At 64.8% G+C, this 57671-nt stretch carries 48 protein-coding genes and 2 tRNA genes (2 of these 50 cut by a window edge); 21 read left to right on the forward strand and 29 right to left on the reverse strand.

Annotation, left to right across the window (positions count from 1 at the left end):
• On the forward strand, nucleotides 1–391 hold the 3' end of the coding sequence (locus NY08_RS01565) for an MFS transporter (protein WP_045194534.1). It extends 1229 nt beyond the left edge of the window; the window shows 391 of its 1620 coding nt (coding positions 1230–1620); the start codon falls outside the window, past its left edge; its stop codon occupies nucleotides 389–391.
• On the opposite strand, the gene NY08_RS01570 is transcribed toward NY08_RS01565, so the two are convergent.
• The 13 genes from NY08_RS01570 to NY08_RS01630 all read right to left on the reverse strand — a co-directional run bounded on the left by NY08_RS01570 (nucleotide 384) and on the right by NY08_RS01630 (nucleotide 14852).
• Complete coding sequence (locus NY08_RS01570) at nucleotides 384–1280, reverse strand: glucose 1-dehydrogenase (RefSeq protein ID WP_045194536.1); 897 nt, start codon at nucleotides 1278–1280, stop codon at nucleotides 384–386. The genes NY08_RS01565 and NY08_RS01570 overlap by 8 nt on opposite strands.
• A 152-nt stretch (nucleotides 1281–1432) precedes the next feature.
• Nucleotides 1433–1795: an STAS domain-containing protein gene (locus NY08_RS01575; RefSeq protein ID WP_045194538.1), complete on the reverse strand. Its 363-nt coding sequence runs from the start codon at nucleotides 1793–1795 to the stop codon at nucleotides 1433–1435.
• 193 nt (nucleotides 1796–1988) lie between these two features.
• Entirely contained in the window at nucleotides 1989–2918 is a 930-nt protein-coding gene (locus NY08_RS01580; protein WP_045194540.1) for an aldo/keto reductase, read from the reverse strand.
• A 5-nt stretch (nucleotides 2919–2923) separates the two neighbouring features.
• Nucleotides 2924–3508 (reverse strand): hypothetical protein, encoded by a 585-nt coding sequence (locus NY08_RS01585; RefSeq protein ID WP_032394633.1) that lies wholly within the window; start codon nucleotides 3506–3508, stop codon nucleotides 2924–2926.
• Nucleotides 3509–3615: 107 nt separating this feature from the next.
• Complete coding sequence (locus NY08_RS01590; RefSeq protein ID WP_032394632.1) at nucleotides 3616–4701, reverse strand: glycosyltransferase family 4 protein; 1086 nt, start codon at nucleotides 4699–4701, stop codon at nucleotides 3616–3618.
• 54 nt (nucleotides 4702–4755) lie between these two features.
• Nucleotides 4756–6018, reverse strand: a complete 1263-nt coding sequence (locus NY08_RS01595) for a hypothetical protein (RefSeq protein WP_052683694.1) — start codon at nucleotides 6016–6018, stop codon at nucleotides 4756–4758.
• Nucleotides 6005–7114 (reverse strand): glycosyltransferase, encoded by a 1110-nt coding sequence (locus NY08_RS01600; protein WP_032394631.1) that lies wholly within the window; start codon nucleotides 7112–7114, stop codon nucleotides 6005–6007. Before NY08_RS01600 ends, NY08_RS01595 begins: the two co-directional genes overlap by 14 nt.
• Nucleotides 7104–8369, reverse strand: coding sequence for a hypothetical protein (locus NY08_RS01605; protein WP_052683945.1), 1266 nt, complete (start codon nucleotides 8367–8369; stop codon nucleotides 7104–7106). The genes NY08_RS01600 and NY08_RS01605 overlap by 11 nt, the downstream gene beginning before the upstream one ends.
• Before the next feature lie 243 nt (nucleotides 8370–8612).
• Nucleotides 8613–10139, reverse strand: a complete 1527-nt coding sequence (locus NY08_RS01610) for a flippase (protein WP_032394630.1) — start codon at nucleotides 10137–10139, stop codon at nucleotides 8613–8615.
• Nucleotides 10139–11191 (reverse strand): glycosyltransferase family 4 protein, encoded by a 1053-nt coding sequence (locus NY08_RS01615; protein ID WP_045194543.1) that lies wholly within the window; start codon nucleotides 11189–11191, stop codon nucleotides 10139–10141. The genes NY08_RS01610 and NY08_RS01615 overlap by 1 nt, the downstream gene beginning before the upstream one ends.
• Nucleotides 11101–12474, reverse strand: coding sequence for an O-antigen ligase family protein (locus NY08_RS01620; RefSeq protein ID WP_045194545.1), 1374 nt, complete (start codon nucleotides 12472–12474; stop codon nucleotides 11101–11103). The genes NY08_RS01615 and NY08_RS01620 overlap by 91 nt, the downstream gene beginning before the upstream one ends.
• A 40-nt stretch (nucleotides 12475–12514) precedes the next feature.
• Nucleotides 12515–13993, reverse strand: a complete 1479-nt coding sequence (locus tag NY08_RS01625) for a sugar transferase (RefSeq protein WP_235387062.1) — start codon at nucleotides 13991–13993, stop codon at nucleotides 12515–12517.
• A gap of 151 nt (nucleotides 13994–14144) precedes the next feature.
• Nucleotides 14145–14852 carry a GAF domain-containing protein gene (locus NY08_RS01630; protein WP_045194547.1) on the reverse strand — a complete coding sequence of 236 codons (708 nt, stop codon included), beginning with the start codon at nucleotides 14850–14852 and terminating at the stop codon, nucleotides 14145–14147.
• A gap of 168 nt (nucleotides 14853–15020) precedes the next feature.
• Between NY08_RS01630 and NY08_RS01635 the strand changes: the two genes are divergently transcribed.
• Both NY08_RS01635 and NY08_RS01640 read left to right on the forward strand, forming a co-directional pair.
• Nucleotides 15021–16139 carry an endo-1,4-beta-xylanase gene (locus NY08_RS01635; protein ID WP_045194549.1) on the forward strand — a complete coding sequence of 373 codons (1119 nt, stop codon included), beginning with the start codon at nucleotides 15021–15023 and terminating at the stop codon, nucleotides 16137–16139.
• A gap of 39 nt (nucleotides 16140–16178) precedes the next feature.
• The gene (locus NY08_RS01640; RefSeq protein WP_235387064.1) at nucleotides 16179–17108 is read left to right on the forward strand and encodes an alpha/beta hydrolase; all 930 of its coding nucleotides are present in this window, start codon (nucleotides 16179–16181) and stop codon (nucleotides 17106–17108) included.
• Here the strand turns inward: NY08_RS01640 and NY08_RS01645 are convergent.
• A complete protein-coding gene (locus tag NY08_RS01645; protein ID WP_082073662.1) occupies nucleotides 17102–21235 on the reverse strand; it encodes a bifunctional nitrate reductase/sulfite reductase flavoprotein subunit alpha in 4134 nt (1377 codons plus the stop codon). The two genes, NY08_RS01640 and NY08_RS01645, sit on opposite strands and share 7 nt — an antisense overlap.
• A gap of 257 nt (nucleotides 21236–21492) precedes the next feature.
• Between NY08_RS01645 and NY08_RS01650 the strand changes: the two genes are divergently transcribed.
• Nucleotides 21493–22686, forward strand: a complete 1194-nt coding sequence (locus tag NY08_RS01650) for a L,D-transpeptidase (protein ID WP_032394794.1) — start codon at nucleotides 21493–21495, stop codon at nucleotides 22684–22686.
• Between the two features lie 21 nt (nucleotides 22687–22707).
• Here the strand turns inward: NY08_RS01650 and NY08_RS01655 are convergent, their stop codons facing one another.
• The 3 genes from NY08_RS01655 to orn form a co-directional block, all read right to left on the reverse strand.
• Nucleotides 22708–23430 (reverse strand): M23 family metallopeptidase, encoded by a 723-nt coding sequence (locus NY08_RS01655; RefSeq protein ID WP_235387066.1) that lies wholly within the window; start codon nucleotides 23428–23430, stop codon nucleotides 22708–22710.
• Nucleotides 23431–23783: 353 nt separating this feature from the next.
• Nucleotides 23784–23859 (reverse strand) — tRNA-His (locus tag NY08_RS01660).
• Between the two features lie 77 nt (nucleotides 23860–23936).
• Entirely contained in the window at nucleotides 23937–24548 is a 612-nt protein-coding gene (orn, locus tag NY08_RS01665) for an oligoribonuclease (protein ID WP_082073953.1), read from the reverse strand.
• Nucleotides 24549–24642: 94 nt separating this feature from the next.
• Between orn and NY08_RS01670 the strand changes: the two genes are divergently transcribed.
• Nucleotides 24643–26367, forward strand: coding sequence for a helicase HerA-like domain-containing protein (locus tag NY08_RS01670; protein WP_045199528.1), 1725 nt, complete (start codon nucleotides 24643–24645; stop codon nucleotides 26365–26367).
• 2 nt (nucleotides 26368–26369) lie between these two features.
• Here NY08_RS01670 and cmrA read toward each other — a convergent pair whose 3' ends face one another.
• The 3 genes from cmrA to NY08_RS01685 are packed head-to-tail and all read right to left on the reverse strand — an operon-like array spanning nucleotide 26370 to nucleotide 29767.
• Complete coding sequence (gene cmrA, locus NY08_RS01675) at nucleotides 26370–27173, reverse strand: mycolate reductase (RefSeq protein ID WP_032394622.1); 804 nt, start codon at nucleotides 27171–27173, stop codon at nucleotides 26370–26372.
• A gap of 24 nt (nucleotides 27174–27197) precedes the next feature.
• Nucleotides 27198–29243, reverse strand: a complete 2046-nt coding sequence (locus NY08_RS01680; RefSeq protein ID WP_200893159.1) for an NADPH-dependent 2,4-dienoyl-CoA reductase — start codon at nucleotides 29241–29243, stop codon at nucleotides 27198–27200.
• Nucleotides 29240–29767, reverse strand: a complete 528-nt coding sequence (locus tag NY08_RS01685) for a PadR family transcriptional regulator (RefSeq protein ID WP_045194555.1) — start codon at nucleotides 29765–29767, stop codon at nucleotides 29240–29242. Before NY08_RS01685 ends, NY08_RS01680 begins: the two co-directional genes overlap by 4 nt.
• An 83-nt stretch (nucleotides 29768–29850) precedes the next feature.
• Here NY08_RS01685 and NY08_RS01690 point away from each other — a divergent pair, with 83 nt between their 5' ends.
• Nucleotides 29851–31173: an MFS transporter gene (locus NY08_RS01690; RefSeq protein ID WP_045194556.1), complete on the forward strand. Its 1323-nt coding sequence runs from the start codon at nucleotides 29851–29853 to the stop codon at nucleotides 31171–31173.
• Here NY08_RS01690 and NY08_RS01695 read toward each other — a convergent pair.
• The gene (locus NY08_RS01695; protein WP_045194558.1) at nucleotides 31164–31994 is read right to left on the reverse strand and encodes an alpha/beta fold hydrolase; all 831 of its coding nucleotides are present in this window, start codon (nucleotides 31992–31994) and stop codon (nucleotides 31164–31166) included. The two genes, NY08_RS01690 and NY08_RS01695, sit on opposite strands and share 10 nt — an antisense overlap.
• A gap of 29 nt (nucleotides 31995–32023) precedes the next feature.
• Nucleotides 32024–32674 (reverse strand): TetR family transcriptional regulator, encoded by a 651-nt coding sequence (locus tag NY08_RS01700; RefSeq protein ID WP_235387068.1) that lies wholly within the window; start codon nucleotides 32672–32674, stop codon nucleotides 32024–32026.
• Between the two features lie 171 nt (nucleotides 32675–32845).
• Here NY08_RS01700 and NY08_RS01705 point away from each other — a divergent pair, with 171 nt between their 5' ends.
• The 3 genes from NY08_RS01705 (at nucleotide 32846) to NY08_RS01715 (ending at nucleotide 35461) form a co-directional block, all read left to right on the forward strand.
• On the forward strand, nucleotides 32846–33958 hold the full coding sequence (locus NY08_RS01705) for a ferredoxin reductase (protein WP_045194560.1): 1113 nt from the start codon (nucleotides 32846–32848) through the stop codon (nucleotides 33956–33958).
• Between the two features lie 61 nt (nucleotides 33959–34019).
• Entirely contained in the window at nucleotides 34020–35204 is a 1185-nt protein-coding gene (locus NY08_RS01710) for a fatty acid desaturase family protein (protein ID WP_032394619.1), read from the forward strand.
• 23 nt (nucleotides 35205–35227) lie between these two features.
• The gene (locus NY08_RS01715) at nucleotides 35228–35461 is read left to right on the forward strand and encodes a hypothetical protein (RefSeq protein ID WP_032394788.1); all 234 of its coding nucleotides are present in this window, start codon (nucleotides 35228–35230) and stop codon (nucleotides 35459–35461) included.
• A gap of 65 nt (nucleotides 35462–35526) precedes the next feature.
• On the opposite strand, the gene NY08_RS01720 is transcribed toward NY08_RS01715, so the two are convergent.
• The 3 genes from NY08_RS01720 to NY08_RS01730 form a co-directional block, all read right to left on the reverse strand.
• Nucleotides 35527–36654 carry a methyltransferase gene (locus tag NY08_RS01720; protein ID WP_045194562.1) on the reverse strand — a complete coding sequence of 376 codons (1128 nt, stop codon included), beginning with the start codon at nucleotides 36652–36654 and terminating at the stop codon, nucleotides 35527–35529.
• Nucleotides 36651–37793: a N(5)-(carboxyethyl)ornithine synthase gene (locus NY08_RS01725; protein ID WP_045194564.1), complete on the reverse strand. Its 1143-nt coding sequence runs from the start codon at nucleotides 37791–37793 to the stop codon at nucleotides 36651–36653. The genes NY08_RS01720 and NY08_RS01725 overlap by 4 nt, the downstream gene beginning before the upstream one ends.
• Nucleotides 37794–37864: 71 nt before the next feature.
• A tRNA-Arg gene (locus tag NY08_RS01730) sits at nucleotides 37865–37937 on the reverse strand.
• A 147-nt stretch (nucleotides 37938–38084) separates the two neighbouring features.
• On the opposite strand from NY08_RS01730, the gene NY08_RS01735 reads away from it, so the two are divergent.
• Nucleotides 38085–39242 (forward strand): XdhC family protein, encoded by a 1158-nt coding sequence (locus NY08_RS01735; RefSeq protein WP_045194566.1) that lies wholly within the window; start codon nucleotides 38085–38087, stop codon nucleotides 39240–39242.
• Nucleotides 39243–39286: 44 nt separating this feature from the next.
• Nucleotides 39287–41350: a cytochrome c oxidase assembly protein gene (locus tag NY08_RS01740; RefSeq protein ID WP_045194568.1), complete on the forward strand. Its 2064-nt coding sequence runs from the start codon at nucleotides 39287–39289 to the stop codon at nucleotides 41348–41350.
• A 12-nt stretch (nucleotides 41351–41362) separates the two neighbouring features.
• On the opposite strand, the gene NY08_RS01745 is transcribed toward NY08_RS01740, so the two are convergent.
• Nucleotides 41363–41788 (reverse strand): MarR family winged helix-turn-helix transcriptional regulator, encoded by a 426-nt coding sequence (locus NY08_RS01745; protein WP_052049349.1) that lies wholly within the window; start codon nucleotides 41786–41788, stop codon nucleotides 41363–41365.
• Between the two features lie 146 nt (nucleotides 41789–41934).
• On the opposite strand from NY08_RS01745, the gene NY08_RS01750 reads away from it, so the two are divergent.
• From NY08_RS01750 to NY08_RS01785, 8 genes are all read left to right on the forward strand, one after another.
• On the forward strand, nucleotides 41935–43683 hold the full coding sequence (locus tag NY08_RS01750; RefSeq protein ID WP_045194570.1) for an ABC transporter ATP-binding protein: 1749 nt from the start codon (nucleotides 41935–41937) through the stop codon (nucleotides 43681–43683).
• 10 nt (nucleotides 43684–43693) lie between these two features.
• A complete protein-coding gene (locus tag NY08_RS01755; RefSeq protein WP_235387072.1) occupies nucleotides 43694–44353 on the forward strand; it encodes an IMPACT family protein in 660 nt (219 codons plus the stop codon).
• A 165-nt stretch (nucleotides 44354–44518) separates the two neighbouring features.
• Nucleotides 44519–44998: a single-stranded DNA-binding protein gene (locus tag NY08_RS01760; RefSeq protein WP_045194572.1), complete on the forward strand. Its 480-nt coding sequence runs from the start codon at nucleotides 44519–44521 to the stop codon at nucleotides 44996–44998.
• Nucleotides 44999–45114: 116 nt separating this feature from the next.
• Nucleotides 45115–46794 (forward strand): energy-dependent translational throttle protein EttA, encoded by a 1680-nt coding sequence (gene ettA, locus NY08_RS01765; RefSeq protein WP_032394612.1) that lies wholly within the window; start codon nucleotides 45115–45117, stop codon nucleotides 46792–46794.
• A gap of 1 nt (nucleotide 46795) precedes the next feature.
• Entirely contained in the window at nucleotides 46796–47206 is a 411-nt protein-coding gene (locus NY08_RS01770; protein WP_045194574.1) for an acyl-CoA thioesterase, read from the forward strand.
• 140 nt (nucleotides 47207–47346) lie between these two features.
• Complete coding sequence (locus NY08_RS01775; RefSeq protein WP_045194577.1) at nucleotides 47347–52185, forward strand: NAD-glutamate dehydrogenase; 4839 nt, start codon at nucleotides 47347–47349, stop codon at nucleotides 52183–52185.
• Nucleotides 52186–52283: 98 nt separating this feature from the next.
• Nucleotides 52284–52748, forward strand: coding sequence for an acyl-CoA thioesterase (locus NY08_RS01780; protein ID WP_045194579.1), 465 nt, complete (start codon nucleotides 52284–52286; stop codon nucleotides 52746–52748).
• Entirely contained in the window at nucleotides 52741–53430 is a 690-nt protein-coding gene (locus NY08_RS01785) for a hypothetical protein (protein WP_045194580.1), read from the forward strand. Before NY08_RS01780 ends, NY08_RS01785 begins: the two co-directional genes overlap by 8 nt.
• Here the strand turns inward: NY08_RS01785 and NY08_RS01790 are convergent.
• The gene (locus NY08_RS01790; protein ID WP_045194582.1) at nucleotides 53427–55010 is read right to left on the reverse strand and encodes a glycoside hydrolase family 13 protein; all 1584 of its coding nucleotides are present in this window, start codon (nucleotides 55008–55010) and stop codon (nucleotides 53427–53429) included. The genes NY08_RS01785 and NY08_RS01790 overlap by 4 nt on opposite strands.
• 212 nt (nucleotides 55011–55222) lie before the next feature.
• On the opposite strand from NY08_RS01790, the gene NY08_RS01795 reads away from it, so the two are divergent.
• Complete coding sequence (locus tag NY08_RS01795) at nucleotides 55223–55690, forward strand: cupin domain-containing protein (RefSeq protein WP_045199536.1); 468 nt, start codon at nucleotides 55223–55225, stop codon at nucleotides 55688–55690.
• Nucleotides 55691–55708: 18 nt separating this feature from the next.
• On the opposite strand, the gene NY08_RS01800 is transcribed toward NY08_RS01795, so the two are convergent.
• Together NY08_RS01800 and NY08_RS01805 are read right to left on the reverse strand one after the other, a co-directional pair.
• A complete protein-coding gene (locus tag NY08_RS01800; protein ID WP_032394607.1) occupies nucleotides 55709–56104 on the reverse strand; it encodes a globin in 396 nt (131 codons plus the stop codon).
• 51 nt (nucleotides 56105–56155) lie between these two features.
• Entirely contained in the window at nucleotides 56156–57115 is a 960-nt protein-coding gene (locus NY08_RS01805) for a mechanosensitive ion channel family protein (RefSeq protein WP_045199538.1), read from the reverse strand.
• A gap of 231 nt (nucleotides 57116–57346) precedes the next feature.
• Here NY08_RS01805 and NY08_RS01810 point away from each other — a divergent pair, with 231 nt between their 5' ends.
• On the forward strand, nucleotides 57347–57671 hold the start of the coding sequence (locus NY08_RS01810; RefSeq protein ID WP_176459074.1) for an HNH endonuclease. It continues 338 nt past the right edge of the window; 325 of the gene's 663 nt are visible here — the first part of the coding sequence; it begins with the start codon at nucleotides 57347–57349; its stop codon lies off the right edge, out of view.

The raw sequence follows: 57671 nt of genomic DNA on the forward strand, positions 1-57671 counted from the left end.
CACCCGCGAGATCGGCGGAACTCTCGGAGTTGCCGTGCTCGGGTCGATCGTCGCATCGGTCTACACCGCACAGGTGAGTCCGAAGATCGATGCGATTCCCGACGCGATCATGGAGCCGTATCAGAAGGCGTTCGCTCGCGAGACCGTCGTCAGCGTCATCGAGATCGTGAAAGCACCCACGAACCCGATCTTTGCGACGCAGAAGGCCGACCTGATCCACGCGATGAAGGCGGCCTCGTTGGAGGGCTTCCAGCTCGCGTCGTTTGTCACCGTCGCGGCTGCGATGACGTGCGCGATCGCTGTTGCGCTGTTCCTGCCGTGGCGACGCCCCGAGGGGAGCGGTGTTCTTCTGGCGTGGCGTGAATCCAAGGACGCCGACGGGGTCAGTTGAACGGCGTTCCGCCGGTGACGGCGATGGTCTCGCCGGTGATGTAGCTCGACTCGTTCGATGCCAGGAACACATAGGACGGAGCCAACTCCGCGGGCTGGCCCGGGCGTCCGAGCGGTACGGTCTCACCGAACTTCTCGTACTTCTCGGCCGGCATCGTCGCGGGAATGAGCGGCGTCCAGATCGGTCCGGGTGCAACAGCATTGACACGGATGCCACGCTCTGCAAGATCGCCGGCGAGGCCTTTGGTGAAGGCCACGATTCCTGCCTTGGTCGTCGCGTAGTCCAGCAGTTCCGGAGAGGGATTCGATGCCTGAATCGAGGTCGTGTTGATGATCGTCGATCCTGCGTCCATGATTGCGGCAGCGCGTTTGGAGATCCAGAACAAGGCGTACAGGTTGGTGTTGAGTACCCGATCGAACTGCTCGGTGGTGATATCGGCGATGCCGCCCATCTGAGCCATTTGGAAAGCGGCGTTGTTGACGACGATGTCGAGCCCGCCGAGGACCTCGGAGGCGGTGTCGACCAGCTGCACGCACTGGGACTCGTCGGTGAGATCGCAGGCGATGGCTCTACCGGCGCGCCCCGCTCCTTCGATGAGGTCGACAGTGGTCTGCGCGTCCGGACCTTCGGATTCGAGGTGTGCGATGACCACGTCGGCACCCTCGCGTGCGAATGCCAGTGCAACAGCACGGCCGATGCCCGAGTCGCCGCCGGTGATCAGTGCTTTGCGGCCGTGCAGTCGATCCGATCCACGGTAGGAATTCTCGCCGTGATCGGGCGTGGAGACCATGTCGCGGGTCAGTCCCGGGTGCTCGAGGCGACCTTGCTCAGCCCGGTCGGGCATCGAAAATGCGGTGGTCGGGTCGGACTTGCTGAACTGGTCGGACATTGTCGATCCTTGCCTCGGTGTGCGTGAAGTGCTCCACGCGGCAAGTCGAACGAGCCGCTTCGGTTCAGTGGAGACGACTCACGGCCGCAGCCGTTGGTGAGTCCATGTCAGCCCAGGGTCACCGAAACGACGAACTGGTAAACCTCGACAGGTCAGGCTGCGCGAGGATCGTCGACGATCGTCGCCAAACCCAGCGCGTCGAGGACCATGCGTGCGGGCCGCGTCGGAGCGAAGATCTCGAGGCGGTCTGACGCGCGAGCGGCAGCGTCGATGATCACGCTCGCTGCGCCCGAGTACATAAACGACACCGCCGACAAGTCCAGCAGCACAACCGATTCGCCGCGCAGCGCCTCGTCGAGTTCCCCAGCCAAGCTGGAGCGCGATGTCAAATCGAGTTCGCCGCCGGCACGAACCACCGTCAGGCGAGGCGAGTAGGACTCGATACCGATCGAGAAGCGAGCATCGGCGGTCTCGGCGGTTGCGAAGCGGGAATCGAAGTGGTCGGTTACAGTCACGGTGCGAACCTCTCAGTTCGGATGGCCTAACGACCGACATGCGCTGGGTGGAACCCGAGGGCTACAGGTTCCGTTGCATGCCGTGCAGTAATCCTGACAGCGCAACGTCACCGAATCGAAGACTGATCATCACGGATCGATAGCTAGTCGGTAACGAAGAGGTAACGGCAGATGTGACGGCGCTGAGCATCGTTCAGGGCAGTGTGTGGCCTGCCGTCCGGAACAGGCGGTACCACTCCTGCCTGGTCAGGCGTAGATCGGAACCTCCGGCGGCCTCGACGACTCGATCGGGGTTCGTGGTGCCGAGCACGACCTGGATGTCGGCCGGGTGCCGGGTGATCCAGGCCGTTGCCACGGCCGACGGGGTGGAGCCGTGTACGTCGGCGATCTCGTCGAGCGCCACGTTGAGTTCGGGGTAGTTCTCGCGGTCACCCACGAACACACCGGAGGACGTCCCGCTCTGGAACGGTGACCATGCCTGCAGGGTGATGCCGCGCGTTCTCGCGTAGTCCAGCAGACCGTTGTCGCGGTCGATCGACTGATCCTCGGTGCCCATGTTGGCGGTCAGCCCCGACGCGATCAACGGCGAGTGCACGATGCTCAGCTGTACTTGATCGAAGAGAATCGGTTGTTTCACAGCGGTTTTCAGCAACTCGATCTGGCCGGGTGTGTGATTGGAGACGCCGAAGCCCAGGACCTTGCCAGACTCGTGCAGGTGATCGAACGCTGCTGCGACCTCCTCCGGCTCGACGAGGGCGTCCGGTCGGTGCAGCAGAAGTGTGTCCAGGTGATCGACACCGAGGGCCGCGAGTGACGCCTCGACCGTGGTGACGATGTGTTCTTCGGAGAAGTCGAACCAGCCGTCGCGGATACCGACCTTGCTCTGAATGCTGATGGCCTCACGCTGCGACGGGGTCAGTGTCACCGCGTCGCCGAATCGTTTCTCGCACGTGTGCGGGGCACCGCCGTAGATATCCGCGTGATCGAACACCGTCACGCCCACATCGAGGGCAGTGTCCACCAACCTCCTGATCCGGGAGTCGTCCACGTCGGTGATGCGCATGAACCCCAGCACGATGCTCGAGACTTCTGTTCCGGTGTGGGGGAGGGGGAATGTACGCATGGCGTCTACTCGAACTCGAGTCGCATGGATTGACTCGTCATCTGCAAGATGAGCACGAAGCCGGTGAGAGTCACCACGATCGGTGCCCACAGGACGACGGCGACGAACGTGTCGACACCTCTGTCCACCACGATGTACACCGCGACGATGGAGGTAGCCAGCACACACAGCGCTATGTGTGCGGCCAGCCTCCATTTGTCGAAGAGGAAACCGGCCAGCATGCCGAGGGGTATGAGAAACGTGCACTTTCCGAGTGTCACCTCGGGCTCGAAGTCCGCGGTGATGGTGGCCCCGAAAATCGCGATATCGGCGATGACGACGAACGCGAAGGCCTGCCGGAGCGTCGGCCATGGACCGAACCACCAGAATGCGCCCATGATGTACGCGGCGATCATGCACGTCCACTGCACTATCGACGGGATCGGGGTGGTGGCACCGTAACCGAATGCCATCTCGAGGGTCACCACGACGGCCATGGCCAGACTCGCAGCCGAGACGACCCGTTTGACCCCCGTGGTCAGCGCGAGGGAGGCCATTACTCCGACACCCCAGTGATAGTGCTCGTTCGGCCGGTACGAAGCGCGTGTCACGTGTGTCCCCTTCCGTCGACCGCTTCAGGATTCAATCACACGCGACCGTGACGAGGATCATGTTTCTGCACTTCACCAGCTGATGCGTCCAGCGATCGAAGCGGCGTTCAGCCGATCAGCCGGTGTAACAGTTCGGGAAGCGTTTCGCCGATGTCGTGGCGACTGGCCACGCGGTAGCGAGCGCTGTCACCGAGTCGGCGCCGTCGATCCGCGTCACCGATCACGGTCGAGATCGCCTCGGCCAGAGCCGCGGAGTCACCGGGTTCGACCAGTACCCCCGCGCCGTCGGAGAGAAATTCGTGGGTACCGCCGTGATCCGTTCCGATCACCGGCAGCCCGTGCGACATTGCCTCCAGTACCGACAACGGACCGGCCTCCGGGGACGTACTGGCCGAAATCACGACATCCCACCTGCGGAGTGCGGACTCTGCATCGGTGTGCCCGAGAAACTCCACCCTGCCGGCGAGGTCCGATTCGGCGGCACGTTCGTGGAGCTCCGATACGTAGTCGCGATCGCCGGGAAAGCTTCCGCCGGCCAACTCGACTCGGATGCCGGGAAGTGTGGCGACGGCATCGAGGAGAACTCGGTGCCCCTTCCAGGGTGTCAACAACGCCAACATGCCGACCACCGGTGGGGTGTGAAGTTCGCCGCCGAAACGGGTCACCGGCCACGGCACTCCGTTGTGTGCCACCACCACCGGAAGGCCTGCCGCGCGGAGCGGAACGGCCGTTGCTTCCGAGACCGACACCGCGACCCGAATTGCCGGGCGGGAGAATCGAACCACCACGCGCTGCTTGAGAGAGTTCATGGTGTCGTGAACGAGCCAGGACGCACCGCGGGTCGGCCGGCACAATCGTGCGACCGGGAGCGCGAACAGGGAATTGACGACAGTTGTCGTGTCGGGCGCGCGCACGACGGAGCGCACTGCGCGTGCGGCACCGATCCACCTTCCGAGCAGGCGCAGCGCGGCGATACCGCGTGCGGCACCGTGCTCACCCCCGAGACCGAGTTCGTCGATCCGAATGTGCCGGGTTCCGCTCGGCAGGCGACGCGCCAATGGTCCCGCGGGGCAGGCGATCACAGTTCTGTGGCCGCGGCGCTCGGCCTCGTCGATCAAATTGAGCAGCACCTTCTCCGCACCGGAAACCTGTCCGGTGTGGGCCAGAAAGAGCACGGTCGACTCGTCGGTCATGTGTTGGCCTGTCTGTGTGGCAAGGGTGGTTCGCGAAAGCGAACTCGTGACTCGTCAGGCATGGTGCAGTAGAGCGACGGGGTCTCCGCACATCCTCTGCAGCGCTGAATCGACGACCGCGACGTCGATCATCTTGCTGCAGAACGATGCCGTGTAGGTCCGCCCACCGGCAATCTCGGCAATGAGCATCGTGCAGCCGTCCGGGCCGTCCGGCTCGAGTGATGCGGCCATCTGCGGTGGCCTGCCGTCGTCGACCCAGTCGAGGTGATCGAACACTCGCACTCGCCCGAGGTCGCTGACGGCCAACCTCAATGTCCCAGGAACGTCGACGACCGAATCGTCGACCTGCGGTCCAGCGGACGACCGAACTCGCGTTGCGATGTCGCGGAGCTGCGACATCCCCAGTACCGCTAGCGGCCAACCGGATTCGATCACCTCACGCATCGCCGTAGCGATAGCGACGGGTGTCGTGCCCGACGGCAGGTGAAGTGGAATACCGACGGCGAAGTTCCCGTGCGAATTCTGTTGTGCGGGATCGAGGTAGCGTCGACTGTTGAACAAGACCATGATGTGCTCGGCGACGTCGACGCCCTCTGCGCGCAGTGCCGCGCTCCACAGCGCGATCGAGATCGACGCGGCTGTCGCACCCGGCATGTTCTCGGCCGTCCAGTGCTTGAGTTCGTCCACCCGTGCTCGGCTCATGTACCCGGCACGGCTGACTTTCGCGGTTTCCCAGTTCTCGATTCTTCGGCGGGGAGCAGACCCGTCGTCGACCTCGGGTCTATGGCGTCCGCGCAGCCTACGGAAGTCCAAGATGGTCTTGGGGTTCCGAGAATAGTGACGCCACAATGCTTTCCACGTGGAACTCGCGGGCAATCCTGCCGCGAGCCCGGGAACCAGTGTCCCGTCGGCATCGTCGCAGAATGCCGCCAACATCATCACGCCGAGCTGGCCATCTCCGATTCCGTGCGAGTAGTCGATGGCGAGATGGTCGTCGAACACGATCACGTCGAGCGGGCTGCGCTTGCCGTCTCGGGATCGAATCTCGGTGAGCATCCGACCCAGGTCGTTCGTGGGGCCGGTACTCGAGGTGACGTTGTCACCTGCGATGTCGGTGCGGTAGCGCCAATGCTTATTGTCCGACCGCGGTTCCAGTGCGAGGTGTGCCTCGGCATCGGCCTGTTCGGCGGACGTGAGCGTTCGTCTCGTACGTCCGACGTCGAGACCACGGACCGGACCGACAGCGGTGATTATTCGGGTGTCGGCGAACACTCGATCCAGCGCAGTCGCGCGGTAGCGGTGCTCAGCGGACGGCATCGACGACCTCCTGCATTCGACTGCGGAAGTTGGCGCGAGAAAAGCCTTCCGCCCACGTACGGATGGCGGCGCGGTCGTAGTCCGCAGGGTCGAAGGAGCGCATGGCCTCGGCGAATCCGGCGATCACGTCGTCGTCGGAGCCTGGAGATACGTGCACCCCGGTCTTCCCGGGTACCACCGAGTCCATCGCACCGCCGTCGCCCAGGGCGATGACGGGTGTTCCGGTTGCCATGGACTCGACGGGGACGATCCCGAAGTCCTCTACGCCCGGCATCAGAAGGGCTCGCGTCGTGCGGTGCAGTTCGAGAAGCTTCTCGTGTGAAACTCGTCCCAAGAAGGTCGTTTTGGGTCCGGCAAGTTCTCGGCAGGCGTTCATTGCGCGACCGTCTCCTGCCACCACGAGGGGAACGTCGGCTTCGGCGGCAGCGCGGACAGCGATGTCCGGACGCTTGTAGGGGACAAGGCGTCCCGCGAGCAGGAAGAAGTTCTCTCGCTCGACGGACGGATCCGGTGTGAATCCCTCGGTGTCGACGGGAGGATGGACAACCACTGCGTCGTCGCGCCCCCACCAGTTGTCGATACGACGCGCAACTGCACTCGAATTGGCCACCACGGTGGTCAGTTTCGGTGCGGCGGCTATCTCGCATCGACGTGCGACGGCCGACAATGCCGTCAGTATCGCCGCTCCGGCTCGACCGCCACCCTCGCCTGCGCGCAACTCGGGGTCCCAGGCCCACCGTGCCGGGCTGTGTACATAGGCGATCACCGGGGAGTCGGTGGCGAACACGGCCTGGGTAGCGAAGGCATGGTGGCTGACGACCACGGCATCGAAACCGGTGAGCGGCATTCGGCGAAAGGCCAGCGGCATCAGCGGAAGAACGGGCGCGTACGACCGTTGGCCCAACGCGTTGTACACCCGATTGAGGCCGGTCGTGTGCGGCTCGCGACTGATTCCGGCCGGTACCCCGGACGGCCGGGAGATCGGCGCGAACACCTCGGCCGCAGGCCAGTGCAGAGCAAGTTGCTCGATGACGTGCTCGGATCCGGCGATCTCGGTGAATCTTTCGTGTACGACGGCAATTCTGTCAGCTGGCATGTCTCTGGCCTTCCGGCGCGATCGTCTGTGCGGTCCGTTCCACCCGTCGGGTCGACCTACCGCTCTGCAGGACCAGATGTACGGGGATGTCGAAGTCGTCGAGCAGCCGCAGTGCGGCGGTTGCCGCCTTCTTGTCTCGTCCGCGTTTCGAAACCAGCACCACCACGGTCTCGACGTCACCCACGTCGAGGTGCTGCCACCACTGGTCCGATACGCCGAATTCTGCAGTGGCTCGGCGAGGTTCGGTTGTCCGGCCCTGATCGTGATCCGACTCCGACACGGCACTCTCGCCGACCAACAGGACGATCACGCTCTCGCCCTTGGGAGCAGCGTGTCGAGCGCCTCTCGAGGCAGTCCGGTCGCCGCGTTCGAGCGCAGCGATCCGCGCAGCTACGGCAGGCGGCACCGTATCGCCCGACTTCGGGTCGAAGTGTGCACCGTACTTGCGCGAGACCCGACGGGCCCAGGAGCGAGAGGGCTTGCGTCCGAGGCGTCCTCGGAGCAGCACGATCAGTTCGGCCGCGACGATGAGAGCAGCGAGCGCTGCGACGAGTGCCTCCGAGACCGGTTTCGGAGATACCGGAGTGGTGCTCTGGTCGGGGTTCGACAGCACGACGAGTCGATCTCCGCCCGCTGTGGCCTGAACCTCGCTCAGGCGGGCGCGCAGATCGGCCAGCTCGGAGACGGCCGCGGGCCGACTCGGATCGTCGGGTGCCAGGGCATCGATTCGAGCCTGTTGCGCGTCGACTGCGGACTGTGCATCGCTCGTACGATCGCCGGAGTCGCGAATTGCATTGGCAGTGCTGGTGCTTGCCATGGTCGACACCATCGCCTCGGCCAGATCCGCGGCGAGTTCGGGAGATCGGGTTGTCACCGTCACGATGAGCAGTGCAGGCGAGGTGCCGGGGGAGAGCTCCACGCTCGAGGCGAGTTCCGCTGCGTCCATATCGGAATCGACCTGAGCGAGTACCTCGTCGAGAACACTGCGATCGGTTGCCAGTTCCATGAACGGCGCGCGCATCTGCTCGATGAACGCGTCACCGGGGACAAGAGTCTGGGCCGGTTCGATCTCGGTGACGACCGACGCGGCGTACTGCTCGTCGGTGAGTTCGCTCCTGAGGTAGAACACCCCTGCACCGACCAGCAGCGCGATGACGAGGGCTGGCAGAAATGCTCGGCCCAGCTCACGCATGTGGCCGGCCAGGTCGATGGGTGGGGGTACGTCGCCTCGGTGTACGGCATCGTGGACGGACATCAACCGCATATCCTTCCGTCGTTGATGCGAGCGGATGTACCGCTTCGGCGATTCGTGGAGCCGACGGGCTCGATGATAGCCGGGGTCGGGTGTCGGTCGCGTAGCCGAGCCGCCCGTGAATGAAATTGCACATCAACAACATTGGAATAACAAGCACGGTGATTTGTTGCGATCGCGAAACCGAACTTCGAGTCCGGACCGAGCCGCCCGAATCGGACGATGTGTCCGTTGTTTCCGTGGTTCTCACTCGGATCGCGCACGGTGCCGTCCTTTCTCTGCCGCTCCCGGCAGTGGTGACTCGACGAGTCCGATCGCAACGAGCGCGTAGAGCACGGTCGCGACCAGCAGCGCCGCCGCAGCGGAGACGAGCAGCCACAAGCCGGGGTGGTACTGCACCAGGAACCAGCCGCCGACCGTCGCAGCTGCCGCGATCACGACGACGACCGAAATCGACCGCACAGGAAACAGTTTGGAAATCGGCATACTCCGCGCGATCACTGCCCACAGCAGGACGAGCGTGGTTCCGATCGTCGCTACCGTGGAGATTGCAGCTCCGTCGTACGACATTCGCGGGATCAGAACGAGGTTCAACCCGACGTTCAGGGCCAGGCCGACCAACGCCACAACGGGGTAGTGTCGCTGCATTCCGGCCGATGCGAGCACGAAAATGCCCAGCATCACCAACGACATCAGCGCAGCGCCGATCACGAGCAGACGGGCTGCGTGCGCTCCGTCGACGAAACGGTCGCCGTACAGCAAGCCGATCAGCGGCTCGGCGGACGGTACGAACGCCGCGACAGCCATCGCCCCGAACAGTGCGAACAGCAGTGCAGCCGAACGTGTGCGCGCTCGAAATGCTGTCGTGTCGTGGGGCCACGACGCGACGAGCAGGGTGCTGATCGGTGCCACCGCGGCCAACACGAAGGTGTCGATCATGTCCGAGAATTTGTAGCCGATGGAGTACAGTCCCACGGCCTCGAACGTGTCGAGCAGGCTCAGCATCAACATGTCGATCTTGAGCATGGCGATGGTGAGAGCGAAGCCGATTGCCAGTGGTACGGCCTCTTTCAGATAGGGCCCCCAGCGACGGATTTCGATGTGCCGTGACGGTCGCAGACCCATGGAACGGTTGCCGATGCCGAAGCCCTTGGTCACCAACTTGAACACTTCGTTGGCCACGGCCGGGAGAACGAAGATCAGCAGGGTGGGGGCAAGCACGGCCGCCAGGACGGTCAAGGCCAATTGGAGTGCTTGGCCTGCGCTTTCGGCGACGGCCACCAGGACCAGGCGATGACGGCTCTGGAAGAGGACGCTCAGGGCGTGGCCCGGCGTGGCGAACACGACAACCAGCCCACCCACGACCGTGGCGAGAACCACTTCGCTCGGATACTGCAGCAGAAGAACGTATGCAACGGCCAGCACGTACCCCAGCAGCCCGAGGACGGTCCGCAGAGCCAGGAACGACGATGCCGTTCGACCGATCTCCTCGGGATCGTCGTCCATCAACTTGGCCAGCACGACGCGTCCGACACCCAGATCGGTGACGACGGACATCAAGCCGAGCAGCGCGAAGACGAAGCTGAACTGACCCCAATCGTCCGGTCCGAGGGACCGCGCGACCACGACGCTGCCTGCCCATCCCAGGGCTGCGATGATCACCCGGCTGATCAGGACGGCAATCGTGGCCTTGGCAGCGGCCTTCGGATCCGCGGCCACTGCACGGTAGTCGGGAGGTTGCTCGGTGCCGTCGAGTGCGAGGTCCTCGGCCATCAGACCACGCCTGCGGCTCGATATGCGCCGGCGGTGAGCTCTGCCGTTCGACGCCAGCTGATCTCGCGGGTTGCCACGGCTGCCGCGTCGACGAGGGCTGCGCGGGTATCTCCGTCGAAAGCGATGGGTTTCATCGCCTGTACCCAGTCGTCCACGTTCTCCGATTCGACGAGAACGGCACCGTCGCCGACGACATCGGGGAGGGCACCGACGGCACTGGCGACGACCGCGCCGCCCGAGGCCATCGCCTCGACGGGCGGGAGTCCGTAGCCCTCGTACCGAGAGGCGTACGCAGTGATGGTCGCGGCAGCGTAGAGGCCGGGCAGATCCTCGACGTCCACGTACCCGAGCCCCTGTGAATTGCGGGGGGCGTGGGGGCCGGCGGAGCCGGCCCCGGCCAGCAGGCACGGTAGTCCGAGACTCTCCGCTGCGTCCGCCACCAGCTGAACGTTCTTGCGAGGCTCCACCGTTCCGACCTGCATGACGAAACGGTCCGGCAGGTCGTATTTGCGTCGAACGGCGTCCACCCGGCCCTCGCTGGGGACGCGAGCCCACGCTGCGGGTGCCAGGCCGACCACCGTGGCGTCGCGCCCGCTGACCGCCTTGATTCGATCGGCGGTGAACTGCGAGACCGCGATGAGCAGATCTGCGCGACGCAGTGCGCGCCGTACCAGTCTCTGCTCACCCAGTGCGCGAAATCGACTGGAAGCCGACGGCATGTCGATGACCGAGAGGTCGTGCACCGTCGCAACGGTGAAGGCCTTGGTGAGGAACGGCAGGTCGACGTCGAGGCCGTGCACCACATCGCAACGACCGACGGGGAAGGCGCCGAGCACAGCGCGAGCCGCACCGCTGGTGACCGGCCTCTCCATCGCCGCGACCGAGGGTGGAAGATCGCCGACGGCGTCGCGCTGCACGCACGCGGCGAGATCGGTACCCGGTAGGCAATGTGGGAGCTCGTTCAGGAGTTCGCGAATGTAGGTCTGTACGCCGCTTCCGCCCGGTCGGAGGGCGAGCGCCCCGAAAACGATTCGTGTTGCGCTGCTGCGCATCCCACCACTCCTAACAAGAGCCAGAAATAGACATCGATCGGAAAGATCTCGAAATACGTGGAGACGAGACTGGCGAACATCGCGGCGACGATCGACGCACCGACTCCGAGGGCGAGCGCACCGTCGCTACCCGGTAGTGCCCGGGAGAGGCGGGTGCACCACAGCAACGACGTCACCAACAGCGCCACGACGGCCCAGAGGCCGATCGGCCCCAGTTCGAGCAGCGCCTTGATGTAGTAGTTGTCCGGTTGATAGTTGGTCGAGAGCCCTGATTGCGTGAACGCGACGCCCTCGGCGGTGGAAATGCGGTCTGCGGCAGATCCGCTCGATCCCAGACCCGTCCCGAACGGATGGATCAGGATGCTGGCGATGATGTTGGCCCAGCCGTCGCCGCGTTGACCCAGGCTGCTCGACGAGAAGAAGACCGACGTGATCTTGGGTACGAAGGGGACCGTGACGGCGACGGCCACTGCCGCCAGCGCGAACGGCGCGGCGAGGTAGCGGAAACGCACGGCGATCAAGTAAACGGCCCCGACGGCGAGTCCGAGAATCGCCCCTCGCACGATCGAGCTGGACATCGCGATCACCATCATCGGAGTCGCGCAGAGGAACAACAGGTTTCGTCGCCGACGCGGATCGGCCAGCGCTACCGCACCTCCGACCAGCAACGCCAACATCACGTATAGGCCGAAGGGGAACGGCAGATTGAACGTGCTGAACGTACGCAGCAGTCCGCCCGATGTTCGGACCTGCGTGCCGTATTCGTACCCCAGCGACACCAGCGCGGCGGGACCGGCCACCAGTTGCGCTATGCCGACCGCCGACGTGAACACGCCCATGCCCATGAGAACGGAGACGAGGTGGTCCCGATCAGTGGCGTCGAACGGTGCGAGCCACATGACGACCACCAGCAGGATGTAGAAGAAGGTGACCTTGATGCCGAACACGCCCACGACTCCGTACGTGGCGAACGCCGACACGCTGCCGAACACGACGAAGACCGCAGCGGCCGGCCACCACGGCACGAACACTCGAGGCGACGAGCCGCGGACGTGCCGTGGTCGGCGCAACCACGCGCACAGGACAGTGAAGACGACGAGACCCTCCTTCCAGCCCGATACGATCCCTGGGAGGGGAACGAGAACCAGAAGTCCGTGCAGTGGAACAAGTCCGGCCAGCAGGAGAACCCCGCGCTGTGGCCGACGGTAGATCGCCGAGGCCACCGCGCAGCCCAGCGCGAGCACCAGCGCTGCGCCGACACCGAGCGCAACGTACGTGATCACGCGGTGCCCCGAACGCGGTCGTGTTCGGCGTAGACCACGATCAGTCCTCGGCGCGCTTCAGAACGGCGAGAACCGTGAGAAACAGAATTTTGACATCGAGCCACACAGACCAGTTCTCGATGTAGTAGTTGTCCCACTCGGCGCGGTCGGCGATGGACGTCTGTCCGCGAAGGCCGTGCACCTGTGCCCATCCCGTGACACCTGCCTTCACGCGATGCCTCTCTCCGTACCGACGGATCTGCATCTCGAACAGGTCGACGTACTCGGGGCGCTCCGGCCGCGGACCGACCAAACTCATGTCGCCGCGAAGGACGTTGAGCAGCTGCGGAAGTTCGTCCATCGAGGTCTGTCGCATGATCTTTCCCACGCGCGTTCGTCGATCGACACCTTCGACACCGCCGGGCGCGTCACCGGCCTTCCGCTCGAACTCGGCGTCGGAGGCACGGGGAGGCCGCATGGAACGGAACTTCAGGCAATCGAACGGCAATCCGTCGCGCCCGATTCGCTCCTGCTTGAAGAAGATCGGTCCAGGGGAACTCAGGCGCACGAGCAGCATCAGCGTCAGGAAGACGGGGGAGAGCAGCAGTAGGCCGAACGCGGTCAGAACCCGATCGAGAACTCCCTTGAGTGCGAACTGCCACCCCTTGGGGTTCACGTGCGGTAGCACCATCAACGGCAGACCGCCGATGTGCTCGACGCGGGCGTTGACACCTACTGCGTCGTACAGCCTCGGCACCACCCACACTCGCATGCCGAGTCGATGCGCTGTCCTTATGGCACCGAGGAGCTCCCGATCCTCCGTCGGTGCGAACGCGACGATCAGTTCTTCTGCTGCCGTTCTGCGAGCGATGGTCTCGAAGTTGCTCGGAACTCCGAGGTGAGGCAGATCGGCCGGGTCGCCCGCCGAGGACAGGTCGGCGACCGGTGCCTCGCCCACGTAACCGACCGGAAGCAGACCGTACTCCGGGAATTGCCGTGTCCGTGAAACGAGTTGGTGGGCAATCGGATCGTTGCCCAACACGATGGTCGGTGCGGCGGAGCCGTACCTGGTTCGAATCAACCGCTGCACGACGACACGGATCAAGCGAGCAACGGCGATCGTCGCGGCACTCGCCACCCAGATTCGCAGTACGACGGCACTCGGCCGATAGTCGGTGTCGGCCACGAACATCGAGACCATCAACGCCAGTGATGCGAATGCGACGGCGGTTTCAGCCGGCCCGATCTCGTCGAGGAAGTTGCGCCGGAGTCCGCGGCGATACATCGACTTGGCGGCGAGGATGCCGACGAGGAGCGGCAGGAAAAGCCATGGCAGCCAGCCGGTCTCGGTGAGACTCCCCGAATACCACAGCAGTGCTGCAACCACGGCCACGACAGCAGCAAGGACGTCGACGGCCACGGTGATCGCCGAGTGCCACGGATCGACTCGGAGTCGATCGACGAGTGTGCGAGTGTCGACGATTGTGTCCGCCTCGGCAGCCCGAGAGCTGGTGCGCAGTGAATCCAGGGTTTTGGGCACATCTACTTCCGGTGGCTAGTTCGGATCGGTGGTCCCGAATATCCCTTTTAATGTATACCGGGACGAAAGAGGCAACCCGGTCGACTTGTCAAAAAAACTCGAAGTCGGTTGTGGGCCGATAAATGCTAATACCCGATGGGTATTGCGCCGGTTATTCGAAAATTCGCTCGCGAATGATCCACGCCAAATCCTGCAGTATCTGTACGTGGCCGGTAGTCCATTGACGGGGCTGCTGATCCCATACACAGAGGGTTCCGACGGAATGGCCCTCGTCGTCGGTGAGCGGGACTCCGAGGTAGGACACGAGCAGGTTGCCCTGCACCGACGGGTGATCCTTGAGCATGTCGTTGAGCCGTGCGTCCTCGACGACGAGTGGTTGTCCGAGATCGATCGCGTAGCGGCAGATCGATCCGTCGAGAGGAACCTCCTGCGCGCCACCGAGTTCCGCGGGCAGCCCGAGAGCGCTCTTGAAATACTGACGTCTGTCGTCGAGCAGCGAGAACGCAGCCGACGGAACGCTGAGGGCATCGGCCACCATGGCGACGACCCGGTCGTACCCGGCGTCGGAGTCGGTGTCCATCAAGCCCGTTCGGTTCACTGCGGCAAGCCTGTCCGGGTCGTCGATCGGGGTGCCGAACACTCGGGTGGCTTCGATCGGGTCGACACCGTTGTCCACGCCCTCCTGTAGAACTCGAAGCAGCGCACCGACCTCGGAATCGGGATCCTCGGACAGCTCTCGCACGATCTGATCGACCAAAGCGCGTCGAATGTATGCCTCGGGGGACAGACCCGACTTCTCCGCTTGTGTGGCCAGCAACTCGTTCAGGCGGTCGTCGAAACCGGGAAATCCTGTCGTCATTGTCCAGATGGTAGTACAGGCCGTGACGTCTCACCGACGCCCGAGTCACTGCATTCCATAATTCGGTTTTCGGCGTGGTTCTGCGGCCGAGGACCGAGACAAACCCAGCTGCGAAGCAGTATTGCCGGTATTCGATTTCGAATTCACCGAGGTTGCTAACATCTGCCGATGAAACCGAGTTCACCGCGGCGAGCGGCAACCGCGCTTGTAGTCGTGTTGTTGTCCCTGGCTGCCGGGTCGATGCCGGCGGCCGCATCCGTCCTGCGGGAGCAACAGGTACCGGGGGACAATCCGCCGTGTTCGCGGCAGTCGGATGCCGTTCGGATCGGAGTGTCACCGGGCGCTTCGATAGGTGCGCTGTCTCCGACGGATCTGGATCGAGAACTGACGCTCGCCCGCGACGCGGGGTCCTTCGCGGTTCGTCTCGACATCGATTGGTCTGCCATCGAGTCGACGCGGGGCAGGTTCGACTGGAGCCGAACGGATCGGGTGATCGATGCCGTTGTGGCCCACGGGATGTGCGTGCACGGCATCGTCGCGTACACACCGCGGTGGGCACGTGTAGCCGGTGCCGTCAACGATTCGCACTCCCGTCCTGCGAACCCTGCGACCTTCGCTGCGTTCGCCAAGAGCGTGGTTCAGCGGTACCAGAGCCGAATCAAGATATGGGAAGTGTGGAACGAGCCGAACATCGTGACGTTCTTCAAGCCCGTTCCCGATGTGGCGGCCTATTCGGCGCTGCTTCGAGCGACCTACACGGCGATCAAGCAAGTACAACCCGATTCCACCGTGCTCGCAGGCGGGATGGCACCCTCCGAGGACAAGGACGGCAACATCGCGGGTACGACGTTCCTGTCGAAGATGTACGCGCAAGGATCCAACAAGTACTTCGACGCCTTCAACGTTCACCCGTACACGTGGCCGTACCTACCCAACGACCCGGACACGGCGTCGTGGAACACCGCCATGAAGATGTGGTCCATGCGAGACACCATGATCGCAGGCGGCGACAGCGGCAAGCAGATCTGGATCACCGAGTTCGGTGCGCCAACCGGGACCGCACCCAACAGTGTCAGCGAGCAGGTGCAAGCGGACAGCATAGGGATCGTCCTCGATGCCGTCCTCGGCAACGACTGGCTCGGACCGGCCTACGTGTACAGCCTGCGCGACGCCGGCACCGATCCAGCAGACACCGAGCAGAACTTCGGCTTGGTGCAGCGCGATTGGACGCCCAAGATCGCCTACGGACGCGTCGACGCCTACGCCGCCGAGCACTCCGGACGCTGATCGACCGACTCTCGGCCATTGCTTCGACCTGGTGAGCTATTGTCTGCGCATGAATTCGCAGCCGGGGGCTCGATCCCAGATCGCATCGATGTCACGTTCGATTCTCACGGTGACGCCTGCGCGGCGTGGCTCTATCTTCCGAGGGACACCGGCCCGGCTCCGGTGATCGTGATGGGGCACGGCCTCGGCGGAACTCGGGAGATGCGGCTCGACGCCTATGCCGAGCGCTTCCGCGCCGCGGGATACGCCTGCCTGGTGTTCGACTATCGCTACTTCGGGGCCAGCGGCGGCGAGCCACGACAGCTGCTCGACATCGACGCGCAATTGCAGGACTGGGCCTCGGCTATCGCTCATGCCCGCTCACGTGCAGATGTGGACAACTCCCGAATCGTGTTGTGGGGCTCGTCGTTCGGCGGTGGTCACGTCATCGTCGCCGCCGCCCGAGACCAGCAGGTCGCGGCAGTGATCTCGCAGTGCCCGTTCACCGACGGAATTGCCTCGGGACTCGCGTCGAACACCTGGACATCGATGAAGCTGTCCGGCCGGGCACTGGGTGACCTGGCAGGTTCGGTGATCGGTCGACCGCCGCTGATGGTGAACACGGCCGGACGACCCGGGACGACCGCGCTGATGACCTCACCCGACAGCTACGACGGTTACCTGGCACTCGCGCCGGACGCCGACGAGACCTTTCACAACCGAGTCGCAGCGAGAGTTGCGCTGCATATCGTGCGGCACCGGCCCGGGCGTCGGGCCAAGGACGTTCGGTGCCCCATCCTGTTCGTCGTCTGCGAAACGGACTCGGTTGCGCCGGCGAAGGCCACTCTGCGTTACGCGCGTACGGCACCGAAGGGCGAGATCAAGACCTACGACGCCGGTCACTTCGAGATCTACCTGGGTGAGGCATTCGAGCGAGTGGTGGCTGATCAGATCGAATTCCTCACCCGCACGGTTCCACCGACTCAGTAGACGTCGCGTACGTATCGCTTCTCTGCGGCAAGGGCTTTGACGTAGGCCTCGGCACTGCTGGGAGCGAGTTTGCCGTGTTGTGCCACCACGCCCTTCAGCGCGGCGTCCACGTCTTTCGCCATTCTGGACGCATCGCCGCACACGTAGAAGTGGGCACCGCGGTGAATCCAGTTCCACAGCTCGGCCCCGTGCTCGCGCATCCGATCCTGGACGTAGACCTTGTCCTTCTGATCGCGCGAGAAGGCGACGTCCAGGCGGTTCAGCGACCCGTCGCTCAGCATCGCAGTCAGTTCGTCGCGATAGTAGAAGTCCGTGTCGGCGTGCTGTTCACCGAAGAACAGCCAGTTGTGGCCGGTGTGCCCGAGTGCGCGACGCTCGTGCAGGAAGGCGCGGAACGGGGCGACGCCGGTACCCGGGCCCACCATGATCATCGGGGTGGTGGGGTCGTCCGGCGGCTTGAAGTGCGAGGTCTTCTGCACGAAGATTCCCACATCGTGATCCGACGCATGGTCGGCGAGGTAGGTCGAGCACACGCCACGCCGCGGAACTCCGTGCACGTTGTACCGCACCGCCGAGACCGTCACTTGTACCTCGTTGGGGTTCTCTTTAGGACTCGACGAGATCGAGTACAGCCGTGGCTGTAACGGTTTCAGAACTCCCAGCCAGTCGTCCACCGAGGCTCGAACCGGGTGTGCAGCAAGCACGTCGATCGATTGACGACCCCACATCCAGTCGGACAGTGCATGCTTGTTGTCGGGATGCAGCATCGCCTCGAGATCGTCGTCCGCAGTCCGTCGATGGACGAACTTCAGCAGATCCGGGGTTGCACGGGCGATCTCGAGGTGGCGGCTCAGCGCCGTGCGCAGCGACATCGAGCCGTGTCCAGCGAGGTCGACGGCTGCATCGCTGTCCAGGCCGGTGGCGTCGAGCCACTCGTCGACATAGGCATCGCTGTTTCGCGGCCACACTCCGAGCGCGTCGCCTACCTCGTACTCGAGCGTGCCGTCGGGCAGATGAAATCCGAACTGACGGACATCCTTGACCGATCCGCGTGCGGTCAGTACCCGATTTCGTACGAGAGTCGTCACCAGCGGTGACTTCTTGCTGTACCGCTCCGGCTCCGCGCGGGTCTGCGGAACGGTGCGGGCAGACTCCACCCGTGCTTCCTCGATGGTGGTGTCGTCATCGCGCCGAAGCAGATCGACCACCGCATCGAGCCATGCCGCCGCCTCGCTCTCGTAGTCGGGCTCGCAGTCGACGCGCTCGAGCAGTCGCCGGCCACCCAGCTCGGCGAGACGCTCGTCGATCCTGCGTCCGTGGCCGCAGAAGTCCGCATAGCTCGAGTCCCCGAAAGCGAGTACGGCATAACGGATTCCCGGAAGCGTCGCCGCGGACTCGGCGGCGAGGCTGTCCCAGAACGTCGCGCCGTTGTCGGGCGCTTCGCCGTCACCGGTGGTACTGCTGACGATCAGCACATCGGCCTCGGCGGGCACACGATCGACGGTGAACGTATCCATCGAGTGTTCGGCTATCGTCAGACCGGCTCCCCGCAGGTGGGCCAGGCAGGACTGGGCGTACTCCTCGGCGGTGCCGGTCTGCGAGGCCCAGAGCAGCAGCACCGGGCGACCGCCTGGATCAGCGGTATCGGCCGATACGCCGGAGACAGCACCGTCGGTGTCGGGTCTCCGCGAGAACAGTCCTGCGAGAACGCCGTCGAGCCATGCGTGGGTCTCGGGGGACAGGGGGGTCTGCGAGGGCAGGGTGGGCGTTCCGGCGGCGCTGCGGCCCGCCTCACTGCCCAGACCGTCGAGAAGTCCTGCGATGTAACGCTGCTCGATGGTGGTCAGTGGTTCCGAAGGGCGCGCAGGGCGGCCGACGATCGTGGCGAGTGCATCGACCGGATCGTGGGAATGCTCGTCGTCCGCGGGTGAGGGTGGTTGGGCTGCAGCAACTCTCGTGAGCGTGACAGCGCACGCCTTGAACTCGGGTTGTTGAGAATACGGATCGATGGCGTCGTTGGTGACGGCATTGATGGCGAGATACTCACCGAATTCGTCGTTCCAGTGGAAGGGTGCGAAGCAGCTGCCCGGGAGCACTCGATCGGTGACGACGGCAGGGAGGACGGCTCGGCCTCGGCGGGACGCGACCTCGACGCTGTCGCCGTCGATCAGACCGAGCCGGTCGGCGTCGTGTGGGTGCACCTCGACGAAGGGCCCGGAATCGAGTTTGTTCAGTTTGGCGACCTTGCCGGTCTTGGTCATGGTGTGCCACTGGTGCGGCAGGCGCCCGGTGTTGAGCAGAAACGGGTAGTCGTCGTCGGGCATCTCCGCAGGCATCATGCTGGGCCTGGCGAAGAACTGAGCCCGACCGCTAGGGGTGGGGAAGGACAACGCGGGGATCGAACCGTCCTCGGCCACCCGTCGTCGTTGGCTGACCCCGTCGTTGAGGTAACGGATCGGGTGCCGGGTGGTCGACGCGTCGGGCGGACACGGCCACTGGATGGGACTTTCGCGCAGGCGATCGTAGGTGACTCCGCGAATGTCGTAGCCGGTGTTCGGATTCCAGAACTGCTTGATCTCCTCGAACACCTCCTCGGCGCTCGCATACGTGAAGGCATCGGAGTACCCCAGCGCGCACGCCATGTCGGCGATGATCTTCCAGTCCGGCAGCGCACCGCCCGGTGCCTCGAGCGCCGGTTGGAACAGCGTGAGGTTGCGTTCGGAGTTGACCATCACTCCGTGCGCTTCCGTCCACAACGCAGCGGGCAGCATCACATCGGCGTACTCGTTGGTTTCGGTATCGGCGAAGGCATCCTGAGTGATGACCAACTCGGCGCGCTCGAGACCGTCGATCACCGTCGTTCTGTTGGCCACCGAGGCAACCGGATTGGTGCAGATGATCCAGCAGGCCTTGATCTCACCGGCAGCGAGCTTGGCGAACATCTCGATGGTTCCGCCGCCGACATCGGTGCGCAGAGTTCCACGCGGAACGCCCCATCGATCCTCGACGAATTCGCGGTCGGCGTCGTTGACCACCGCTCGCTGTCCCGGCAGCCCCGGGCCCATGTATCCCATTTCCCGTCCGCCCATGGCGTTCGGTTGACCGGTCAGTGAGAACGGGCCGCTACCGGTCCTGCAGATGGCACCGGTCGCCAGATGGAGGTTGCACAGCGCATTGGTGTTCCAGGTTCCGTGCGTCGACTGGTTCAGGCCCATAGTCCAGCAGCTCATCCAGTTCTCTGCGCCGCCGATCATCGCGGCGGCGGCCCGCAGGTCTTGCTCGGCGAGACCGGTTGCGGCGCAAACCTTCTCCGGGGTGTAGTCGCTGAGGAACTCCGGCATGGCGTCCCACCCGTCGGTGAACTCCGCGATGAACTCGGGGTCGATGTCGCCGTTCTCGACTATGAGCGCGAGCAGACCGTTGAGCAGCGCGAGGTCCGAACCCGGTTCGAGTTGCAGGTGCAGGTGGGCCTTGTCCGCGGTGGCGGTGCGACGGGGGTCGACGACGATCAGCTTCGCGCCTGCCTTGACTCGGTCCATCATCCGCAGAAAGAGAATGGGGTGACAGTCGGCCATGTTGGAGCCGATGACGAAGAAGACGTCGGCGTGGTCGAAGTCCTCGTAGGATCCAGGCGGGCCGTCGGCACCGAGCGACTGTTTGTATCCGGTTCCCGCGCTCGCCATGCAGAGTCGGGAATTGGACTCGATCTGGTTGGTGCCGATGAAACCCTTGGCCAATTTGTTCGACAGGTACTGGGCCTCGATCGACATCTGCCCCGAGACGTACAGCGCGAGCGCATCGGGACCGTGTTCGTCGATGATCGCTCGCAGCCGCCGGGCGGTGTCGTTGATCGCCACCGACGTGTCCGTGCTCTCCGGGCGCTCGCCGCGGCGGTGCCGAATCCGAGCCTTCTCGAGCCGTCCGGGTCCGGCGAGCATGTCCGCGGTGGTGGTTCCCTTGGTGCACAGCCGGCCGAAGTTGGCCGGGTGAGACTTGTCGCCGACGGATTTGGTGACGACAGGCCTGGTCGCGGTGGTATCGGAGGTCAGGGATTGGCCGCCGACCTCGAGCACCATGCCGCATCCCACGCCGCAGTACGCGCAGAGTGTCTTCACCGTGGTGACCATGCATTCCACAGTGCCCGGCCCAGGGTGCGCCGTCATTACACCTCAGTTAGCCGGATATGACGTTGTCCTCACCATGCTCCGCCGAAGGCGGTGATGCGCCCCGAGGAACGCAGGAAGCGGACGTGAGGTAACACGAACTTCCCGGTCTGCGATTGGTACTCGAACGTTACTCATCGAACGGGCTGTCGAGTGGAGTGTCCGATTCTTCGCTGGCACAATCGTCCCGGTCGGGCACGAAGTGGGAAGTGGTGTGGTTCATGAGGGTGTATCGCGGATTCGTCATCGCCGCGGTGGGAGTGGTTGCTTCGGTGGCAGTCCTGTCGGGATGTAGTTCCTCTTCGGACATCTCCGAACCGTCGGTGCCGATCGATTCCAACCCGATGACCGAGCTGATGAAGCCGAAGCTGACCTCCAGCGTTCTCGACGGTGCCGTCGGATTCTCGCCGGCGGACCCGGTGACCGTCTCGGTCGCCGACGGCAAATTGTCCTCGGTGACCATGCTCAACCCGGAGGGCGAGCCGGTCTCGGGTGCGATCTCGCCCGACGGATTGTCGTGGACCAACACCGAACCGCTCGGCTACGACCGCGAATACCGCGTTCAGGCCGACGCATACGGACTCGGGGGAGCGTCGAGCACCGTATCGAGCTTCACCACCAGCCAACCCGGTAACTTCACCAAGCCCTACGTATTGCCGAACCCCGGCGACGTCGTGGGTATCGGGCAGCCCGTCGCGGTTCAGTTCGACGAACCGATCACCGACAAGATCGCTGCGCAGAACGCGATCACCGTCACCACCACGCCCGCCGTCGAGGGCGCGTTCTACTGGGTCAACAACAAAGAAGTTCGCTGGCGTCCGCAGAACTACTGGGCACCGGGCACCAAGGTCGACGTGGCGGTGAACGTGTACGGGCGCGATCTCGGTGACGACATCTTCGGCCAGGAGAACGCCACGACGTCGTTCACGATCGGTGACGCCGTCATCGCCACCGCCGACGACAACACCAAGCAGGTGACGTTCAACGTCAACGGCCAGGACGTCATCACCATGCCGACGTCGATGGGCAAGGACAGCACCCCCACCGACAACGGGGTCTACATCATCGGCGACCGCTTCGAGCATCTCGTGATGGATTCGTCGACCTACGGCGTGCCGGTGAATTCGTCCAGCGGATACCGCACTCCGGTCGACTGGGCGACGCGAATGTCCTACAGCGGCATCTTCTTCCACTCCGCACCGTGGTCGGTGGGACAGCAGGGTTATTCCAACGCGTCGCACGGGTGCCTGAACCTGAGTCCCACCAACGCGAAGTGGGTCTACGACAACACCAAGCGCGGGGACATCGTCGTCGTGAAGAACACCGTCGGCGGAACGTTGTCGGGTACCGATGGCCTCGGTGACTGGAATATCCCGTGGGACGAGTGGAAAGCCGGGAACGCCACCACCGTCTGATCTCGGCCCGGCCCGGCCGGATCAGCTACGGTCGCGAGTCTGGTACAGCGACGGGTCGATACCCAGAGTCTTCAGGTACGCCACCGGTTCGATGCTCGAACCGTTGTTGCGTACCTCGAAGTGCAGATGCGGTCCGGTCGAATTTCCGGTACTGCCGACTGCGCCGAGTACGTCGCCCGGTGCCACTTCGTCTCCGACGGCGACGGCGATGCTGGACTGGTGGCCGTAGTAGGTCTCGGTGTTGCCGCTCTTGACTCGGACGAGCTTGCCGTAGCCGTCGCCTGCGTCTCCGGCCTGAACGACGGTTCCGCCGGTCACCGCGTGGATGGGCGTTCCGCTGTCTGCGGCGAAGTCCACGCCCTGGTGGTACTGCGCTCCGTTACCGGTCGGGTTGTTGCGTCCGCCGTAGCCCGAACTGATGCGGTACTTGCCCGCGTCGATGGGGAGCACCGCCCCGCCGAGCCCCACGGTCGGGGGCGCGGTCGGTAGTTCGATTTCGGGCAGGTCTGCCGTGGACGGTGCGTCGGCGACGTCGGGTGCAGTGAGAACGTCGCTGTCCAGAACGATGGCTGCGACCTGATTGATGAGCACGCCGGTGGCGTCGAGAACGGCAGCGAGAATGGCGGCCCGTTGCTGTGCATCGGGCTGCGGTATGGGGATCTGAGGTAGTTCGATCGTGGGTTGAGCGGTGGCCACCGCCGGGCTGAGCACGCCGGTTGTGCCGATGCACAGTGCTGCCGACAAGATCGAACCCGCTATGACTCTGTGCATTCTGCGACCCACGAAAAGCCTCCTCGTCTGCGTCCTCCGCGCACCGTCGGATGGGTGCGCGCAGGACGTAAGAACATGTTCGGTGACGCTTCGGGGCACGCTGAACTCACGTAGCAAAAAACACATGAATCACATTGGTACTTTTCTTCCCCAAAAGTGCCATTGGTAACCGTACGTCACATTAACCCCACAGGAAACCTGAAAGTTGAATTACAACAACGTAATTCGAGGTCAGGGTGGATGCGGGGGTGACGGGGCGGCCCTCTGAGCTGGGTGATGGACGCACGAAAAAGGCCGGTCTCGCGAGGAGACCGGCCTTGTTCGTATGGGGTGAGTGACGGGACTCGAACCCGCGACACCCAGGATCACAACCTGGTGCTCTACCAGCTGAACTACACCCACCATGTGCGCATCAGCAGAACCGTTTCGGGCTCTCCATCAGCAGCGTCGACAATACTAGCGGGTTGAATCCCGGGTTGCTAATCCGCCCCTGCTTGCGTGTCGAGATCGTGAACGACCGCGGCGATATCGCTGGTAGAGGGCCCTGGCTGCGCCACGAATGCCGTGCGGCGGTAGTACTGCAGCTCTTTGATCGACTCCTTGATGTCTGCCAGAGCCCGGTGGGCAAGGCCCTTGGGAGGCTGTCCGTAGTAGATCCGCGGGTACCACCGGCGGGAGAGTTCCTTGATGGAGCTCACGTCGATCATGCGGTAGTGGAGGTAGGTGTCGAGCGCGGTCATGTCGCGGGAGATGAATCCGCGATCGGTCGCGATCGAGTTTCCGGCGAGTGGAACGGTCCCGGCCACCGGGACATGCTCCTTGATGTACGCCAGAACGCGCTGCTCGGCTTCCTCCAGCGTCACCGTCGACGCCCGCACCTCGTCGGTCAAGCCCGACTTGGCGTGCATGTCGGTGACGACGGCAGGCATGTTCGCCAACGCGTCGTCGTCGGCGTGGATGACGATGTCGACACCCTCCCCGAGGATGTTGAGCTCACTGTCGGTCACCAGCGCCGCAATTTCGATCAGCTTGTCCTTGCTCAGGTCCAAGCCGGTCATTTCACAATCGATCCACACGAGTTTGTCCTGCACTCGCACCACACTAGTGCGAGCTGCGATGCCACTAGGGTTTGCGGTGGCGATCGAGCCAGATCAGCATCAGCACACGTTCATGGAGGACGCGGACATGACAGTCGACCCGACGCAGCCGGAACCTACGCTCAGCCCGGCAGAGAAGGCGAAGGCAGCCAAAGCCGCAGCCGTCGAAGCAGCACGGGTCGCAGCCGAAGCGCTGGCCGCCGCCGACGCCGCCGAAGCCGAAGCGCTGGCTGCGGAAAAGGGGCAGCCGCAGGCATCGACCGGCAGAGCCGCCGAGATCGCCGCCGGATACGCCTCGGAGGGCGCCGCGTTGGAATTGGGAACCGTGGTGCTGGACGGCGTCACCGATCCGTCTGCCCGCATCCGAATCCCGTTGGCCACGTTGAACAGACACGGCCTCGTGGCCGGAGCCACCGGAACCGGAAAGACCAAGACGTTGCAGGGTATTGCCGAACAGCTGTGCGCCGCAGGCGTCCCCGTGGTCATGGCCGACGTCAAAGGTGACCTGTCGGGCCTGTCGAAGCCAGGAGCGGACAACGAGAAGATTCGCAGCCGAGCAGCGGACACCGGTATTGCGGACTGGGCTCCCAGCGGCCATCCGGTGGAGTTTCTCTCGCTCGGCACCGAGGGAATCGGGGTACCGGTCCGCGCCACCATCACCGCCTTCGGGCCGATTCTGCTCAGTAAAGTGTTGGGGCTGAACACCACTCAGGAATCCACCCTGGGCTTGATCTTCCACTGGGCCGATTCTCAGGGGCTCGCCCTGCTCGATCTCAAGGACCTGCGATCGGTGATCATGCACCTGACCAGCGACGAGGGCAAGGCCGACCTGAAAGGCATCGGCGGCGTCTCCTCGGCAACCGCAGGCGTCATTCTGCGCGCGCTGGTCAACCTCGAAGCAGACGGCGGCGACACCTTCTTCGGCGAGCCCGAGCTCGAGACCGAGGACCTGCTGCGAGTCGGGCCGGACGGACGGGGCGTCATCACGCTGTTCGAGCTCGGAGCGCAGGCAGCACGGCCGGTGATGTTCTCCACTTTCCTGATGTGGGTGCTGGCCGACCTGTTCCAGACGCTGCCCGAGGTGGGCGATGTCGACAAACCCAAGCTGGTCTTCATCTTCGACGAGGCGCACCTGCTGTTCGCCGACGCGTCGAAAGCATTTCTGCAGCAGGTGGAGCAGACCGTCAAGCTCATCCGCTCGAAGGGGGTCGGCGTCTTCTTCTGCACGCAGCTACCCACCGACGTCCCCAACGACGTTCTCTCCCAGTTGGGCGCGCGAATTCAGCACGCACTGCGCGCCTTCACACCCGATGATCAGAAGGCGTTGAACAAGACGGTGCGCACGTACCCCAAGACCGACGCCTACGACCTCGAGAAGGCACTGACGTCCTTGGGTACCGGCGAGGCCATCGTGACGGTGCTTTCGGAGAAAGGTGCCCCGACGCCCGTGGCCTGGACCAAGATTCGCTCGCCGCGCTCGTTGATGGACACCATCGGCAACGACGCCATCGCGGCGGCCGCGTCGTCGAGCACACTGTCCGCGAAGTACCGGGAAACGGTCGATCGTGAGTCGGCCTACGAGCGGATGAACGCTCGCGTGGCCAACGCGCCCGCTCCGGCCGAAAAGTTCGACATCCCGCCGCTGCCGGCCGATCTGCCGGATCTACCGCCGAGCGAGCCGGACGGCCCGTCGGCCGCCGAGCGCATCATGGGCAACCCTGCCGTCAAGAGCTTTCTCCGCTCGGCCGCCTCGGCTGCCGGGCGGGAAATTTCGCGCAGCATCTTCGGAACCGGACGTCGCCGCAGGCGCTGAGATCAGTTGCCCAGCTTCTTGTAGAAACTGCCGATGATCGGAGCGGAGATGCTACGCGGGCTGTACTGCCCGGCCGCCGACATGCCCTTGCTGAGCAGTCCCGGTACGACGCGCATCTTGTTCTTCGCGAGGCCGTCGAGGGACAGCTTCGCGGTGTAGGCGCTGTCGATCCACAGAAAGTCGGGAACCATCTTGTCCACGATCGAGGCCTCGGCCGGATCGGGTGTCTCGGTGCGGACCGGTCCCGGAGCCAGCAGGGTGACGTTGACGCCGGTGCCCGCGAGCTCACCGCGGAGCGATTCGGAGAACGTGTTGACGAAGGCCTTGGTCGCGGCGTACGTCGCATTGTTGGGGATGGCCATGTTGCCTGCCGCCGAACCGGTGATGAGGATGCCACCTGCTCCGCGGCCGATCATGCCGGGCATGACGGCCAACGTGAGGTCGTGTACCGCAACGGCATTGAGCTCGACCTGGTCGCGCTCGTACGCTGGATCGAGACCGGCCACCGGTCCGAACGTCGCGATACCCGCGTTGTTGCACAGGATCGAGATCTCGCGCTCGGCCAGCTCGGTGACCAGTTCCTGTCGCTGCTGACGATTCGACAGATCCGACTGACGCACCTCGACGGTCACGCCGTGCTCGGCTGTGAGCTTGGCAGCCAACGCCTCGAGCAGCTCGCCGCGTCGGGCCACCACGATCAGGGAATGTCCGCGGACAGCGAGTTCGGTGGCCAGGGCTTCACCGATTCCGGAGGAGGCTCCGGTGACGACGGCGCGGGCATCTGGACTGGGCTTGGGCAGGCTCACGGTGAGACAGGCTAGCGGAAAAGATCAGATCGTGGCCGCGAGCCGGGTGCCTTGCTCGATGGCCCTCTTGGCGTCGAGCTCCGCTGCGACGTCCGCACCGCCGATGACGTGTGTGGTGGTCCCCGCGGCCTTCAGTTCGTCGACCAGGTCGCGTACCGACTCCTGGCCCGCGCAGATCACGATGGTGTCGACCTCGAGAACGCGTGAACGTTCGTGCTTGTCACCGAAGGAGATGTGCAGCCCCGCGTCGTCGATCTTCTCGTAGTTGACGCCCGAGAGCTGATGCACACCTTTGGCTTTCAGTGCAGCGCGATGGACCCAACCGGTCGTCTTCGCCAGCCCGGCCCCGATGCGTCCCGGCTTGCGTTGCAGTAGGTACACCTCACGCGGAGACGGTGCGGGCACCGGAGTCGTCAACGCCCCCGGCGCGGCCTCGGGCTCGGTGACGCCCCACTCCTGCTTCCATTCCTTCAGATCCAACGTGGGGGAGGCGTCGGTGGTGAGGAACTCGGAGATGTCGATGCCGATACCGCCGGCACCGATGACCGCGACCCGATCGCCGACGGGCCTGCCGTCGCGCACCAGTTCTGCGTACGACAGCACCGACGGATGCTCGATGCCCGGGATGTTCGGAATCCGGGGAGTGACGCCGGTGGCGAGTACCACCTCGTCGAACTCGCCCGCGATCAGTTCTGCGGCGGTGACCCTGGTGTCGAGGTGCACCGCGACGTCGGCGGAGCGCAGTGCGCTCGAGAAATACCGGATGGTCTCGGCGAATTCCTCCTTGCCGGGAATGAGCCGCGCGATACCGAACTGTCCACCGATCTCGCTCCTGGCCTCGAACAGGCTGACGGCATGTCCGCGTTGCGCGAGGTTGAGGGCGGCAGCCAGGCCTGCGGGTCCGGCTCCGACGACCGCGACCTTCTTGGTCTTCTTCGTCGGCAGCAGCTGCAGGTCGATCTCACGTCCGGCACGAGGATTGACCAGGCAGGAGACCTTCTTGTGGACGAACGCGTGGTCGAGGCAGGCCTGATTGCAGGCAATGCAGGTGTTGATCCGGTCCGCCGAGTCGGTCGCGGCCTTCTCGACCCAGAACGGATCTGCCAGCATCGGCCTGGCCATCGCGATCAACTGTGCGTCGCCGCGGGCGAGGATGTTCTCAGCGATCTCGGGCATGTTGATGCGATTGGACGCGGCGACGGGGATGGCCACGTGCTTCTCGAGCTTGCCGGTGATGTCCGCGAATGCAGCCCGTGGTACCGAGGTGACGATGGTCGGCACTCGCGACTCGTGCCAGCCGATGTCGGTGTTGATGATGTTCGCACCCGCGGCTTCGACGTCCTGCGCCAGTGCGACGATGTCGTTCCAACTCTGACCCTGCTCCACCAGATCGGCCATCGACAGCCGGAACACGATGAGGAAGTCCGGGCCCACGGCTGCCCTCGTCTGCCGCACGATCTCCACGGCCATTCGCCGGCGGTTCTCCGCCGAACCGCCCCACTCGTCTCGTCGCTTGTTGGTGCGATCGGAGAGGAACTGGTTGATGAAGTAGCCTTCACCGCCCATGATCTCGACGCCGTCGTATCCGGCGCTCTGGGCGAGCCGAGCGCAGCGCACGAAGTTGCGGATCTGCCAGCGGACGCCCCGCGAGGTCAGTCGCCTGGGCCGAAAAGGGTTGATGGGGGCCTTGATCGACGACGCCGAGACGCTCAGCGGCTGATAGGAATAGCGCCCGGCATGGAGGATCTGCAGTGCGATCTTGCCGCCCTCGCGGTGCACGGCAGCGGTGATCCGTCGATGTCGGCGGGCTTCGATGCGATTGGTCAGCTTGGCCCCGAACGGCAACAGCCAGCCGGTGCGATTGGGGGCATAACCCCCGGTGATGATGAGTGCGACTCCGCCGCGGGCACGCTCGGCGAAGTAGGCCGCCAATCGGCCGGTGTCGCGGGCGCGATCTTCGAGGCCGGTGTGAATCGATCCCATGATTACGCGGTTCTTCAGCGTGGTTGCGCCGACATCCAACGGCGACAACAGAATCGGATACGGGCCAGCGGTCTGCTCGATCGTCACAGCTTCTCCAATACCTCGGTGCACCACTCGGTGAATCCTTCTTCGACGCGAATTCCGCCGCGCAGCACCAGATATTGATGCAGCGCGGTGCCGGTGAGGGCAGCGGGAGCCGGAAAATCCTGTTTCTCGATCAGTCGATAGACGTCGAGGCGGGTGGCATGTACATCGCGATGGCGGGCGACCTCGACCTTGAGAGCCTCGATGTCGCCGTTGGCCGCACCGCGGATCTTGACGGCCAGCTCCTCGCGTAATTGCGAGGGGTCGGTCGGCGCGGCGATCCAGCGGTCGAGTTCGGCCCGGCCCGCAGTGCTGACGGAGTACACCTTCTTGTCCGGCCTGCCGTCCTGCGCGACCGCCTCGCCGGTGATCCACCCGGCCCCGTCCATTCTCGTCAGAGTCCGATAGATCTGCTGATGCGTTGCGCTCCAGAAGAACCCGATGGACTTGTCGAAGCGACGGGCGAGCTCGTATCCCGAGCCGCTGAGCTCGGTCAGGGAAACCAGGATCGCGTGTTCCAAAGCCACACCCGAGAGTATGTATGCAACGCGGTGCTTATGCAACTAGGTGCACCAGGGCGCGAGTCCGACGCGGACTAGTGTTGGCAAACATGGGAACCCAGCCGGAGGCCGCTGTCGTCGGAGTCGCCACAACGCGCAAGCAGGTCACCGCCTGGGGGTTCTGGGACTGGGGCTCGGCGGCGTTCAACGCCGTTGTTCTCACGTTCGTGTTCTCGGTGTACCTCACCGATGCAGTCGGCGACGACCTACCCGGTTCGATCTCGGCCACCACCTGGTTCAGTTGGACGATTGCCGTGTCCAGCGTTGTGATCGCGCTCCTCGCACCGGTCTGCGGGCAATACTTCGACGCGCGTGGCAAACGCAAGTGGCTGCTCGGAGTGTTGACCACGCTGACGGTCGTCGCCATGGCAGGCCTGTTCTTCGTCCGAGACGACTACCACTATCTCTGGCTGGGCCTGCTGCTGCTCGGTCTCGGGTCCATCATGTTCGAGCTGGCCAGCATCCCCTACAACTCGATGCTGCGGCAGGTCTCTACGCCGGAGAACATCGGCCGAGTATCCGGGTTCGGTTGGTCCATGGGCTATTTCGGCGGAATCGTACTGCTGCTTCTGTGCTACGTCGGCTTCATCGCCGGCGATGGCGACACCCGCGGGGTTCTGGGTCTGAGTACCGACGGTGGACTCAACATCCGACTCGTCGCGCTGCTCGCTGCCGTGTGGTTCGCCGTCTCGGCCGTCCCGGTGATGTTCGCCGTTCCCGAAGTGCCGCGAGCCGTCGCCGATCCGAAGGCCGCCGAAGCCGGGTTCGCGGCCTCGTACCGTGTTCTGCTTCGCGATGTCCGTGAGTTGTGGAGCGCAGACCGGCGCGCCGTGTACTACCTGATCGCCAGTGCACTGTTCCGAGACGGACTTGCAGGTGTGTTCACCTTCGGGGCCGTTCTCGCCGTCAGTGTCTACGGCATCGGTGCGGGCGACGTTCTGCTGTTCGGCGTCGCCGCCAACGTCATCGCCGGTCTCGGAGCCATCGTCGCCGGACGGTTCGACGACAGGATCGGACCCAAGAAGGTCATCGTCTTCTCGCTCACGTCCATGATCGCGGCCGGAACCGTTCTGCTGTTCGTGTCGGGACCGGCGATGTTCTGGATCTTCGGGCTGATCCTGTGCCTGTTCGTCGGACCGGCGCAGTCGTCCGCTCGCACCTTCCTGGCGCGGTTGGCTCCGCCGGGACGAGAAGGTCAGTTCTTCGGACTGTTCGCGACGACGGGTCGTGCCGCGTCGTTCCTCGCACCGTCTCTGTTCGGCCTGTTCGTGTGGATGTTCGACGCCGACCGCGCGGGTATCGCCGGGTTGATCATCGTTCTCGCTGCCGGTCTGCTGGCGTTGCTGAAGGTGCGGGCTCCGGATCAGGTCTGAACGGAGTCGATACGGGCCAGGATCTCGGCCGTGAGTTCCCCTGGGGCTTCCTCCGGGATCCAGTGCGAGATGCCGTCCAGTTCGACGAATCGGTATGGTGCATCGACGAATTCGCCGCAGCGCTCCGCTCCCGCTCGACCGATGGCGGTGTCGCCGTTGCTCCAGACGTATGTGGTGGGCACGGTCACCGGCGGCAGGTTCGCGAACTCTCTGGTCATCGCGGCATACCAACTCGATGCGGCCGTGAGCGCTCCGGGGACGGTGAGATGACGAACGTACTCGTCGTCGAGGCTCTCGCCACCGAACATCGCGCGCAGACGCTGCGCGTCGTTCTCCACCAGAACTCGCTCGGCCTTCTCCGGCTCCCGAAGCAGGCCGAAGTACTTCGACCGCTCCTGCTGATCCGGATCCTCACGGATGGCCCAGTTGAATGCAGCCGAATGCGGGACCGACGCCGCGGTGAGCGTGCGCACGCAGTCCGGATGCTCGGCCGCCACGTGCCAGGCGACCACCGCACCCCAGTCGTGTCCGACCAGATGCGCCGAGGGCACCTCGAGTGCGTCTAGCAGGCCGAGAACGTCGCCGGTGAGACGTTCGATGCGATAGTGCTCGACACCGATCGGGCGGGCACCGGGGGAGTAGCCCCGCTGGTTCGGGGCGATCACACGACAGCCTGCGTCCACCAAGCCGGGCGTCACCGCGGTCCACGACACGCTGGTCTGCGGAAAGCCGTGCAGTGCAACCACCGGAACACCGTCCGACGGTCCCGATATCGCAACGTCGAACACGTACTCGCCGACTCGTACCTCGGTCATGAACATCCCTTCGCAGCCGTCTCGTTCTCGAACGGTCAAGCCCGTCGTGGTTCCCATCGGCTCATTCCGAGCATGATCATGCGGATCTGCTTCTCGGTCCGCTCAATCAGTTCCTTCTCGTTCTGACTACCCGGCCTGTCGATTTCCAACAGTCCGACCACCGCGGTGAGCATCGTCGAGACGAGTAGGTCGGCCGTCATCTCGAGGTCGGCGACGTCCCACTGCTCGAGGCCGGGCATGCGGGAGAGGTCGATGGTCAGCTCGCTGACGAACAGGCGTAGCTCGGTGGCGAAGGCGCGCCGCACCTCGGTGACGCCGCCGTACCGTTCACGACTGAGAAATCGGAACTGATCCTCGTGGGTACGAACCTGGCGGACCAGGATGCCGAAGGATTCGGTGGCGGTCGTGGCGCTCGGGTTGCGTCGAGCGTCGCGCAGCATCTGCCGCAGCATGCGCATGCTGTCCTCGACGAGCGCGACGCCGAGGTCCTCCATGGACGCGAAGTGTCGGTAGAACGCGGTGGGGACGATGCCGGCGGATCGGGCGACCTCACGCAGGCTGACGCTGGCGAAAGAGCGCTCGCGTAGCAGGTCGAGGGTGCCCTCGATCAATGCCTGACGCGTGCGTTCCTTGCGCTCGGCACGGGTCCCCGGTTCTGTCACAACGTCCAGTTTATGGGCGCGCATTCTGTGATCTCCCTTCCGGTTCCTCCCCGACACCCACGGAACGGTCGATTTGCTCTGTAACGGCTGTCACATAAACGTTGACAGGTACCGGTGTCGCTCTGCCACACTCATGTTAGTGCACAATCGTTCACTGAATGGGTCGTAGGTTTCGATCCGGTTAGGGAGGATGGAATGACGCTTCAAGAACGTCCGCCGCGGACCTCGGGTTTGCGCAAATTCTCGCTTCTTTCCCTGTTCGAGGCCATGGCCACACCCCACGGGCTCGACCGGTACCTCGAACTGGTCGATCCCATGACGACCGTTCGAGACCTGCGCGGTGAGGTCACTGCGATACACCGGTCCACCGAAGAATCGTTGACTCTCACCATCCGCCCCACGCGTCAGTGGAAGGGATTCAAGGCCGGCCAGTTCGTTCAGGTCGGCGTCGTGATCGACGGTGTTCGTCACACCCGCTGCTACTCGCCTGCCTGCTCGCAGTACCGCGCGGACGGCCGGATCGAACTGACGATCAAGGCGCATCCCGAGGGGCTGGTCTCGCAGTACCTGCACGAGAACGCGCACGTCGGTCTGGTGGTCAGCCTGTCTCAGGCGGACGGCACGTTCGAGCTTCCCGAACCACGCCCGGCGAAGACGTTGCTGATCAGCGGTGGCAGCGGCATCACGCCGGTGCTGTCGATGCTCAGGTCGCTGCTGGACGAGGGGTACAGCAGCGACCTGACCTTCCTGCACTACGCGTTCACCGAGAACGACGTGGCGTACAAGAAGGACCTGGAGAAGATCGCTGCAGAGCACGAGAACGTGAACATCGTCTTCGCGTACACCGAGCAGAAGACGGGCGGCGACCTGTACGGGTTCTTCGGCCAGGAACATCTCGACGCAGTGGCCCCGTGGTTCGCCGAGGCCGACACCTTCCTGTGCGGACCTCCTGGGCTCATGAAGGGCGTGACGTCGTTCTTCGACGACGCAGGATTGAGCGAGCGGCTGCACCTCGAGGAGTTCACGCCCTCGTTCGCCACCGTCAGTGACGACGTCACCGGAACCACGACGTTCTCCGGCAGCGATGTGTCCTCGGAGAACGACGGCGAGACGCTGCTCGAACAGGCCGAGGCGGCGGGCCTCTCACCGGCGAACGGATGCCGGATGGGGATTTGCTTCACCTGCACCTCGGTGAAGAAGTCCGGCTGCACCAAGAACATCAAGACCGGTGAGACCGACACCGAATCCGACAAGAAGATCCAGCTGTGCGTGTCCGTTGCCGTGGGCGACGTCGACATCGACATCTAGATCCACCCCTGAGACCGACAGTCCAGACCCATCTCGACCCGATCGAATTGGAGACCAGCAGATGCTCGGAACGATTCTCTCGATCCTGCCCACCACAGTCCTTCCCTTCCGCCGCAACGAGACGTTGCCGGACGAGCCGACCGTGCTGACCTACGAACAGGTCCAGGAACTCGGCCGCGAGCTCGACGATCTGCGCGCCCGCACCGTCGCCAAGCTCGGCGACGAGGACCGCGAATACATCTACAAGATCATCAAGGCCCAGCGCGGCCTCGAGATCACCGGACGCGCACTGATGTACCTGCCCTTCCTGCCGCCTGCGTGGCTGGCCGGAGTCGGTGCCCTCGGTGTTGCGAAGATCCTGGACAACATGGAGATCGGCCACAACGTCATGCACGGGCAGTACGACTGGATGCGTGAGCCCGGCCTGAACTCCGAGGTGTTCGAGTGGGACACCGTCTGCCCGGCGGATCAGTGGAAGCATTCGCACAACTACATGCACCACACCTTCACCAACATCGTCGGCATGGACCGCGACATCGGTTACGGCGTGCTGCGGATGGACCAGGAGCAGAAGTGGAACCCGTACTACCTCGGTAACCCGGTCTACGCGTTCCTGCTGATGACGTTCTTCGAGTGGGGTGTGATGCTGCACGACCTCGAAACCGAGAACATCGTGGCGGGCAAGCGTAAGTGGCACGACGTGAAGCCGCTGCTGCAGGGCATGTGGCGCAAGGCGGGCAAGCAGGCGCTCAAGGACTACGTGATCTTCCCAGCGCTGACCGGGCCGTTCTTCGTCTCGACCGTGGTCGGTAACGTGGCCGCGAACCTCATCCGCAACGTGTGGACCTACTCGATCATCTTCTGTGGACACTTCCCGACCGGAGTCCAGACGTTCAGTCAGGAAGAGACCGCAGAGGAGACCCGCGGCGAGTGGTACGTGCGCCAGATGCTGGGTTCGGCCAACATCGAGGGCACCCCGCTGTTCCACATCATGTCGGGCAACCTCTCGCACCAGATCGAGCACCATCTGTTCCCCGACCTGCCTGCGCATCGGTACCCGCAGATCGCGCCCGAGGTCAAGGCCCTGTGCGAGAAGTACGATCTGCCGTACAACACCGGCGGCTTCTTCCACCAGATCGGCACCGTGTGGGGCAAGATCTTCAAGCTCGCGCTGCCCAATTCGCTCACGGGATCGGCGGCTCCGGCCGGTGTTATCGTCGAGCGTAAGAAGACCAGCGCAGCGTGACGACTTCGAAGGGGGCGGTCCTGTTGGTAGGAAAGTTCGAGCGCAACAAGGACACCGTGCAGGAATTCACCGAATCTGCCGCGACTCACGTCGGCCGGATCGTGGTGATCATCGCCGGAGCCGTCCGCGACGTCACTCGTGAAATCGGTGACCTGATCACCGATGGCATCGAGATGCGCGAGGCCGCGAAGAAGGCGGAGCGTGACGCCCCGCTGGGCACCGTGATCAACGGTGAGTTCGAGACCCGCGAACGGTAGAGCGGTACAAGATCGACGCAGCGCCGCCCGAGCATCACTCGGGCGGCGCTGTCGTGTGTCCACGCTCAGCGTGCGCGCAGCCGCCACAACGACGTGGTCTCGCGCGAGCGCGCCTCGTGCAGCACATCGGAGCTGTCGGTGACGCGTGAGTGCGTCGGGGTGGTGTCGGTGCGGCCGACGACGGCCAGACCCGCAGCGTCGATGGCGGTGAGAAGGTCTGCGCGAGTGACCAGTTCGAGCAGTTCGGCGAGGTCGGAAACCACCAGCCATGCTTCACCGTCGGGCGTCAGGTGCCCGCGGAGCCGGCTCAGGAAGGACTTGAGCATTCGAGACCCGGGGTCGTACACCGCATGTTCGATGCCCGATGTCGGTTTCGTGGGGATCCAGGGCGGATTGCACACGATCAGTCCCGCGCGGCCGGACGGGAAGATGTCGGCCTGCACCACCTCGACTCGATCGGCGTACCCGAGAGCATCGATGTTGGCTCGTGCGCACGCGACCGACCGCGGATCCTTGTCGGTCGCGACCACCGAGGTCACCCCGCGCCGGGCGAGTACCGCAGCCAGCACGCCCGAGCCGGTGCCGATGTCGAACGCTCGGTCCGTGTCCGGCAGCGGGGCGTCGGCGACGAGCCGAACGTACTCGCCGCGGACGGGGGAGAAGACTCCGTAGTGCGGATGGATCGAGGCGTCGAGCGCCGGAACGAAGACGCCCTTGCGTCGCCACTCGTGTGCGCCGACCATGCCGAGCAGTTCGCGCAACGACAGCACGCACGGCGCGGCGTCCGGGCCGAGAGCGTCCGTCACGGCCGCCCGCACGTCCGGTGCCCGGCCGAGATCGAGACGAACATCCGAATCGAGTTCCACCAGAAGCATTCCCAGCACTCGCGCACGTCGCGCTTGATACTGGCGGTGCAGATGGAACCGCTCCGCACCCGACGCGGCCGGCAGGTGTTTCGCTGCCGGTACCCGCCGGGTCATCGCCGACAACAGCTGTCGTGCGTTGTTGTAATCGCCGCGCCACAACAACGCCTCACCGATCGTGGCCATCTTGTACGCCACGTCGGCGGTGGTCGTATCGTTCACGATCCGCACCACGCGCGGTGGGGGAGCGCCGTTCTCGGACTGCCAGCGAGACGTCCGCTCGCTACCGTCCTCGGTCCAGCCGATGATCGACGCTGCGTCCTCGTTCATGCGGCGGTGTGCGGGTACTCCGCACTGCGGTGTTGGAACGCAAGGATATTGGGGTTGACGATGACGCCGCTCCTGATCTCGATCGATCGCTCGATGGTGGCGTCACGGCTCCAGGCCGAGGGACCGTCGAGGACGGTTCGCAGATAGGGCAGCAACGATTCGCTGATCTCCCAGGTGGCCGAGTTCCACAGATAGGACGGGCTGTGGTCGACGGCGTAGTACTTGACGTTGTCGCCGACGGTGAACATGGGATCGGTGAACGAGGTGGGTCTGGCCCATTCGAAGCCCATTCCCTCGTCGCAGGAGACGTCGACCACGAGAGTTCCCGGTGCGAGAGTGGGCAGATCGTCGTTCGTCAGGAACGTCAACGGTGCATTGGTGTCCTGTAGAACACAATTGACGATCACGTCGTGGTCGGCGAGGAACCGGGACAGCGGCACCCGTCCCTCGGGCGTGAGAGCTCGGCTTCGTCGGGGATCGGCGTCGTCGAGATCGAAGTTCACGATGTTGGCCGAATGAATGGGCGACCCGACGGCCGTGACACCGCGTTGTGTCAGGACGTCGACGTCGTGGATGCCGTGCGCGTTCAGAGCGGTGACGGCACCGCGGGCCGTGGCCCCGAAACCGATGACCGCGGCACGCAACCGTCGGCCGTAATCGCCCGTGGAACCGATCAGCTGCAGTGCGTGCAGCACCGAGCAGTAGCCGGCCAATTCGTTGTTCTTGTGGAACACATGGAGATTGAACCAGCCGTCCTGCGTCCAGTGGTTCATGGCCTCGAACGCGATGAGCGTCAGTTTGCGTTCGACGGCGATCTGGGTGAGGGCTCGATCCTGGACGCAGTGCGGCCAACCCCACAGGGTCTGCCCGGGGCGAAGCGCGGCGAGATCCTCGGCCTGCGGCTTCGGCAGCAGGATCACATCGCAGCGAGCGATGAGTTCGGCACGGGTGCCGATGCCCGCAACCTGCGCGGCCAAGTGCTCGTCGGACATTCCGAACGGTTCGCCGTAGCCGGATTCGAGAAACATGCGAGCTCGGATGTCGGCATCGATGCGATCGAGATGAAGTGGATGAATCGGCAGTCGCCGCTCATTCGGCTTGCGTGAACGTGAGAGGACTCCGAGAGTGAGCTGATGCACGTGTGACCCTTCGTTACCGTCGAGTCAACCACAGTGGGCCGAGGCGTCACGTGTTCGTGCTGGTCAGAGTGTGCCCCCGGCAGGATTCGAACCTGCGACCAAGGGATTAGAAGGCCCTTGCTCTATCCCCTGAGCTACGGAGGCTGGCGCGTGCGGGGTGGACCCGCTCGAGCACGGTTGACGAGTGTACCTTTCCGCCCGTGCCGTCGAAGCAGGCACGGGGCGAGCTGGCATCCTGAGGGGAGCCGGTGTTCTCGGAATCCTTCCGACCTGTGCCGCGAAGGAGGTTCGATGCACGACATCTTGGACGACGTACTGCACAGCTGGCAGTCCGGCGACGTGGCCGCGGTCGCGACGGTGGTTCGCACCTTCGACTCGGCTCCGCGTCCGGTCGGTGCGTCGATGGTCGTCGGTTCGGACGGTGCCGTTGCCGGATCGGTCTCGGGCGGTTGTGTCGAGGGTGCGGTGTACGACCTCGCACAGGACGTGATGGATTCCGGCGCGCCCGTTCTCACGCGATACGGGATATCCGACGACGACGCTTTTGCCGTCGGACTCACCTGCGGCGGAACGCTCGACGTGTTCGTGCAGCGGATCTCTCGGCACACGTTTCCCGAATTCGAGGCTCTCGTCGCGGACGTTCGCGGCAACGTGCCCGTGGCGGTGGCCACCGTCGTCGCGCACTCCGATCCGGAACGGCTCGGCCGAAGGATCGTCGTCGGAGAATCGGGCACCCGTGGCTCGCTGGGCAGCGCGCGGGCCGACGCCGCCGTGGCCGACGATGCGAAAGGGCTTCTCGCCGCAAGCCGTTCGGCTGTTCTGACCTACGGACCCGACGGTCAGCGACGGGGGGAGGGGATGGAGGTGTTCGTCTCGAGCCACGCTCCGCCGCCGCGGATGCTGGTGTTCGGAGCCATCGACTTCGCTGCCGCGGTGGCGCAGCAGGGTGTATTTCTGGGCTACCGCGTCACCGTCTGCGACGCACGGGCAGTCTTCGCGACTCCGCAGCGGTTCCCCGCCGCCGAGCAGGTCGTGGTCGCGTGGCCGCACGACTATCTGTCCGAGCAGTTCGCGGCGGGAGAGGTGGACGAACGCACCGTCGTCTGTGTGTTGACGCACGACCCCAAGTTCGACGTGCCGCTGCTCGAAGTCGCGTTGCGCATCCCCTCTCTGGCGTTCGTCGGCGCGATGGGATCACGCCGTACCCACGACGACCGCACGGCTCGGTTGCGTGCGGCGGGTCTGACAGAGACCGAACTCACTCGTCTGGCCAGTCCGATCGGGCTCGACCTCGGGGCGCGGACGCCGCAGGAGACAGCGGTATCGATCGCCGCGGAGATCATCGCCCACCGTTGGGGCGGTACCGGTGAACCGCTGCGCGCCCGACGCGGACGCATCCACCACGACGCGACCGAGGCCGTGAGCACGGGCAAGTACGACGCCGTGTAGGACTCGCGTTTCGACTACCGCCGATCACCTCTTACTCTGGTGGTATGGCAACACCGGATCTCGAGAAGACCGAACCCTCGACCGCCGAACTGCAGGCGGACGATGTCCGGGCGGATGTGGATCCGCGTTCGGCCACGACCACGGTGTTCGTCACCGCGGGCGTCATCGCCGGTGTGGTTGCCGCACTCATCGTGATGCTCTCCGCGTCCGACGCCCTGGTGTTGCTCGGAATACCCGACCCGGGCCCGGCCACGACCTACGGTCTACCTGCCCTACGGGCGATAGGCGAGATCGCCGCCGTCATCGCCATCGGATCGTTCCTGCTGGCCGCGTTCCTCGTACCGCCGCAGAAGAACGGCGTGCTCGACGTCGACGGGTACCGCGCCGTGCGGACCGGTTCGGTCGCCTCGATCGTCTGGGCCGTCTGCGCGTTGCTTCTCGTGCCGCTGACACTCTCCGACACCTCGGGGCAGCCCTTCACCGAAGCCATCAAGCCGGCGAACCTGTGGGTCGCACTGGACCAGGTGGAGATCGCCAGCGCCTGGCGTTGGACCGCCATCATGGCCGTTGTGCTCGCCATCGCGTCGCGCACGGTGTTGCGGTGGGCCTGGACTCCCGCACTGCTCGGGTTCTCCCTGGCGACGCTGCTGCCGATCGCGCTGAGCGGCCACTCCTCGGCGGGCGGATCGCACGACATCGCCACCAACAGCTTGATCCTGCACCTCGGAGCCGCGTCGCTGTGGGCGGGCGGACTGTTCGCGCTGCTGGCACACGTTCGCAGGCACGGTGCGCATGCCGATGTCGCGGCTCGCCGATTCTCCACGATCGCCGGAGTCTGTTTCGTGGTGATGGGCATCAGTGGCGTCATCAACGCGTTGGTTCGCGTATCGATCTCCGACCTGTTCACCACCACCTACGGCCTGCTGATCGTGGGCAAGATCGTGGCCCTGATCGTGCTGGGAGGTTTCGGCTGGATGCAGCGTCGCCGCGCACTACCGGCCCTGGTCGCCGATCCCTCGGCCCGCGGGCCGCTGCTTCGCTTCGCCGGAGCCGAGGTACTGGTCCTCGCGGCGACCATCGGACTGGCCGTCGGGCTCGGCCGCACACCGCCTCCCGCCGAGATCGACCCCGATCTCACGCCGACCGAGGCTGCACTCGGATACGACCTCAGCGGCCCGCCGACGTTCGCGCGGATGGCGCTGGACTGGCGCTTCGATCTGATCTTCGGTACCGCTGCCATCGTCATGGCCGTGGTGTACCTGATCGGCGTTCGTCGACTCCGGCTGCGCGGCGACGCGTGGCCCGTCGGCCGTACCGTGGCGTGGGTCCTGGGCTGCCTGACGCTTCTGATCAGCACGTCCTCGGGAATCGGTCGCTACTCCACGGCCGTGTTCAGCGTGCACATGACCGGTCACATGATGCTCTCGATGCTGGCACCGGTCCTGCTCGCGCTCGGTGGTGCGTTGACGCTGGCACTGCGGGTGCTGCCCGCGGCGGGCAAGGACGGCGTTCCCGGGATTCGTGAATGGCTGTTGCTCGGACTGCACAGTCGAATCTCGCAGTTCCTGACCCATCCGCTCGTCGCCTCGCTGATCTTCGTCGGCGGCTTCTACGTGCTCTACCTCGGTGGCATCTTCGGAGCGGTACTGGACAGTCACGGCGCGCACCTGCTGATGAACCTGCACTTCGTGCTCAGCGGCTACCTGTTCTACTGGACCGTCATCGGTGTCGATCCGTCTCCGCGCAAGATCGCTCCGGTCACCAAACTCGCAGTCGTGTTCGGTTCGCTGCCGTTCCATGCTTTCTTCGGAGTGGCACTGATGAGTATGAACACCGTGATGGGTGCCTGGTTCTACCGGACGCTCGGGCTGGATTGGAACTCCGACCTGCTCGGGGATCAGAAGCTCGGCGGCGGTATCGCCTGGGCCACCGGCGAGGTTCCGCTGGTGCTCGTCATGCTGGCGCTGCTGATCCAGTGGTCCCGCAGCGACGATCGGGATGCCAGGCGTGGTGACCGCGCCGCCGAGCGCGATCACGATGCCGATCTGGCCGCGCACAATGCGATGTTCGCCGAGCTCGCTCGACGCGATCGAACCGGCGAGCACTGATCGGCCTTCGGGTCAGTCCGTCTCGGCGATCTTGCTCAACAGCCGGTTCAGCTCGACGCGTTCCGCAGGCTCCAGGCCGTCGAACATTTCCGAGGACACCTGACGGCGTGCGTCGTCGATCCGGTCCAGCAGCGCACGGCCGGTGTCGGTCAGCTCGACCAGGACGGCTCGCCGATCGCTCGGATCCTGTTGCCGCGTCACCAGATGCGCCGCCTCGAGGGAGTCGACGATGTCGGTGGCCGATCGCGCCACGATCCGCAGGTGTTCGGCCAAATCGCGTAGTCGCACGGACTCGGGCTCGCGCGCCAACACGTGCAGGGCTCGGCTCTGCGAAGGATTGAGGCCGAACGGTTCCAATGCAGCCATGTGGCTGCGTCGGATGCGCCGCGCAACGGCCATGAACGAATCGCTCAGGTTGGGCGAGTGTCCGGTTTCCATGCAACGGATCATAGCGACGGTTGCTGGTTACCTCATAGTGAGGTAGCCTCTGCATATCACTTCGGTGACCCCGCACTTCAGCTACCACGGAGGTCTACTTGGAAAGCCGACCCGAACGTTCTCTCCTCGCGTCCGATCCAGCACCCGTGCGCCGAGTCCTGGCTCTGTTCACGCCCTACCGCCGCAAGATCGCCGCCGTCAGCGCGATCATCGTCGTCAGCGCGATCATCGCGCTCGCGTCCCCCTTGCTTCTTCGCGAACTCCTCGATCATGCGATACCCGACCGCGACGTCACGCTCGTCAGCTTCATCGCACTCGGCATGATCGCAGTTGCAGTCGCCACCAACACTCTCGGCGTCGTACAGACCTGGATGTCCAACGGCGTCGGTCAACGACTCATGCACGATCTTCGCGTCCAGGTCTACTCGCACCTACAACGCCAATCGCTCGGGTTCTTCGCGCGCACCCGCACCGGCGAGGTCCAATCACGTATCGCCAACGACATCGGCGGCATGCAATCGGTGGTCACCAACACCGCCACGTCCATCGCGCAGAACGCCACGACCGTTGCCGCGACGGTGGTCGCACTCTTCCTGCTGGACTGGAAGCTCGCCACGTTCTCGTTGATCATCCTGCCGGTCTTCGTCCGCGTCGCCCGCCGCATCGGCGACGAGCGGCGCAAGATCTCCACGAAACGACAGAAGTTGCTCGGTGACCTGTCGGTGCAGATCGAGGAATCACTGTCGGTCAGCGGCATTCTGCTGGGCAAGACCACCGGTTCCGCCCAGGCTCTGACCGACAAGTTCGCCGCCCGGTCCCACGAGGTCGCGGGCGTCGAACTCGCGGCGATGATGGCCGGAAAATGGCGAATGGCCACCATCCAGATCAGCTTCGCCGTCATGCCTGCACTGGTGTACTGGTTCGCCGGCATCACCATCGGGCAGGGGAGCGCGCTGACGATCGGCACTCTTGTCGCGTTCACCGCTCTGCAGACCCAGTTGTTTCGGCCCACCATGCAGTTGCTCAACACCGGTGTCGAGGTGCAGGCCTCGCTCGCCCTGTTCGGTCGCGTGTTCGAGTACCTCGATCTACCGATCGATGTGGCCGAGCCCGCCCACCCGGCGGCACTGCCCCGGGAGACCGTCCGCGGCGACGTCGCCTTCCGCGGTGTCGACTTCACCTACGCCGCGGCGACGGTTCCGACCTTGAGCGACATCGACCTCGAGGTCCCGGCCGGAAGCACTCTCGCCCTGGTCGGTGCCACCGGATCCGGTAAGACGACCCTGGGCTATCTCGTTGCGCGGCTGCACGATCCGACGGCCGGAACGGTGACCATCGACGGCATCGATCTGCGGGAGCTCGCGTCGGAGACGATCGCCGACCTGGTCGGCGTCGTCTCGCAGGAGACGTACCTGTTCCACGCCACCATTCGAGAGAACCTGCGATTCGCCAAACCCGACGCCACCGACGAGGAGATCGTCGCGGCGGCTCGCACGGCGCAGATCCACGACTTCATCGACGGCCTCGACGACGGCTACGACACCATGGTCGGCGAGCGCGGGTACCGCTTCTCGGGCGGTGAGAAGCAGCGCATCGCGATCGCCAGAACGGTGCTGCGCAACCCGCCGATCCTGGTGCTCGACGAAGCGACCAGCGCTCTGGACAATCGCACCGAACGCGCAGTGCAAACCGCGCTCGACGGCCTGATGAAGGGGCGAACGACCATCCTCATCGCGCATCGACTGTCCACGGTGCGCTCCGCGGACCGCATCGCAGTACTCGACCACGGCGTCGTTCGCGAGGTCGGAACCCACGAGTCCCTGCTCGAGAACGACGGCATGTACGCCCAATTGGTCCGTGCCGCAGACGATGTCGTGGACAGTGTGGCTGCATGAGAGTGACCGGGTGACCCCACTGCGCACCATCGCGAGCCGCGTCGAGTGCGAGACCGACGTCAAGAAGTCCAGGTTCGTCGCCGTCGTCGATCGCGCGGGCACCGAAGCGGAGGCGCGGGCGGTGATCGCCGCAGCTCGCAAGGCCGATCCTGCTGCCGGACATCATTGTTCGGCGTTCATCGTCGACGCGTCGTCCACCGACCTGCGCGTCGACACCGCGGGTGAGGCACAACGAGTCGAGCGGTCCAACGACGACGGTGAACCCGGTGGCACGGCAGGTACACCGATGCTCGACGTGCTCCGCGGCCATCACCTGACCAACGTCGTCGCGGTCGTCAGCAGATACTTCGGCGGAACCAAGCTGGGCACCGGCGGACTGGCGCGTGCCTACGGCGGCGCGGTGACCGAGGCCCTGTCCGGAGCGACGTTCCTGACCCGGGAGCGACGCGAGATCATGACGCTCGAACTCGATCACGCCGAGGTCGGTCGCGTGGAATCGGAACTGCGCGGGCACGGAGTTCTGGTGGTCGGCACCTCCTACGGCGCGTGCGCGGTATTGACCGTCGCGGTGCCGGACGCCGATTCGACTGCGGCGCTTGTTGCTTCGCTCACTGCGGGCCGCGTGGTTCCCGTGCTCGACGGCCACATGTACGCCGAAATTCCCGACTAGCACACCTCCCCGACATTCTCGGCTCGCACGGACCCCGATTCCGGCCGTTCATCCACAGACCGGGCAGTTGTCCACATTTCGCCGACTCGTTCACCGCAGACGTTCTCCGCGTAGCAGTCTCGAACTCGATCGCAATCACGCGACATCGATCGAGGGGAAGACAACATGTACGAAGCACAATGCGCCGTGGTCGGCACGGTCATCACCAATCCCGTCAAGCGCTCCACGCCCACCGGCGACGAGGTCCTCAGCTTCCGGATGGCCAGCAACGCCCGACGGCAGGACCGCAGCACCGGCGAATGGACCGACGGTGGAACCCTCTACCTGACGGTCACGTGCTGGCGTCGCCTGGTGCGCGGCGTCGGGGCGTCGCTGATGAAGGGCGACCCGATCATCGCCTACGGACAGCTACGCACCAACGAGTACACCAATCGTGACGGAGTCGAACGCGCGGATCTCGAGATGCGGGCCAGTGCCGTCGGACCGGATCTCGCGCGCTGCAACGTCTCGATCCACCGGACGCGAGCGGTGGCATCCGACGCTGCGACGGACGGCGATCCGGGAGCGACCGAACCCGTGGACGCGGATGAGGATCGCGATCACGACCGCATCGACGACGACGTGCGCGAGTCCGTTCCGGCCTGACGCACTCCCGGGACCCGCCGTCCGCGCTGCATCGGAACCTACGATCGGGTGTGGACGGCGGCTGCGCCCTCGGGCGGTGGTGCCGGAGACTCGCTCGCACCGATAAGCTGGGCGTCATGGCTGAATTCATTTACACCATGAAGAAGGTGCGCAAGGCGCACGGCGACAAAGTCATCCTCGACGACGTGACGATGAGCTTCTATCCGGGAGCGAAGATCGGCGTCGTCGGCCCCAACGGCGCCGGTAAGTCCAGCATCCTCAAGATCATGGCGGGAATCGATCAGCCCGGAAACGGTGAGGCGTTCCTCGCTCCCGGTGCCTCGGTCGGCATCCTCATGCAGGAACCGGTCCTCGACGACACCAAGACCGTTCGTGAGAACGTCGAGGACGGCCTCGGCGAGACGATGGTCCAGCTCAAGCGGTACAACGAGATCGCCGAGCTGATGGCCACCGACTACTCCGACGAGCTGATGGAAGAGATGGGCGAGCTGCAGGAGAAGCTCGACCACGCCGATGCCTGGGAGATCGACTCCCAGCTCGAACAGGCGATGGACGCGCTGCGCTGCCCGCCGCCCGAGTCGCCCGTCACCAACCTCTCCGGTGGTGAGAAGCGCCGCGTGGCGCTGTGCAAGCTGCTGCTGAGCAAGCCGGACCTGCTGCTGCTCGACGAGCCGACCAACCACCTCGACGCCGAGAGCGTGCTCTGGCTCGAGCAGCACCTGGCCGCGTACTCGGGTGCAATTCTCGCCGTCACACACGACCGGTACTTCCTCGACCACGTGGCGCAGTGGATCGCCGAGGTCGACCGCGGACACCTGTACCCGTACGAGGGCAACTACTCCACGTACCTGGAGAAGAAGGCCGAACGCCTCGAGGTATCGGGCAAGAAGGACCAGAAGCTGCAGAAGCGCCTCAAGGACGAACTCGCCTGGGTTCGCTCCGGTGCCAAGGCGCGTCAGGCCAAGAGCAAGTCTCGTCTGGCTCGTTACGACGAGATGGTGGCCGAGGCCGAGAAGACCAGGAAGCTCGACTTCGACGAGATCCAGATCCCCAACCCGCCGCGCCTCGGCGACGTCGTGGTGGAGGTCAAGAGCCTGGACAAGGGCTTCGACGGCCGCGTACTGATCAAGGATCTCTCGTTCACGTTGCCCCGCAACGGCATCGTCGGCGTCATCGGCCCCAACGGTGTCGGTAAGACGACGCTGTTCAAGACGATCGTCGGGCTCGAGGAGCCGGACGGCGGTGAGGTCAAGATCGGACAGACGGTCAAACTCAGCTACGTCGACCAGAACCGGTCGGGCATCGACTCGAAGAAGACGGTGTGGGAGACGGTCTCCGACGGCCTCGACTTCATCACCGTCGGCAACTCCGAGTTCCCGTCCCGCGCGTACATCAGTTCGTTCGGGTTCAAGGGTCACGATCAGCAGAAGCCTGCAGGAGTTCTGTCCGGTGGTGAGCGCAACCGTCTGAACCTGGCGATGACACTCAAGCAGGGCGGCAACCTGATCCTGCTCGACGAGCCGACCAACGACCTCGACGTCGAAACACTCGGATCGCTCGAGAACGCGCTCGAGGAATTCCCCGGTTGCGCCGTGGTCATCTCGCACGACCGGTGGTTCCTGGACCGCACCTGCACGCACATCCTGGCGTGGGAAGGTGGCTTCGGCGACAACGAGGCCGCGTGGTACTGGTACGAGGGCAACTTCGAGGGCTACGAGGCCAACAAGGTCGAACGCCTCGGACCCGACGCGGCCCGTCCGCATCGCGTCACACACCGGAAGCTGACCAGGGACTGACGTGGCAGGAAAGACCTTCACCTGCACGCTCCAGGTGCGGTGGGGAGATTCCGATCGCCTCGGCCACGTCAACAACACCCGCTTCGTCGAATACCTCCAGGAAGGCCGCGTTCAGTTTCTGAACGCGGTCTTGGGAGGCTCGAAGCAACGGGGTGCGGCCGTGGTCCGAAAGCTCGTCACCGATTTTCTGCACCCGATTCTCGACGACTCCGGACCGTTGACGATCGAGCTGTGGGTCACGCGTATCGGGACCACCTCCTACGGCGTCCGGCACGTGGTGACCGACCGCGACGGAAAAGTGTGCGCGGATGCCGAGGCGACGATGGTCGCATTCGATCTCGCCACCTCGTCGTCGCGTCCTCTGGACGAGCACGAGCGGGGACTGCTCACCGAGTACCTGCACGTCGAATAGAGCCGTCGCGCACTTCGCCACGCGCCGGGTCTGCGAGGTCACTGCGGTAACGGGGTGTTCGACACTAAGGTCGAGTAGTCATCGACGACCGGCGATCGGCGGGCGTCGGGAAAATCCTCACGAGGGAGTACTCGAACACCATGCCACGCTCGCTGGACCTGCCCGACAACGATTGGGCCGACGGGCTCGACGACCGACTCCTGGCCGAGCTGGCGACCCTGCGTGCCGAGTACTTCGAGCACGTGGACACGACGGCCGTCGGAGCGTCCGCGCACAGCCCCGACACCACGTCCTTTCATCGGCACGTCCGGTTGGCCGCGCAGCGGCGTCCCGAGACCGCGAACGTGGCGGTTCACCGACCGAGTGAGTCGAGTTCTGCCGCCCATCGGGCCGCGGGCAGCTACCTGCAGATCGTCACCGACGACATGCCGCTCCTCGTCGAATCGGTCATCTCGCTGCTCTCCCGACTCGGCATCGAGTACACCGACGTCGTTCATCCCATCCTCTCGGTGGCCCGCGACGCCGACGGCAAGCTGACGGGCCTGACCGCCGACGGTCGACGCGAATCCTGGATTCACGTTCAGCTGCATCCCGCCACGTCCGAGGACGCGCTCGCCCGCGTCGAGTCGGAGGCGCGCCGGGTGTTGGCCGACGTGCGTCAGGTGGTCGGCGACACCGATCGAATGCGTCGGGTGCAGGCCGAAGTCGCCGATCTTCTCGACGGAGCGGCCCAGCGGGCCGGTGATCCGGAGTCCGACATCGCCGTCGATCATCGCGACGCCGCCGCGTTGCTGCGCTGGCTGGGCGACGGCCATTACACGCTCCTCGGCTACCGCCGCTACCGGATCGACGGAGTCGACGGCGCACGGACGGCCACCGGCGACGAGTCGAGCAGTCTCGGTGTCCTGCGCGACGCGGCGCACGAGGTGGACGGCTCGGAACCCCTCGGTCAGCGCGATCTGGTGACCCTGACGCAGGGTGCGAGTCCGGCCACGGTGCACCGCGCGGTCTACCCCTACTTCGTGAGTGTTCTCGACAACGAGAACTCCGCCGAGCACCGCTTCGTCGGCGTCTTCACCGTCACGGCGCTGCACGAGAACGTGCTCGACATTCCGGTGATCGAGCGTCGGGTTCGATCGGTGATCGCCCGCGCAGGCCACGATCTCGGGTCGTTCTCCGGTCAGGCGATGCTCGAGGTGCTGCAGTCGATGCCGCGCTCGGAACTGTTCGCGACCTCTGCGGCCTGGCTGTTCGAGACCGCGAGTGCTGTTCTGGCACTTGGCCGTCGGCGCAAGGTCAAACTGTTCGTCCGGCCCGACGCCAGCGGCTCCTTCGTCTCCGCCCTGGTGTACCTGCCGCGCGATCGCTACACCACCCGTGTGCGTCTCGCCATCCAGGATCGGTTGCTCCGCGAACTCGGTGGTACCTCTCTCGACTACACAGCGCGCGTGACGGAATCGGACCTGGCGCTGTTGCACGTGACCGTTCGTCGCGCACCGGGAACGGCGTCGACGGAGCTCGGTGCCGAGGACATCACCCGGATCGAGGCGGCTCTGACCGAGACCACCAGAACCTGGGAGGATTCCCTCGGCGACGCAGTCTCGCTCGACCGTACGGTCGACCCGCTGCGGATTCAGCGGTACACCGAGGCGTTCCCCGAGGCCTACAAGCAGGATTTCAGTCCGGCTCGGGCGGTCACCGACATCGCGCGCCTCGAAGGGCTCGGTGCCGAGTCGATAGACATGCAGCTCTACCGCAACGAGCAGTCCGCCGTTGGCAGTTGGCGGTTCTCGTTGTACATCGGCGGCGCGGGCGTCTCGCTGTCGCAGGTGCTGCCCATTTTGCAGAGCCTCGGCGTCGAGGTCGACGACGAACGACCGTACCCCGTGGTTCGGCCGGACGGAATGTCTTGCTGGATATATGATTTCGGGCTCTCCGCCTCGCGCGAGATGCTGCGCTCGGCAATCGACGGTGACATCGATGCGGAATTGTCAGAGGCAGGCACCGCCGATCGTGAGAGCCGAGTGCAGCACCGGTTCACCGACGCGTTCGCGGCGGTGTGGAGCGGCGCTGCCGAGGCGGACCGGTTCAACGAGCTGGTCATGCGCGCGGGCCTGCACTGGCGGCAGGCCGTGGTGTTGCGCGCCTACGCGAAGTATCTGCGCCAGGCCGGTTTTCCCTACAGTCAGTTCAACATCGAAGGTGTGCTGCTGACGCATCCGCGCACCGCTCGGCTGTTGGTCGGGTTGTTCGAGGCGCAGTTCGATCCCGAGGCGAGCTCGGAGGAGAACGCGCAGTCGATCGGCACCCAGCTGGGGGAACTGATCGACGAGGTCGTCAGCCTCGATGCCGACCGAATCCTGCGCAGCATGTTCGAGCTGATTCGCGCGACCTTGCGAACCAACTACTTCGTGGTGGGAGTCGACGGCGAACATCGCGAGTACCTCTCGCTCAAGTTCGACCCGCAGTCGATCGCCGAATTGCCCAAGCCGAAGCCGAAGTTCGAGATCTTCGTGTACTCACCCCGCGTCGAAGGTGTGCACCTGCGGTTCGGGGCCGTGGCTCGCGGCGGACTCCGCTGGTCGGATCGACGTGAGGACTTCCGGACCGAAATCCTCGGACTCGCCAAAGCCCAGATGGTCAAGAACGCCGTCATCGTGCCGGTCGGAGCCAAAGGCGGATTCGTCGTCAAGCGGCCCCCCGTCGTGACCGGTGACGCCGATCGAGATCGTCAGGCCCATGCCGAGGAAGGCAAGGCCTGCTACCGGCTGTTCATCGCCGGGTTGCTCGACATCACCGACAATCTCGACCGTGCCACCGGAACGGTGACGGTTCCCACCGGCGTCGTACGCCGCGACGGAGACGACACCTACCTGGTCGTTGCCGCGGACAAGGGCACCGCGACGTTCTCCGACATGGCCAACGACGTGGCCGCGAAGTACGGCTTCTGGCTCGGCGACGCCTTCGCCTCCGGTGGTTCGGCCGGCTACGACCACAAAGCCATGGGCATCACCGCCAAGGGTGCGTGGGAGAGCGTCAAACGCCACTTCCGCGAGCTCGGAATCGACACGCAGAGCCAGGATTTCACCGTCGTCGGTGTCGGCGACATGAGCGGAGACGTGTTCGGCAACGGCATGTTGCTCAGCCGGCACATTCGCCTGCTCGCCGCGTTCGATCACCGGCACATCTTTCTCGATCCCGACCCCGAGCGTGAGTCCTCGTTCGCCGAGCGGGAGCGGTTGTTCGCACTGCCGCGGTCGTCGTGGGCGGACTACGACACCTCGCTCATCAGTGCGGGCGGTGGAGTGTGGGAACGGACCCGTAAGTCCGTCCCGATCAGTGCGGCTGCACGCGCCGCCCTGGGGCTGGGCGATTCCGTGGACGCGCTGTCTCCGCCGGAGCTGGTGAACGCAATCCTTCGGGCCCCGGCCGATCTGCTGTGGAACGGCGGAATCGGCACGTACATCAAGGCATCGACGGAGACCAATGCCGAGGTCGGCGACAAGGCCAACGACATGGTCAGGGTCGACGGAATCGACGTCCGCGCCGCAGTGGTGGGGGAGGGCGGCAACCTCGGAGCCACCGCCCTGGGCCGCATCGAATACGCCGCTGCCGGAGGCAAGATCAACACCGACGCCGTGGACAACTCGGCGGGTGTCGACTGCTCCGATCACGAGGTCAACATCAAGATCCTGTTGGAAACGGCCATCACCAACGGCAACCTGGCGCGCGAGGATCGAGACGAGCTGCTCGCGTCCATGACCGACGAGGTGGGCAGATTGGTGTTGTGGGACAACATCATGCAGAACGAGCTGCTCGGCACATCGAGGTTCGACGCACCGAGCCTGGTCACCGTGCACAGTCGGGTGATCGAGGATCTGGAAGTGCGCCGCGGACTCGACCGCGAGCTCGAGGCGCTACCGACCGAGGCGGACCTGCGGCGACGCAAGCAGGACGGCCGAGGATTGACCTCGCCGGAACTGGCGACGTTGATGGCTCACGTGAAGTTGGCTTTGGAAGCGGAGTTGCTAGACAGCGAACTCCCCGACAGCGACGTCTTCGCTCCGCGGCTACCCAAGTACTTCCCCGAGCCGCTGCGCGAGCCGTATGCCGACGCGATCACCGCACATCCGCTCCGGCGGCAGCTGGTGGCCACGACGCTGGCCAACGAGGCCATCGACTGCGGCGGCATCACGTTCCCCTACAGATTGACCGAGGATTCGGGTGCGGCAGGCACCGATGCCATTCGCGCGTTCGCGGCCGCCACCGAGATATTCGGACTCGACGAGGTGTGGAACTCGATCAGGGCCGCGGACGTGCCGACAGCGGTTTCGGCCGAACTGTTGCTGGAGTCGCGCCGCATGCTCGACCGCGTCTCGCGGTGGCTGCTCGCCAACCGTCCCCAGCCGCTGGCCGTCGGAGCCGAGATCAGCCGGTACGCCGGCCAGGTGCGGGCACTGCAACCGTCTGTGGCGACGTGGATCTCCGGGCATCAAGCCAGCGACCTGGACTCGCGATCGGCTGCGGCGATCGAACGCGGCGCGCCGGCCGACCTGGCTCGTCGGATCTACGGGTTGCTCGACGTGTACTGCCTGCTCGACATCATCGACATCGCCGACATCGTGGATCGGGACGGAGCCGAGGTCGCCGAGCTCTATTTCGCCCTGGACGCGCACATCGGTATCGACTGGTTGCTCACTGCCGTCTCCAAGCTGGCTCGTGGAGATCGCTGGCACTCGTTGGCGCGCTTGGCCCTTCGCGACGACCTGTACTCCTCTCTCCGGGGAATCACGCAGGCCGTACTGGCCGGCGGCGAGCCGGAGGAGTCGGTAGCGGAGAAGATCGCGGAATGGGAGTCGACCAACTCGTCCCGGCTCGCGAGGTCTCGCGCGGCATTGACCGAGATCGCCGAGTCGGGAACCCTCGACCTGGCCACCCTGTCGGTCGCTGCCCGACAGGTGCGCAACATGGTGCCGTGACCGACACGGTGCCGTGAACGACACGGTGCCATGACCTTCCGCACCACGTCGCAACTGCCGAAAACGACGACACTCGACCGAGAAGAGGGAACGACCACGTGAGTGTGCCCGACGCCCATCTGTCCGACCAGCGACCTGCAACCGCGCGAGTGGGCTTCCATGCCACCGTGGACGTGCGGTGGTCGGACATGGATGTGTACCAACACATCAACCATGCCCGGATGGTCACTCTCCTCGAAGAGGCCCGCATTCCGTGGCTGTTGGTGGACGGCAGGCCCACGGCGAACCTGCGTCACGGAGCGGTGATCGCGGATCTGCACGTGAAGTATCGAGGCCAGCTCCGGCACGAGGACGGCCCTCTCGATGTCTTCATGTGGATCGATGCGGTGCGGGCGGTGGACTTCGTCGTCGGCTACGAGGTGCGGGCCAGGGGTGCCTCGCTGGACACCCCTGCCTCCGTCGTGGCCTCGACGCAGATCGCGGCGTTCGACATCGATGCGCAGCGGTTGCGTCGACTCACCCCGACCGAGCGCGAGTTCTTGATGAGCTGGCAGCGTGTATGAGCGCGTACTGACCGTTCCCGACGCGGTCGAGCGGGAGAACCTCGCGACGTTCTGCAGCAGGGCGCTGCGTCTGGACGAAGCTGCGGTGATCCGTATGCGGACCCGAGCGGGTGGCGGTGTTTCGTGTTGGGCAGCAACGGGTTTCGATGCGCTGGCAGCGCGGGTGATCACCGGAACCGTGGTGCCCGACGACACCAGTGCCGGTGCCGACGTGTTGGTTGCGGCGGCGGCGCAGGCGGTCGACGGTGTGATCGACCCGGGGTTCTCGATGGATTCCGCGTGGCGCGGTGCCCTGCCGCCGGACGGCGGATTCGACCATCTCGACGATGTGCCCGCCAGGGTGCTCGTGGGGCTCGCGCAACGCGGCGTCGCATTGGCCAAGGAGCACGGCAGCAGCCACGGCCCGCCGAGTTCGTTGCTCGAACAGGAAGTTCTCCACGTCGCCGGTGACGCCGACGACGTGTCGATCTCCATGCGGACGGTGTTCGCCCTCACCGCAATGGGTTTCGTACCGCACAGCGGCAGCGACCCGTTGACCGTCGACATCGACCCGGATCGAATCGCACCCGACGAGGTCGTTCGGGTGCGGGTGTCGAAGGTGTGGCTACGCCTCGATGCCCGCTACGGGTCGATCTTCGCTCGTCGGGCGGGACAGCAGTTGTCGCTCACCGTCGAGCGTTAGACGAGCCACGCAGCAGCGTTCGCTGGGAGTTTGCCGTCCACCAGCGGGGCACTGGCCAGCAGCAACTCGCCGGGAGGCAGCGGGATCGACTCCTCCGACGCGTTCAGGGCACAGATCAGGCCCCCGCTTCGGCGAAACGCCAGGCAGCCGGGAGGTGATCCGTACCAATCGATTCCGGTGCCGGTGAACTCCGGACGCAGCGCCCGCAGTTCGAAGGCCGTCCGGTAGAGGCTCAGCATCGAATCGACGTCCTCGAGTTGCGCCTCGGCGGTGTACCCGTCCCACTCCGGCGGCATCGGCAACCAGGTTCGATCCGTGGAGGAGAATCCGAAGGGCGGTGAGTGTCCCTCCCAGGGCATCGGCACCCGACAGCCGTCTCGGCCACGTTCGGCATGCCCGGATCGCTCCCACACCGGATCCTGCAACGCGCTGTCGGGCAGTTGCACGTTGGGCAACCCGAGCTCGGCACCGTTGTACACGAAAATTGTTCCGGGAAGGGCCAATTCGACGAGAATCATGGCGCGGGAGCGCGCCCGACCCCGGTCCCCACCGCCGTACCGGGTGACTTCGCGCTCGACGTCGTGGTTCGACAATGTCCACGTGGGAGTTCCGGCAACCAGTTCGACAGCGGCGAGGGAATTGGAGATGGCGTCGCGGATGGTCGACGCATCGAAATCGACACTGGCCAGCCGGAAGTTGAAGCCCAGGTGCAGCTCGTCGGGCCGGATGTATTCGGAGAACCGCACGTTGTCCTGCACCCAGATCTCGCCCACGGTCACCGCGTCGGGGAATTCGTCCATGACGGCTCTGATGCGTCGATGCAGCTCGTGGACCCGAGGGTTGTTGAATCGGGGATCGTCGTCGTCGTTCTTCATCAACGCGTTCAGTTCGAGACTCATGTCGGCCAGGTCCACCGGTTTGGCCATTCCGTGCGCCACGTCGAGTCGGAAGCCGTCGACGCCGCGGGAGAGCCAGAATCGCAGGGTGCGCGCGAAGTCCTCGAACACCTCGGGATTGTCCCAGTTCAGATCCGGCTGCTCGGGCGCGAAGATGTGCAGGTACCACTGGCCGGGGGACCCGTCGGGCTCGGTGATGCGGGTCCAGGCCGGGCCACCGAAGATGCTCGGCCAGTTGTTCGGTGGCTGCGAACCGTCGTCACCCCGTCCGTCTCGAAAGATGTAGCGGTCTCGTTCGGCACTACCGCGCGTAGCAGTGAGGGCCGATCTGAACCACGGGTGCTCGCTGCTGGTGTGATTGGGCACCAGATCCATCGTGACCTTGATGTCGCGCGCATGAGCCTCGTCGACCAACGCGTCGAAGATCTCCAGGTTGCCGAACAAGGGGTCGATGTCGCGAGGATCGGACACGTCGTACCCGTGATCGGCCATGGGCGACCGCGTGATGGGTCCGATCCAGACGGCGTCGATACCAAGCAGTTCGAGGTAGCCGAGCTTGTCCCGAATTCCGTCGAGGTCACCGATGCCGTCACCGTTGGAGTCCGCGAACGACCGGGGATAGATCTGGTAGAAGACGGCGTCCTGCCACCACAGCAGCTCGGAGCTTTCGATCGGATCGGTCACAAGGGGCAATAGTGCCAAACGATCGGCCGCGGAACGATTCAGGGGCGTTGGGGCACAGCGGGAGGCAGGAAGTCAGGTCAATGAACAGTAAAGCTTTGTGCTCATTCACATGACCGACTCGTGCCGTTTCGTTGAGAAAGTGTTGTATGTTTCTGCTCTGGCAACCAGTAGCGGCGGAAGCCGCGCCCGACGGTGAGGACGCGACGGAAACCATGATCACTTCGACCATCGAAGCCGTACGACTCGGCGACATCGCACTCGACGACAGCCCCATCGAACCCACCTGGATTCTCGAAGGAAACCCGCAGGCGCGCCTCGCCGAGTGGTCGAAGAGCATCGACGGCACTACCACCACCAACGTGTGGGACTGCACTGCGGGACGTTTCCGTTGGTACTTCGCCGTCGACGAGATCGTGCACATCATGGACGGTTCGGTGACCGTGTCCAGTGACGACCACGCACCGCGCACCCTGCTCCCGGGTGATGCTGCACTGTTCCGTGCGGGCACCTGGTCGGAGTGGCACGTCGAGAACTACGTACGCAAGCACGCCATTCTGCGCCAGCATCTGCCGGCACCCGTGAGTTTCGCCCTCAAGGTGGCCGGTTCCGTTCGCGCCCGCATGGGCAATCTCAAGGCCGCCGCCGGCGGCAAGAGCCCGCAGCGGGTCGGATCGCTGTAACCCGCTGCGCTGCCGCCGTCAGATCGCCGAGTTCATCATCGAATTGGCGGCCATCTCCATGTAGTCGATCAACTGTGCTCGGTGCGCGGAGTCCATGACCTTCGGGTCGATCGACGCGATCGCGATGTGCATGCAGCGAAGCCACGCGTCCCGCTCCATCGGTCCGATCCGAAACGGGTTGTGTCGCATCCGCAATCGAGGATGGCCGCGCTCGTCGGAGTACGTCCGCGGACCGCCCCAGTACTGTTCGAGGAACATCCGCATCCGCCGTTCGGCCGGTGCCAGATCCTCTTCCGGGTACAACGGGCGCACAATCTCGTCCTTGGCGACTTCCTCGTAGAACTTCGCCGTGAGTGACCGGAACGTCTCGGCACCGCCTACCGCGTCGTAGAACGTCTGCTGCGGTTCGGTCATCGCACTCTCTCTGTTCGTTCCTGGTCGGCGTCGCTCACCATCATGGTCTGTTCAGTTGCCGCGCTCGGCCACGACCCCACCCGGGCGACCCAGTGCGTACGGTGCCTTGATGTCGGCATCGTCGAATGCCTGGAGTATCTCCTGGTGGAGTCGGCGCTGCACGGCCCACTGGCGGCCGGGGCGGGTCTTGATCGTGATGCGGATGGTGACCGTGTCGGCGCTGACCGCATTGACCCCGAGCATCTCGGGCGGTTCGAGAATGTCGTCGGCGAAGTCTTTCGACTCCACCACCTTCAGCGTGGTGCGTTCGGCGACTGCGCGGGCCTCGTCGATGTTGGCCGTGTGGGACACGGGCAGATCGAGAACGGCGACCGCGAAACCCTGACTCATGTTGCCCACGCGCAGCACCTCGCCGTTGCGGCAGTACCAGACCGTGCCGTTGACATCCCTGATCGTCGTGACGCGTAGCCCCACGCTCTCGACGGTGCCGGTCGCTTCACCGAGGTCGACGACGTCACCCACTCCGTACTGGTCCTCGAGAAGCATGAAGATGCCCGACAGAAAGTCTCGAACCAGGTTCTGGGCACCGAAGCCCAAGGCGACACCGACGATGCCCGCCGAGGCGATGAACGGAGCGACATTGACCCCCGCCACATCGAGCACCGAGAGCACGAACCACGTGAGAATCATGACCGAGACCGCCGACTTGAGCACCGAGCCGATCGTGTTGGCCCGTTGTTTGCGACGCTCGTTGAGAATCGCACCCTTGACGGTGCTCGACGACCGGTCGCGGAGCGGACGCAACAGCATCGGAGACTTCCCGACGTTGTTGCGGGTGAATCGGTCGATCAGTTTGTGCAGGACCAGTCGCAGCACGATGGCGAGGACCAGATAGCCCAGAGCCTGCAGCGGACGATCGACCAACCAGTCGCGTCCGGTCTCCGTCAACTCGAAAGCTCGGGTGTCGAGATCTCGCAACAGCGACGGGTCGGGAAGGGACGATGCGGACAGGAAGGTTGATACGGACACCCGAAAAGTCTACGGAGACGTCGAGATCTCGCCAGTCACGCTGCGCATGGAGCCGCCGATCGTCGATCGTGAACGCGAGGACGCGAGATGTTCACCGTTCGGCAACAGAAAATGCCGAGAAAAAGGCTGTGCGTGGACGGTGTATTCGTGTTCCACTGTCACTCGTGTTCCACGCAAGCCATGCGCGGGCGCCGACTGTCTCTGGAGCAACGCATGAAGAACTCGCAACACCGCCATCGACAACTCCCGCCCACTGAGGGCCGCACCACGCACGACCAGCGTGAGACGGCCTCGGGGGCTTCTCCGCTGCGTGTGGTGCCGACGGCTCACACCGCCACGGGCGACGACGCCGTTCCGGCGTGGGTCAAGCGCCGTGTGCTGCTCCTCAATGCCACATTCGAACCACTGACCGCGCTTCCGATGCGCCGGGCGGTGGTTCTTCTCGTTTGTGGGAAAGCCGACGTGGTGCACGACGATCCGGAGGGCCCGTTCATTCGGTCTGCGGACTTCTCGGTCCAGGTGCCGTCGGTGATCAGAT

Source organism: Rhodococcus sp. B7740 (genome assembly GCF_000954115.1).
Classification (GTDB): Bacteria; Actinomycetota; Actinomycetes; order Mycobacteriales; family Mycobacteriaceae; genus Rhodococcoides.

Coding starts and splice junctions, on each gene's coding strand:
- NY08_RS01735 (WP_045194566.1), top strand. CDS start 38,085: ATGCACGACATCTTGGACGACGTACTGCACAGCTGGCAGTCCGGCGAC.
- NY08_RS01650 (WP_032394794.1), top strand. CDS start 21,493: ATGAGGGTGTATCGCGGATTCGTCATCGCCGCGGTGGGAGTGGTTGCT.
- NY08_RS01720 (WP_045194562.1), bottom strand. CDS start 36,654: ATGAACGAGGACGCAGCGTCGATCATCGGCTGGACCGAGGACGGTAGC.
- NY08_RS01635 (WP_045194549.1), top strand. CDS start 15,021: ATGAAACCGAGTTCACCGCGGCGAGCGGCAACCGCGCTTGTAGTCGTG.
- NY08_RS01645 (WP_082073662.1), bottom strand. CDS start 21,235: ATGGTCACCACGGTGAAGACACTCTGCGCGTACTGCGGCGTGGGATGC.
- NY08_RS01800 (WP_032394607.1), bottom strand. CDS start 56,104: ATGACCGAACCGCAGCAGACGTTCTACGACGCGGTAGGCGGTGCCGAG.
- NY08_RS01670 (WP_045199528.1), top strand. CDS start 24,643: ATGACAGTCGACCCGACGCAGCCGGAACCTACGCTCAGCCCGGCAGAG.
- NY08_RS01740 (WP_045194568.1), top strand. CDS start 39,287: ATGGCAACACCGGATCTCGAGAAGACCGAACCCTCGACCGCCGAACTG.
- NY08_RS01570 (WP_045194536.1), bottom strand. CDS start 1,280: ATGTCCGACCAGTTCAGCAAGTCCGACCCGACCACCGCATTTTCGATG.
- NY08_RS01615 (WP_045194543.1), bottom strand. CDS start 11,191: ATGCGCAGCAGCGCAACACGAATCGTTTTCGGGGCGCTCGCCCTCCGA.
- NY08_RS01595 (WP_052683694.1), bottom strand. CDS start 6,018: ATGCCGTCCGCTGAGCACCGCTACCGCGCGACTGCGCTGGATCGAGTG.
- NY08_RS01600 (WP_032394631.1), bottom strand. CDS start 7,114: ATGCCAGCTGACAGAATTGCCGTCGTACACGAAAGATTCACCGAGATC.
- NY08_RS01695 (WP_045194558.1), bottom strand. CDS start 31,994: ATGTTCATGACCGAGGTACGAGTCGGCGAGTACGTGTTCGACGTTGCG.
- NY08_RS01610 (WP_032394630.1), bottom strand. CDS start 10,139: ATGGCCGAGGACCTCGCACTCGACGGCACCGAGCAACCTCCCGACTAC.
- NY08_RS01605 (WP_052683945.1), bottom strand. CDS start 8,369: ATGTCCGTCCACGATGCCGTACACCGAGGCGACGTACCCCCACCCATC.
- NY08_RS01690 (WP_045194556.1), top strand. CDS start 29,851: ATGGGAACCCAGCCGGAGGCCGCTGTCGTCGGAGTCGCCACAACGCGC.
- NY08_RS01710 (WP_032394619.1), top strand. CDS start 34,020: ATGCTCGGAACGATTCTCTCGATCCTGCCCACCACAGTCCTTCCCTTC.
- ettA (WP_032394612.1), top strand. CDS start 45,115: ATGGCTGAATTCATTTACACCATGAAGAAGGTGCGCAAGGCGCACGGC.
- NY08_RS01700 (WP_235387068.1), bottom strand. CDS start 32,674: ATGCGCGCCCATAAACTGGACGTTGTGACAGAACCGGGGACCCGTGCC.
- NY08_RS01590 (WP_032394632.1), bottom strand. CDS start 4,701: ATGACCGACGAGTCGACCGTGCTCTTTCTGGCCCACACCGGACAGGTT.
- NY08_RS01745 (WP_052049349.1), bottom strand. CDS start 41,788: ATGGAAACCGGACACTCGCCCAACCTGAGCGATTCGTTCATGGCCGTT.
- NY08_RS01630 (WP_045194547.1), bottom strand. CDS start 14,852: ATGACGACAGGATTTCCCGGTTTCGACGACCGCCTGAACGAGTTGCTG.
- NY08_RS01775 (WP_045194577.1), top strand. CDS start 47,347: ATGCCACGCTCGCTGGACCTGCCCGACAACGATTGGGCCGACGGGCTC.
- NY08_RS01795 (WP_045199536.1), top strand. CDS start 55,223: ATGATCACTTCGACCATCGAAGCCGTACGACTCGGCGACATCGCACTC.
- NY08_RS01705 (WP_045194560.1), top strand. CDS start 32,846: ATGACGCTTCAAGAACGTCCGCCGCGGACCTCGGGTTTGCGCAAATTC.
- NY08_RS01760 (WP_045194572.1), top strand. CDS start 44,519: ATGTACGAAGCACAATGCGCCGTGGTCGGCACGGTCATCACCAATCCC.
- NY08_RS01580 (WP_045194540.1), bottom strand. CDS start 2,918: ATGCGTACATTCCCCCTCCCCCACACCGGAACAGAAGTCTCGAGCATC.